Annotated in this window: 47 protein-coding genes and 1 tRNA gene (1 of these 48 running past the window's edge); 27 read left to right on the forward strand and 21 right to left on the reverse strand. The window is 63.7% G+C overall.

From position 1 onward, the window contains the following. Window positions 1–324 precede the first annotated feature (324 nt). Window positions 325–399: transfer RNA gene (locus EK416_RS10000), tRNA-Val, on the reverse strand. A 185-nt stretch (window positions 400–584) separates the two neighbouring features. Between EK416_RS10000 and EK416_RS10005 the strand changes: the two genes are divergently transcribed. From EK416_RS10005 to cydB, 3 genes are all read left to right on the forward strand, one after another. After that, on the forward strand, window positions 585–728 hold the full coding sequence (locus tag EK416_RS10005) for a DUF3096 domain-containing protein (protein WP_127077352.1): 144 nt from the start codon (window positions 585–587) through the stop codon (window positions 726–728). 104 nt (window positions 729–832) lie between these two features. Further along, on the forward strand, window positions 833–2239 hold the full coding sequence (locus EK416_RS10010; RefSeq protein ID WP_127077353.1) for a cytochrome ubiquinol oxidase subunit I: 1407 nt from the start codon (window positions 833–835) through the stop codon (window positions 2237–2239). A gap of 12 nt (window positions 2240–2251) precedes the next feature. Next, complete coding sequence (gene cydB, locus EK416_RS10015; protein ID WP_127077354.1) at window positions 2252–3265, forward strand: cytochrome d ubiquinol oxidase subunit II; 1014 nt, start codon at window positions 2252–2254, stop codon at window positions 3263–3265. On the opposite strand, the gene EK416_RS10020 is transcribed toward cydB, so the two are convergent. After that, window positions 3259–3870 (reverse strand): cysteine hydrolase family protein, encoded by a 612-nt coding sequence (locus tag EK416_RS10020; protein ID WP_127077355.1) that lies wholly within the window; start codon window positions 3868–3870, stop codon window positions 3259–3261. The two genes, cydB and EK416_RS10020, sit on opposite strands and share 7 nt — an antisense overlap. Window positions 3871–3954: 84 nt before the next feature. Here EK416_RS10020 and EK416_RS10025 point away from each other — a divergent pair, with 84 nt between their 5' ends. Together EK416_RS10025 and EK416_RS10030 are read left to right on the forward strand one after the other, a co-directional pair. Continuing rightward, complete coding sequence (locus tag EK416_RS10025; RefSeq protein ID WP_164729967.1) at window positions 3955–4821, forward strand: LysR family transcriptional regulator; 867 nt, start codon at window positions 3955–3957, stop codon at window positions 4819–4821. Window positions 4822–4897: 76 nt separating this feature from the next. Next, entirely contained in the window at window positions 4898–6061 is a 1164-nt protein-coding gene (locus EK416_RS10030) for a site-2 protease family protein (RefSeq protein ID WP_127077357.1), read from the forward strand. A gap of 92 nt (window positions 6062–6153) precedes the next feature. Here the strand turns inward: EK416_RS10030 and cpdR are convergent, their stop codons facing one another. After that, entirely contained in the window at window positions 6154–6513 is a 360-nt protein-coding gene (gene cpdR, locus EK416_RS10035; RefSeq protein ID WP_127077358.1) for a cell cycle two-component system response regulator CpdR, read from the reverse strand. A 598-nt stretch (window positions 6514–7111) separates the two neighbouring features. Here cpdR and EK416_RS10040 point away from each other — a divergent pair. The 3 genes from EK416_RS10040 to EK416_RS10050 all read left to right on the forward strand — a co-directional run bounded on the left by EK416_RS10040 (window position 7112) and on the right by EK416_RS10050 (window position 11227). Further along, complete coding sequence (locus tag EK416_RS10040; protein ID WP_164729968.1) at window positions 7112–9250, forward strand: tetratricopeptide repeat protein; 2139 nt, start codon at window positions 7112–7114, stop codon at window positions 9248–9250. Between the two features lie 251 nt (window positions 9251–9501). Then, a complete protein-coding gene (locus EK416_RS10045; protein ID WP_127077360.1) occupies window positions 9502–10416 on the forward strand; it encodes a sulfite exporter TauE/SafE family protein in 915 nt (304 codons plus the stop codon). A 1-nt stretch (window position 10417) separates the two neighbouring features. Then, window positions 10418–11227 (forward strand): TIGR02186 family protein, encoded by an 810-nt coding sequence (locus EK416_RS10050; RefSeq protein ID WP_127077361.1) that lies wholly within the window; start codon window positions 10418–10420, stop codon window positions 11225–11227. A gap of 74 nt (window positions 11228–11301) precedes the next feature. Here EK416_RS10050 and EK416_RS10055 read toward each other — a convergent pair whose 3' ends face one another. From EK416_RS10055 to EK416_RS10070, 4 genes are all read right to left on the reverse strand, one after another. Beyond that, window positions 11302–12033, reverse strand: coding sequence for a metallophosphoesterase (locus EK416_RS10055; RefSeq protein ID WP_127077362.1), 732 nt, complete (start codon window positions 12031–12033; stop codon window positions 11302–11304). Between the two features lie 233 nt (window positions 12034–12266). Then, complete coding sequence (locus EK416_RS10060; RefSeq protein ID WP_127077363.1) at window positions 12267–15323, reverse strand: hypothetical protein; 3057 nt, start codon at window positions 15321–15323, stop codon at window positions 12267–12269. A 10-nt stretch (window positions 15324–15333) separates the two neighbouring features. Then, the gene (locus tag EK416_RS10065; RefSeq protein ID WP_127077364.1) at window positions 15334–16305 is read right to left on the reverse strand and encodes a hypothetical protein; all 972 of its coding nucleotides are present in this window, start codon (window positions 16303–16305) and stop codon (window positions 15334–15336) included. 126 nt (window positions 16306–16431) lie between these two features. After that, entirely contained in the window at window positions 16432–18360 is a 1929-nt protein-coding gene (locus tag EK416_RS10070) for a glycosyltransferase (RefSeq protein ID WP_127077365.1), read from the reverse strand. A gap of 86 nt (window positions 18361–18446) precedes the next feature. Between EK416_RS10070 and EK416_RS10075 the strand changes: the two genes are divergently transcribed. Together EK416_RS10075 and EK416_RS10080 are read left to right on the forward strand one after the other, a co-directional pair. Beyond that, a complete protein-coding gene (locus tag EK416_RS10075; protein WP_127077366.1) occupies window positions 18447–19328 on the forward strand; it encodes an ABC transporter substrate-binding protein in 882 nt (293 codons plus the stop codon). Window positions 19329–19410: 82 nt separating this feature from the next. Continuing rightward, a complete protein-coding gene (locus tag EK416_RS10080) occupies window positions 19411–20187 on the forward strand; it encodes a 3-hydroxybutyrate dehydrogenase (RefSeq protein ID WP_127077367.1) in 777 nt (258 codons plus the stop codon). Window positions 20188–20223: 36 nt separating this feature from the next. Here EK416_RS10080 and EK416_RS10085 read toward each other — a convergent pair whose 3' ends face one another. After that, window positions 20224–21504, reverse strand: coding sequence for a lytic murein transglycosylase (locus EK416_RS10085; protein WP_164729969.1), 1281 nt, complete (start codon window positions 21502–21504; stop codon window positions 20224–20226). A gap of 219 nt (window positions 21505–21723) precedes the next feature. On the opposite strand from EK416_RS10085, the gene EK416_RS10090 reads away from it, so the two are divergent. The 6 genes from EK416_RS10090 (at window position 21724) to EK416_RS10115 (ending at window position 27455) form a co-directional block, all read left to right on the forward strand. Continuing rightward, the gene (locus EK416_RS10090; RefSeq protein WP_342634637.1) at window positions 21724–22785 is read left to right on the forward strand and encodes a type III polyketide synthase; all 1062 of its coding nucleotides are present in this window, start codon (window positions 21724–21726) and stop codon (window positions 22783–22785) included. A gap of 6 nt (window positions 22786–22791) precedes the next feature. After that, complete coding sequence (locus EK416_RS10095) at window positions 22792–23520, forward strand: methyltransferase domain-containing protein (protein WP_127077370.1); 729 nt, start codon at window positions 22792–22794, stop codon at window positions 23518–23520. Then, window positions 23469–24635: an NAD(P)/FAD-dependent oxidoreductase gene (locus tag EK416_RS10100; protein WP_127077371.1), complete on the forward strand. Its 1167-nt coding sequence runs from the start codon at window positions 23469–23471 to the stop codon at window positions 24633–24635. Before EK416_RS10095 ends, EK416_RS10100 begins: the two co-directional genes overlap by 52 nt. A gap of 167 nt (window positions 24636–24802) precedes the next feature. Beyond that, entirely contained in the window at window positions 24803–25357 is a 555-nt protein-coding gene (locus tag EK416_RS10105; protein WP_127077372.1) for a GNAT family N-acetyltransferase, read from the forward strand. Between the two features lie 15 nt (window positions 25358–25372). Then, entirely contained in the window at window positions 25373–25918 is a 546-nt protein-coding gene (locus tag EK416_RS10110; protein WP_127077373.1) for a GNAT family N-acetyltransferase, read from the forward strand. A gap of 253 nt (window positions 25919–26171) precedes the next feature. Continuing rightward, complete coding sequence (locus tag EK416_RS10115; protein ID WP_127077374.1) at window positions 26172–27455, forward strand: O-acetylhomoserine aminocarboxypropyltransferase; 1284 nt, start codon at window positions 26172–26174, stop codon at window positions 27453–27455. A 465-nt stretch (window positions 27456–27920) separates the two neighbouring features. Here EK416_RS10115 and EK416_RS17750 read toward each other — a convergent pair whose 3' ends face one another. Next, complete coding sequence (locus EK416_RS17750; RefSeq protein WP_164729970.1) at window positions 27921–28136, reverse strand: DUF2842 domain-containing protein; 216 nt, start codon at window positions 28134–28136, stop codon at window positions 27921–27923. A gap of 260 nt (window positions 28137–28396) precedes the next feature. Here EK416_RS17750 and EK416_RS10125 point away from each other — a divergent pair, with 260 nt between their 5' ends. Continuing rightward, window positions 28397–29011: a hypothetical protein gene (locus tag EK416_RS10125; protein ID WP_127077376.1), complete on the forward strand. Its 615-nt coding sequence runs from the start codon at window positions 28397–28399 to the stop codon at window positions 29009–29011. 158 nt (window positions 29012–29169) lie between these two features. Here the strand turns inward: EK416_RS10125 and crtI are convergent, their stop codons facing one another. Continuing rightward, a complete protein-coding gene (gene crtI, locus EK416_RS10130; RefSeq protein ID WP_127077377.1) occupies window positions 29170–30702 on the reverse strand; it encodes a phytoene desaturase family protein in 1533 nt (510 codons plus the stop codon). Window positions 30703–30721: 19 nt separating this feature from the next. Then, the gene (locus tag EK416_RS10135; protein WP_127077378.1) at window positions 30722–31015 is read right to left on the reverse strand and encodes a DUF1330 domain-containing protein; all 294 of its coding nucleotides are present in this window, start codon (window positions 31013–31015) and stop codon (window positions 30722–30724) included. Window positions 31016–31200: 185 nt separating this feature from the next. On the opposite strand from EK416_RS10135, the gene EK416_RS10140 reads away from it, so the two are divergent. Together EK416_RS10140 and EK416_RS10145 are read left to right on the forward strand one after the other, a co-directional pair. After that, complete coding sequence (locus EK416_RS10140; RefSeq protein WP_127077379.1) at window positions 31201–32127, forward strand: polyprenyl synthetase family protein; 927 nt, start codon at window positions 31201–31203, stop codon at window positions 32125–32127. 23 nt (window positions 32128–32150) lie between these two features. Next, complete coding sequence (locus EK416_RS10145; protein ID WP_127077380.1) at window positions 32151–32693, forward strand: sterol desaturase family protein; 543 nt, start codon at window positions 32151–32153, stop codon at window positions 32691–32693. Window positions 32694–32805: 112 nt separating this feature from the next. On the opposite strand, the gene EK416_RS10150 is transcribed toward EK416_RS10145, so the two are convergent. From EK416_RS10150 to crtY, 3 genes are all read right to left on the reverse strand, one after another. Then, entirely contained in the window at window positions 32806–33453 is a 648-nt protein-coding gene (locus EK416_RS10150) for a GNAT family N-acetyltransferase (RefSeq protein WP_127077381.1), read from the reverse strand. 222 nt (window positions 33454–33675) lie between these two features. Next, complete coding sequence (locus EK416_RS10155) at window positions 33676–34650, reverse strand: phytoene/squalene synthase family protein (RefSeq protein ID WP_127077382.1); 975 nt, start codon at window positions 34648–34650, stop codon at window positions 33676–33678. Between the two features lie 3 nt (window positions 34651–34653). After that, window positions 34654–35844, reverse strand: coding sequence for a lycopene beta-cyclase CrtY (gene crtY / locus EK416_RS10160; RefSeq protein ID WP_127077383.1), 1191 nt, complete (start codon window positions 35842–35844; stop codon window positions 34654–34656). Window positions 35845–36199: 355 nt separating this feature from the next. Here crtY and rpsD point away from each other — a divergent pair, with 355 nt between their 5' ends. Beyond that, complete coding sequence (gene rpsD / locus EK416_RS10165; protein WP_127077384.1) at window positions 36200–36817, forward strand: 30S ribosomal protein S4; 618 nt, start codon at window positions 36200–36202, stop codon at window positions 36815–36817. Between the two features lie 155 nt (window positions 36818–36972). Beyond that, on the forward strand, window positions 36973–37317 hold the full coding sequence (gene fdxA / locus EK416_RS10170; RefSeq protein ID WP_127077385.1) for a ferredoxin FdxA: 345 nt from the start codon (window positions 36973–36975) through the stop codon (window positions 37315–37317). Window positions 37318–37417: 100 nt separating this feature from the next. On the opposite strand, the gene mtgA is transcribed toward fdxA, so the two are convergent. Continuing rightward, window positions 37418–38209, reverse strand: coding sequence for a monofunctional biosynthetic peptidoglycan transglycosylase (gene mtgA / locus EK416_RS10175; protein WP_127077386.1), 792 nt, complete (start codon window positions 38207–38209; stop codon window positions 37418–37420). Window positions 38210–38306: 97 nt separating this feature from the next. Here mtgA and EK416_RS10180 point away from each other — a divergent pair, with 97 nt between their 5' ends. Together EK416_RS10180 and EK416_RS10185 are read left to right on the forward strand one after the other, a co-directional pair. Then, complete coding sequence (locus EK416_RS10180; protein WP_127077387.1) at window positions 38307–39197, forward strand: polyprenyl synthetase family protein; 891 nt, start codon at window positions 38307–38309, stop codon at window positions 39195–39197. Window positions 39198–39445: 248 nt separating this feature from the next. After that, window positions 39446–39820 carry a response regulator gene (locus EK416_RS10185; protein ID WP_127077388.1) on the forward strand — a complete coding sequence of 125 codons (375 nt, stop codon included), beginning with the start codon at window positions 39446–39448 and terminating at the stop codon, window positions 39818–39820. 63 nt (window positions 39821–39883) lie between these two features. Here EK416_RS10185 and EK416_RS10190 read toward each other — a convergent pair whose 3' ends face one another. After that, a complete protein-coding gene (locus tag EK416_RS10190; protein ID WP_127077389.1) occupies window positions 39884–42535 on the reverse strand; it encodes a PAS domain S-box protein in 2652 nt (883 codons plus the stop codon). Between the two features lie 125 nt (window positions 42536–42660). On the opposite strand from EK416_RS10190, the gene EK416_RS10195 reads away from it, so the two are divergent. Next, window positions 42661–42921 (forward strand): hypothetical protein, encoded by a 261-nt coding sequence (locus EK416_RS10195; protein WP_127077390.1) that lies wholly within the window; start codon window positions 42661–42663, stop codon window positions 42919–42921. A gap of 54 nt (window positions 42922–42975) precedes the next feature. On the opposite strand, the gene EK416_RS10200 is transcribed toward EK416_RS10195, so the two are convergent. The 3 genes from EK416_RS10200 to EK416_RS10210 all read right to left on the reverse strand — a co-directional run bounded on the left by EK416_RS10200 (window position 42976) and on the right by EK416_RS10210 (window position 52536). Next, window positions 42976–44595, reverse strand: coding sequence for an OpgD/OpgG family glucan biosynthesis protein (locus tag EK416_RS10200; protein ID WP_127077391.1), 1620 nt, complete (start codon window positions 44593–44595; stop codon window positions 42976–42978). A 362-nt stretch (window positions 44596–44957) separates the two neighbouring features. Further along, complete coding sequence (pbpC, locus tag EK416_RS10205; RefSeq protein WP_245434015.1) at window positions 44958–47039, reverse strand: penicillin-binding protein 1C; 2082 nt, start codon at window positions 47037–47039, stop codon at window positions 44958–44960. Window positions 47040–47202: 163 nt separating this feature from the next. Beyond that, window positions 47203–52536 (reverse strand): alpha-2-macroglobulin family protein, encoded by a 5334-nt coding sequence (locus EK416_RS10210; RefSeq protein ID WP_164729971.1) that lies wholly within the window; start codon window positions 52534–52536, stop codon window positions 47203–47205. Between the two features lie 246 nt (window positions 52537–52782). On the opposite strand from EK416_RS10210, the gene EK416_RS10215 reads away from it, so the two are divergent. Next, window positions 52783–53196 carry a hypothetical protein gene (locus EK416_RS10215; RefSeq protein ID WP_127077394.1) on the forward strand — a complete coding sequence of 138 codons (414 nt, stop codon included), beginning with the start codon at window positions 52783–52785 and terminating at the stop codon, window positions 53194–53196. A gap of 100 nt (window positions 53197–53296) precedes the next feature. Beyond that, window positions 53297–54853 (forward strand): murein biosynthesis integral membrane protein MurJ, encoded by a 1557-nt coding sequence (gene murJ / locus EK416_RS10220; RefSeq protein WP_127077395.1) that lies wholly within the window; start codon window positions 53297–53299, stop codon window positions 54851–54853. Here the strand turns inward: murJ and EK416_RS10225 are convergent. After that, window positions 54784–55599, reverse strand: coding sequence for a TetR family transcriptional regulator (locus EK416_RS10225; protein WP_164729972.1), 816 nt, complete (start codon window positions 55597–55599; stop codon window positions 54784–54786). The two genes, murJ and EK416_RS10225, sit on opposite strands and share 70 nt — an antisense overlap. Window positions 55600–55745: 146 nt before the next feature. Between EK416_RS10225 and EK416_RS10230 the strand changes: the two genes are divergently transcribed. Further along, on the forward strand, window positions 55746–56759 hold the full coding sequence (locus EK416_RS10230; RefSeq protein ID WP_127077397.1) for an alpha/beta fold hydrolase: 1014 nt from the start codon (window positions 55746–55748) through the stop codon (window positions 56757–56759). Window positions 56760–56778: 19 nt separating this feature from the next. On the opposite strand, the gene EK416_RS10235 is transcribed toward EK416_RS10230, so the two are convergent. After that, on the reverse strand, window positions 56779–57144 hold the end of the coding sequence (locus EK416_RS10235; protein WP_164729973.1) for an FAD-dependent monooxygenase. 891 nt of this gene lie beyond the right edge of the window; only the last 366 of its 1257 coding nucleotides appear in the window; its start codon lies off the right edge, out of view; the stop codon is at window positions 56779–56781.

The raw sequence follows: 57144 nt of genomic DNA on the forward strand, positions 1-57144 counted from the left end.
CGACGAGACACGCGCCGCCGATGACAACGGCAGTCCGCGTTCTCGATGAGTGGCTTGAACGTCAGCACCGCCACCCTGTCGCGGCCACCTCGTCACGAGGCAGGCATGACGGTTAATAGCGCAGCCTTCGCTCTCGGCGTGCCGGGGTCGCACCCGCAGCTGCCATGATCAAAGCCGATCGCCAGCCGCGCGGCGGGCACAACTCCACAACGGTGCAGCAGGAGCCGCAGAGATTCAGCTCGAATCCGCACGAATACCCTACACACACGCGCGACAAGCAACTTCTCGGCCTCGCCCGCGAAAGAGTCTTGACTGTAAGCTGAATGGTGGACACGACAGGGATTGAACCTGTGACCCCTACGATGTCAACGTAGTGCTCTACCGCTGAGCTACGTGTCCGAACCGGTATGCGAAGCGTCTGGAACCGCGTTTCGGTCCCGCCCCGCCTTTGGAGCCGCTCTCATAGCACGCACGAAATCGCGCTTCAAGCGGACAATCGCCGGAACATGAGCTTGTCTTGCGACTTTTTCATACGGCCCTCGTCATTTCGGTCCGTCAGCACAGGAACCAACCGGAGGCATTTCATGAATGGCATTCCCTTGCAGCCCATTATCGCGATTCTCGCCGGCGTCCTTATCCTGCTCCGCCCCGCGCTCCTCAATTACGTCGTCGCTATCTATCTGATCCTTGTGGGTGTTTTGGGCCTCGTCGGCTCGCGACGCTTCTGACGTCACCGCCGCGCAGGGCGCGCGTGATTGCCTGACGCCGCCCGGCGGATGGAGACGCCGCGCGAGCGACGGTTTGCCGCTCGCCTCATCGCAGGAGACCATCGATGGACTTCGGATTAGACGCGCTACTTCTGGCCCGCATCCAGTTCGCCTTCACGGTGACGTTTCACATCATCTTTCCGGCGTTCACCATCGGGCTGGCGTCCTACATCGCGACGCTCGAAGCCATCTGGTATTTTCGCGGCGACGACCGCTGTCATCGCCTCGCGCGGTTCTGGACCAAGATCTTCGCGGTTTCCTTCGCGATGGGCGTCGTCTCCGGCCTGCCGATGTCCTACCAGTTCGGCACGAACTGGAGCCGCTTTTCGGTGGCGACGGGCAATGTCATAGGTCCGCTCCTCGGCTATGAGGTGATGACGGCCTTCTTCCTCGAAGCGACGTTTCTCGGCATCATGCTGTTCGGCTGGAACCGGGTGCCGAAGGGCCTGCACTTCTTCGCCAGTTGCATGGTCGCCTTCGGCACGCTGCTGTCGGCATTCTGGATCTTGTCGGCCAATAGCTGGATGCAGTATCCCACCGGCCATGAGGTGCGCGACGGCATCGTCGTGCCGGTGGACTGGCTCGCGGTGATCTTCAACCCGACCTTCCCGCATCGCTTCGCGCATATGGTAACGGCGGCCTACATCACGACCGCAATCGTCGTGCTCTCGGTCGGCGCGCGCTACTGGCTTCAGAACCGCTATGCCGACGAAAGCCGCGTCATGGTGCGCATGGCGCTCGCGATGATTCTGGTTCTCGCGCCGCTGCAAGCCTTCATCGGCGACCAGCACGGCCTCAAGACGGCGCAATACCAGCCCGCGAAGCTCGCCGCCATGGAAGCGCATTGGGACGGTGCGAAGCCTGCGAGCCTTGTGCTGTTCGCGCTGCCCAACGCGCGGACGGAATCGAACGACTACGAAATCGCGGTCCCCAAACTCGGAAGCCTGATCATCACGCATGACTGGAACGGTCTCTTTCCGGGGCTGAAGGATTTCAAGCCGGAGGATCGCCCGCCGCTCTACATGCCGTTCTTCGGCTTCCGGCTGATGGTCGCCATCGGGCTCTGGTTCATCGCGCTGGCGGCCTTCGGCGGCTTCCTCTGGTGGCGCGGGCGGCTGTTCCAGAACCGAACTTTCATGCGCGCCGCGAAATTCTCCTGGCCGCTCGGCTTCGTCGCCGTGATCGCGGGCTGGATCACGACGGAAGTCGGCCGCCAGCCGTGGATCGCGACCGGCCTCGTCCGCACATCGGAGGGAGTTTCGCCGGTCGCGTCGGGCGCGGTGGGAACCTCGCTCATCCTTTTCTTCTTCGTCTACCTGATCGTGTTCTCGGCGGGCATCGTCTACATCAACCGCCTGATCCACAAGGGCCCCGTGCTTCAGGCGCCGGAAGGGCTCGAAGAAGGCACGCCCGCGCGGCCTATCTCCGCGGCGACGGAAACCGGGCGCGGCCCCGCTCTCGAAGGTAAATGAGGAGGTCGCCCCATGGGTGAAATTGCGTATTGGCTGCCTCTCGTCTGGGCCGCGCTCATCGGCATCGCCATCGTCATGTATGTGCTGCTCGACGGATTCGACCTCGGCATCGGCCTGCTTTTCCTGTCCGGCGCAAGCGAGGAGGAGCGCGACCACATGATGAACGCCATCGCGCCCTACTGGGACGGCAACGAGACCTGGCTGGTGCTCGGCGGCGCGGGACTGCTCGTCGCTTTCCCCCTCGCCTACGGCACGATCCTGCCCGCGCTGTATATTCCGATCGTCGTGATGCTGCTCGCGCTGGTCTTCCGGGGCGTCGCCTTCGAATTCCGCTTCGTGTCGAAGCCGCATCACCACTGGTGGGACCGCGCGTTCGCGCTCGGCTCGACGGTGGCCACCTTCGCGCAAGGCGTGGTGCTCGGCGGGTTCATGCAGGGTATTACCATCCAGAACCGCGAATTCGCGGGCGGCACGTTCGACTGGCTCACGCCGTTCTCGCTCCTTTGCGGCGCGGGGCTGATGGCGGGCTATATATTGCTGGGCTCCGCGTGGCTGATGATGAAGACAGACGCCGATCTCGCCCGCCGGTCGCAGCGCCACGCGGAATGGGCGCTTTACGCGACGCTGTTTTTCGTGGCGACGGTGAGTCTCTGGACGCCGCTCATGTCCGACCACATCGCCGAACGCTGGTTTCGCGGCGAGCACATCGTCTGGCTCTGGCCGGTGCCGTTCCTGACCGCCGTGACCGCGCTCATCACCTATCACGGCGCGCGCAAGGGCTCGGGCCTGCAAACCTTCCTCGGCGGAATGGTGCTGTTTCTTCTCTGCTTCCTCGGGCTCGGAATCTCCGTCTTCCCCTATCTCGTCTTCCCGTCGATCACACTCTGGCAGGCGGCGGCCGTGCCGGAATCGCAGATCTTCTCGCTGATCGGCGCGCTCCTGTTCCTGCCGCTCGTGCTCGGCTACACCGCCTTCGTCTACTGGACCTTCCGGGGTAAGGTCACGGAGGGCGAAGGCTATCACTGAGCCGCGATGATCTCGCCGACGGTCGCGATGCAGGCCTGACGGTCGCCCAGCCCTGCGAGTTCGGCTTCATGCAGCACCTTCGCTGGAACAACCTCGCCGCCCAACGGAAGGTCGCGGGTTGCGCAGGCATCGGCCGCCACCGTGATCTCATGGCCATGATCGAACGCCGCGCGAACCGTGGACGACACGCAATTGTGCGTCATGAAGCCCGCAATGACGATCTTTGCACCCGCACTGCCGACATGCTCGGCGAGGTTCGTCCCGTAAAACCCGTTCGCGAGCGTCTTCTCGACGACCGCTTCGCCCGGCAGCGGCGCAAGGTCGGGCATGAAAGCCCCACTTTCAGCCTCGCGGTCGAACGGGCTGCCCGCAGGCCCGCGATGGGCGATGTGCACGATCTTCGCGCCCGCGCGCCGCGCTTCGGCCAGCAGAACCCCCGCGCGCTCGACGGCCTCGTCGATGCCCGCGAGCCTGAGCGGCCCGGCACGATAGACGTTCTGCGCATCGATGAGGATCACGACGGCATCGGACAAACGCGGCGGCGTCGGTCTGAGGCCGGACAGGTCAAAGAGCGTGAGCGGCGCATCTGTGGCGGGCAACGGCATGACAAACCTCCTTTGCAAAGCCTCGGCTCATGATATTGCTCTTCAAAAATGCCGGAAATCCGCATTATTCGGAGTAGTATCTGCATGGATGCAGAGCGTTGGGCCAATCTCGAAATCCTCACGCATATCGCCGGGCTCGGCACGTTGAGCGCGGCGGCGCGCGTCCTCGGCGTGAACCAGACCACCGTCGCCCGCCGGCTGAAGACGCTCGAACGGCGCATCGGCACGGCGCTTTTCGATCGCGTCGATGGCAGGCACATTCCGACCCCCGCGCTCGAAACCGCGCTCGGCAGACTTCGGGCGATGTCGGAGGAAGCCGCGCTCGCGGTCGCAGCCCTCAAGCGTGCGAAAGCGGAGGTTCAAGGCAATGTCCGCGTGACGAGCATCGGCTTCATCCTGGCCCGCGTGCTGGCCCCCTCCCTTGGCATCTTCGCGGCACGACACCCCGGCATCGTGCTCGACTTCGTCGCCGACGATCAGGCGCTGAGCTTTACGAGGCGCGAAGCCGACATCGCGCTGCGGTTCGGGCGAACAGCGGAGGATACAACCCTCGTCAGGAAAATCGGCGCGATCCGCTTCCGGCTCTACAGGCCCGCGCATCTCGCAAGCGGAGGCGATCTCCCCGTCATCCGTTACGGCAACGCGCTCGCGCATGTGGCGGAGATGCAGGCGCTGGAGAAGGCGCGGCCGGCGGCGCGTGTCGCCTTCACCGCCAACAAGCTCGACATCGTGGCGGAAGCCGCGCTTTCGATGGGCGCGGAGGCGATGCTTCCCGAACGCTTCGCGTGCGACGATCCGCGTTTTGCCGTCGTTCTCGGCGAACCCGTCTTTGCGGACCGTCACGCCTGGCTTATGATCCATCCCGAAAGAGCACGCGTTCCGAGCGTTTCTTTCGCCGCCGCATGGGTTGAGGAAACGGTGCGCGACTGGGTGCGCTCTCGAAACGCTTGAACTTCGCGGCACACCGTTTCACATATCGTGAGCGGGCGGTTACATCTGCGCCGCCGATCCCCGCTTTGGAGCACACATGTTCGCGGCACGGTTCAATCTTTTCACGCTTCTCGGCTTCCGCGTCGTCATCGATGTCACGTGGTTTTTTCTCGCCTTCTACCTCGTCGTGACCCTGGCAACGCGGTATTTCCCCGGCGTGGTGCCGCATCAGAACTCCTATCTGTACATGGCTATGGGCATAGCGGGTGGGGCGGGCCTTTTCATCTCGATCGTCCTGCACGAATTCGCCCATGCTTACGTGGCACGCCGCTTCGGCCTTCCCGTCGGCGACATCACGCTGTTCATCTTCGGCGGCGTCGCGGAGATACGTCAGGAACCGAAAACCCCCCGCGCCGAGTTCTGGGTGGCGCTCATGGGCCCCGTGGCGAGCGTCGGCCTTGCAGCCCTGTTTTATGCCCTCATGGTTGAATCCGCGGCCGCACATCCCGCCGCGTCCGGCGTGTTCTCGTTTCTGGCGCTGGCGAATACGATGCTCGCGCTGTTCAACCTCGCGCCGGCGTTTCCGCTCGATGGCGGGCGCATCATGCGCTCGCTCATCTGGTGGCGGACAGGCAATCTGAGGCGCGCCACGCGTATCTCGGCGTCGTTCGGGTCGGTTTTCGGTGCTTTCCTCGTCGTGATCGGGCTGTTGCAGATCGTAAACGGCAACATGATGGGCGGCACGTGGCTGCTTCTCATCGGCCTGTTCGTCGCAGCAGCGGCTTCGCAGGCACGCGGCGTAAACAACGCGGCCGAGAACCTGCGCGGCGTCCACGTCGACGACCTTATGGAGCGCAGCCCTGTGACGGTCGCTCCCGACCTCACCGTCGAGCAGCTCGTCCGGGACACGATCTACCCGCACAACCGGAAATTCGTCGTCGTGACGGAAGGCGGCCGGGCTTTCGGCTTCATCGGCCCCGAGCAGATCAGGCGAGTGCCGGAGGCGGAGTGGCCCGAAACCTATGTGCGGGCGATCGCCGAGCCGTTCACCTTCGGCACCGTCGTCGCTCCGACGGCAACAGCCTTCGAAGCGCTGCGCAAGCTTCAGGCAAACAGCAGCCGCCATCTCGCCGTGCTCGAAGGGACGACGCTTCTCGGCACACTGTCCGAAACCGACTTCCTGAACTACGTCACGCTGCGGGAAGAGCTGGCCCTGCCCAAGAAGGCAGCCGCGCCGGAACCTGCGACCACCGGCAATTGAGTTCGAGCGAAGCCGATACCATAGTTCGCTCGAACCCGCTGTTCGCATCGGGCCAGCTCTGCTGCCGGGAGAAAGGCGCGACCGGCCGCCGATCAGGCAGCCAGCATGCGATCCACCTCGCGCACCAGATCCTTCAGATGGATCGGCTTCGACAGGATGCGCGCCTTCTCGGGCGCTTCCTTGTAGTGTTGAAGCGCGACCGCGGCGAAGCCCGTTATGAACATGATCTTCATTTCCGGGTCGAGTTCGGCACCGCGCTTGGCAAGCTCGATGCCATCCATCTCCGGCATGACGATATCCGTCAAAAGGAGCGTGACCCGCTTCTCCTTCAACCCCTCAAGCGCGTCCGCGCCGTTGTCGTAAGACACCACCTCATAGCCCGCGCGCTCCAGAGCCTTAGACAGGAAACGCCGCATCGAATCGTCATCTTCCGCCAGCAATATCGTAAACATGGCACCCGTACTCGAAAATCAAGACGCATTCCGTTCGACCGTCACCGCAGCCGAACAGCTTTCAATCGACGTTTATCTCATCTTGAGACAAATGCGATCCTCAACCTTGTCTTAACCTTACCAGAGTGCAAACGCCCGCTAGCCCCTTGGCTCCCCGAGGTTTTTCCGAACCTGAAGATCCATCCCCGGCGCCATATGGTAACCAATATGCGCAAACTCTGACGTCGTGTCCTCGCTCAAGCCGCGCACGCAGTCACCGGCGTTGCATCCCGGACTCGGTCTTCGGCTAATTGGCCCAATGGGAACTCCATCGCTGGCAAACGGGGGGGAATCGGCGCAGAATCCTCCTCGCTTTCACGGCTGCGCCAGCGTGATTCGAAGCTCGATTGGCGGCAGGCTCCCGAAAGCTCTCCGGGACAATTTATCCTGTTTTTACCGTGCGTTTACCTCATGTTTGCAGTTCGTCTGCTAGAGAGAGACGCATGCGCGTATCGTGTTGCGGTTCGGGATTTTCACTTCGACGTACGGCTCAGGGCCAAAAGGCGACGAGCGTGTTTCCATCGGTATGGCGGGACAGGACAACGTGAAAAAAGGCCGCTTGGAAAACGGCGACCTCGATGTCGAAAACACCCGCGACAGGCGCGCGGCGTGGGACGTCGTGCCCGATGGCGAGCGCAGTTCTCCGTTTCCCCGCATCGATCCCCCCCCGTCGCCCGCCGAGCGTTCTCCCAGTCAGGAGCAAACGCCTCCTTACGCGCTGTTCGACGACGACAGAGAGGCGGAATCGCAGCTTTACGCCTATCTCGAAAAGATGCGCGCGCCGCGGCCGAAGGGCTTTCCGCCGATGGACGAGCTGACATCGCGCCTCGGCGAGTTTTCGTTGCCCAACGTCGCCGAAGCCCCGCATTCAGAGCCGTTCGTGCGCACCGGTGAGACCGCCGCGCCGCGCCAGACAGCGGAACTCGCATGGTTTGAACAGAAATTCTCCGAGCTTAAATCCGCCTTCGTACGGCAGGAAGTCGACAAGAGCGAAATCGTCTCCATCAACGAAAGGCTCGCGGAAATCATCGCGCGGGTCGATCGGCTTGCCGAGGCAATGCCCGGCGAGCAAACCATGGTCGCGGTCGAGACGAAACTTCAGGATCTCTCGCGCTCGCTCGACGCCACGCGCAAGCAGACGTCATCCGACGCGGAGCGCATCGCGCTTGCCGCAAAGGAAATTCTCGCGGCGACCGGCCGCGCCGAAGCAGCAAGGGATGGCTTTGAGACGGCCGCGCGGCACACTGTCAGGGAGCTTGGCCAGACGGTTGCCGTGGCCGCGTCGCGAGCCGCTGTCGTGACCGCCGAACACATCGCGGCGGCCCTTCACGAGACCGGCGATGTCGGCGGCATAGGCCGCGTTGAAAACGAACTTCGCGCGCTCAACGCCCAGTCCCGTGAAAGCGGCGAACGCACAGCCGCCGCGCTGGAACGCGTGCATGATACGCTCCGCCTGTTTCTAGAGCGCGATCAGTTGGGAGACCGGATCAACGCAGCCTTTACGCCGCCGGCTTCGACGCCAGCGCCGCCGCCTGCCCAGAAACGTCGGGCCGGTGTTCACATGCCCATCGCCTCGGGCGCTCCGGCCTATACGCGGCCGGACGCCGATTTCGGATCTGCGCCGACACAAAAGCCGCAGCTCGGCTCCATCACAAGCCGCCCGGCTACAGGGGCGAATGCGAATTTGTTGCGCCAACTCGAAGAGGCGGATCGGAGGCTGCAGGCGACCGGCCAAGAAGCAGGGGAACGGCAGCAACAAGGCGCCAAGGGTTCGCTTTTCTCCGACGACGACAAGACGTTGCCTCTGGTCGGACTGTCGATCGTCGCCATCGTGCTTCTGATCGCCAGCGCCGTTCTCTACTATCTTCACTATCAGGCAAAGCGACCCGCCTCGCAGATCCCGGGCGCCGCCCGGACCGGCATCGCGCAACTCGCAGCTCCCCAGGAGACGCAACCGCTGCTGGCGCCAAAGACAGCCGACGCAAACGCGCAGAATCGCGCCTCCTTGTCGAAATCGCCGACAACCACGCACTTCCTTCCCTCGCTTTTGTCCGCCTCGGATCAGGATGGCGAGCCGCTCAGGAACGAAGACCTGCAGGAGTTGACGAACGCAGCGAGCCGTGGCGACCGTGAAGCCCAGTTTCGGATCGCAAGCCGCTTTCTGAGGGAAGAAAACGGCCAGAGCGATCCCGCAGCGGCTTCCCGCTGGCTCGCGCGCGCGGCCGAACAGGGCCACGCCGAATCGCAATTCGTCCTCGCTTCGCTGTATGAACGCGGTGCCGGCGTTCCGAAGAGTGAAGACCAGGCCGTGGGCCTCTATCGCCGTGCAGCCGCCGCCGGTCATGTGCGAGCCATGCACAACCTCGCCGTGCTGCTGACGGCACATGAAACGCCCGATGATTACAAGCAGGCGGCAGCGCTCTTTACCGCCGCTGGCCAAGCCGGATTGACCGACAGTCAGTTCAACCTGGCTTTGCTTTACGAACGTGGGCTCGGCGTCGCCAAGGATTATCAAAAGGCCTTCTTCTGGTATGAGGTCGCCTCGCGCGAGGGAGACAAGGAGGCGATCCGCGCTGCCGAACGCGTCAAGCATCTGCTTTCGGCGGCGGAGACGCAGGCCGCGCAGGAAAAAGCGGGGACTTGGCAGCCTTCGGTGCAGCAATGGCCGCGTGTGGCGAACGGCGCCGGGCGCAGCTGAGCCTTTTTCGCCGACCGGTGTCGAACGTTCGCCCGTTCTGCCGGATAGCCGCGCCCCCAAGCGTCCAGAATCGCAAGATGGCTGCGACCCTTCGGAGTGACGCAACTCGGTCGGAACACGGGCTTCCCACCTTTCAGGAGACGCCGCCCCAAAGGCTGCGGCAAGCGCCTCGGCTTTTCGCGTGACGATTTTCGCCCTCTCCGCTAAAACCGCCATAGCTTCCAGCCGCCTCGTGCCGGTTCCGATCTCTCATGCAGATCTATCTCCCCATTGCCGAATTGCCGGTCAACGTGCTGCTCATGCTCGGGCTCGGCGGCGCGGTCGGCTTCCTGTCCGGGATGTTCGGCGTTGGCGGCGGATTTCTCATGACCCCGCTTCTGATCTTCGCGGGGGTGCCGAGTGCCGTTGCGGTCGCGACGGGTGCAAACCCGCTCATCGCGTCATCGATCACCGGTACGATCGCGCAGGCGCGACGCAAGAACCTCGACACGAAGCTCGGCCTGTTTCTGCTCGGCGGCGGCGCGGTCGGCGCTTTCGGGGGCGTGCTCATCATTCGCTATTTGCGCCAGATCGGACAAGTAGACCTGTTCGTTTCGCTTCTCTATGTCGTTTTCATGGGCGCGGTCGGCTCCATGATGCTGGTCGAGAGCCTGCGCGCGCTACGCAAGGTGAGGCGCGGCCAGCCATCTGCGAAGCGCACGGGGCGGCACGGCTGGTTGCACGGCCTGCCCTTCAAGACGCGCTTTCCGGCATCGAAGCTCTATATCAGCGCCATCCCGCCCGTACTGGCGGGCGTGCTCGTCGGCGTGATGTCCGGCGTCATGGGCGTCGGCGGCGGATTCATCCTCGTGCCCATCCTCATCTATCTCCTGCATGTGCCGACCAATGTCGCGGTTGGCACCTCCCTGTTCCAGATCATCTTCGTCAGTGCCATCACGACGGTCCTTCAGGCCGCCATGAATCAGACCGTCGACATTGCGCTCGCCCTCCTGTTGATGCTCGGCGGCGCGTTCGGCGCGCAGGTCGGTGCGGCAGCAGGGCAGAAGCTTCGGGCGGAGGAACTGCGGCTCTTGCTGGCGCTGCTCGTGCTCGCGGTCGGCCTGAGGCTTGGCGTCAATCTTGTCATGCCAGGCGAAATCTTCAGCGTCACGAGCGCCGGGTTCTGACATGCGAGGCATTATCGCCGCAGTTGCGCACGAACTGAGACGGATCGCCCTTCCGGCCACGCTCGCAATGGCCGCATTCAGCACCGGCGCAGCGGCCTCGGCAAACCTCATCGAGGCGGGCGCCGCGCAAAATCAGTTCTACATCGAACCCAGCTATGACGGCACGAGCATCGTGCTGTTCGGCGCCGTCGACCGGGACCGGCTGAAGAGCGAGCCTTTCGACGTCGCGGTGACGCTTCGCGGCCCCGTTCAGCCTGTCATCGTCTGGAAAAAGGATCGGCGCGCGGGATTGTGGGTGAACTCGCAACGCCTGATCTTCGACGGCGTACCGAACTATTTCTCCGTTCTTTCCACGCGCCCCCTCGGCGAGATCGCGCCCGTTGAGGAACGCGACAGGTTCGAGTTGGGGATCGACGTCTTGAGTCTGCCGATTCGCGACGAACAGAAGAACCCGCCGTCGAAACTCACCCGGTCGGAATTCGAGGCGGCGCTCATACGTCAGAAGAAGGCAGCGGGGCTGTTCGTGGAGGAGGCGCGCGCCATCGACTTTTTCGGCGTCAGCCTGTTCAGGACGAAGACATTCCTGCCCGCTGCCGCCGGACCGGGGCTTTACGTGGCGCATTTCTATGTGCTGCAGGGGGGAAAGGTTGTCGGCGATGCGACGGCGCGCATAAGGTTGCGCAAGATCGGGATCGAGGCGAGGGTTTCGTCTGCGGCCTCGGAACATCCGTGGCTTTACGGGGTCATCGCGGTTGTGCTCGCGGCGGCGGTCGGTGGCGCAACGTCGTTTCTGACCGGTCGCAGGACATAAGGCGATTGCCGCAAAAAAATCCCGGAAGCGCGTGCGCCTCCGGGATTGGCATGCCCCCATGCATTCGGAAATCTTCAGGCCGCGCGGTCTTCCATGAGCTGCGGCGACGCCACCGGATTCACGCGCTCCTGCGCGATGAACCAGACATAAAGCCCGCCCTGCCCGAGAAGCGGGTCGAACGCGGAATTCAGCACATTGTTGCCGTGCGAGTAGTCGCCGAGCGACGGCAGCACCATGCGCATGCCGTTCGAGACGAAGCAGCGGCCGCGCACCATATGCCCGTAATGCGAAACCTGCGCGACCGGATGCAGGCCGCCTGCGATCTCGTTCGCGATGGGCGCGCGCACAGGCTCACCGCGAAACTTGATGCCGCCCAGCATGAGCTGCGGCACGAGCGTTCCACCCACGTCGGGCGTCTCGGTAAGGTCGTTTGTCACCCAATACCAGTCGCGGCCTTCCATCATGTCCTGAAGCCAGTCGCGCTGATGATGGGCCAGCGCACAGGATGAATGCACCGCGAAGCTGTTGCCGAGCGCCACCACGCGAAGCGGGTCGTAGCGGTCAAGCGCGTCTTCAAGCTTTTCAAAGGCGGATGCCTGATCGTAAGGCGGAAGGACGACGTCATCGCCCTCAAGGTATGAGCATTGAGACAGCTTCAGGTCTGCGACGATGAGCGTATTTTCCGCAGGCCAGTAGAGAGCGCCGGTTGGATCGGCGACGAAAGATTTGCCACCGAGAAGAATTCGAGAAGCGCCCGAATCGTGAAGTAACGCGGTTGCGTCGCGCGCAAGCGTTGCAGCAAGCATTCCTTTTTGCCCTCAGCAGGCCGGCGATAAACTCAAGCCGAAACCCGCACGCGCCGTCCGGGAATACGCCGCACAACGGACATGCATTGACTGTGAAACACAGCGGACGATGACTGATTCGTGAGCCTTATGTTACAAAAAAATTACTTCAGTTCACATTCGCGCAATCATGGCGAGATCTTGGCTCATGTTGCGACATCGCCACATTGTTGCCATCGAAACCGCGATGCCGTTCAGGCAGCTTTCGTGCTCTGCGCGGTGCGCATGAAATAGGGCAGAAGCCGGAACCGCGCATAGGGGAGATAATGCTGGTTCTGGATCAGCCCCTCGAATTGCGTGAGGCGTTCCAGGACGCCATGGAGATGTGCAGCTTCGGGACCGGTGTTCGCCCCGCATAGCGCACGCACCACCGCCTTCTTGTGATCCGGCTGCTGATTTTTCAGATAGATCTTGGTGTCGAGCGCGCCCGACAGATCCGGCGGCAGATCGCCCGGATATTGCGTGCCGATGGCGATGCCTGCGCCGAACGCCCTGCCCTCGCGCGCGAGGCTTTCGAGGTGCGACGAGTTCGCGACGCGCCACGCCTCGTCCACCACCAGAAGGCGCGTCAGCTTGCGGGGCTGCACACGGCGCAAAAGCACGCCGTGCAGGCGAATGATGATGAGTTCGGCGAGCGCGGCCTTGATCTCGTCCGTCGGCAGTGCGAACAGCGACAGAACCAGCCGCTCGTCGAGCATCGCCTCGAACGGCACCGGCAATTCGTCCGACTTCGGGAACAGGCCGAGTTCGAACAGCGGTGCGATGCGGTCGAGAAGGCTGATCGCCTGCGGGTTCTTGGCCTCCTTCTGCTCTTCGAGGATAGCCACGACATCATCGAAGCTGGGCGGGCGAATGGACTCCGCCTCGACCCAACGCTGGGGATTGATGCCGCGCCGCTCGAAAGCCTCCTTCATCGCGTCGCGCAGGATCGCCGTCTGCCGGTCGCCCAGGCCGAAGACGCGCTTCAGCACGCCCGTGATGGTGAAGATGTGCTCGATAGGCTGCGCCAGACCGTCTTCGCTGGCGGACGGCATGAGCGGATTGAATGGGATGCCGAAGCGACGCACGTCGTGCACCTTCAGCCCGATGGCCTGCACGAAGCTGCGTTCGGAATAGTCGTTCTTGAAGTCGAAGATGCAGATCGGATAGCCGAGGCTCGCCACGCCATCGATCAGCACGTTCAGCGTCTGCGTCTTGCCCGAGCCCGGATCGCCCGTGACGAGAATGCCGAAGTTCAGAAGCTTCGCTTCGGTCTCGAAGGGCGCCCAGTGGATCGGGCCGCCGTCCTCATGGGTGCCGAGCATGACGGCGGGCGCGGAAGGCTGACGGCGGCGCGGCGGGGCCGGAGGCGGCGGCGGCGCTTCCTTCAGCGCGGCTGCCTTCTCCTTCTCGCTCGCAGCTTCGTCCTCGTCTTCGGCGGGCGCGCCCACATAGGGAAACTGCACGATGTCCCACAGCGAAACCGCCTTCGTAAGCGGCCGCGATTCCCGCTGCCAATCCTCGAAGCCCGGCAGATCCTTGCACATGCGGAAGAAGTGGCGGGCCGAATCGAGCCGCTCCCAGCACAGCATTTCGAAGTGGGGCACGACGATCCCCTGCAAGTCGTCGGCTTCCCGCAGAAGCGGCGCGATGAAGCGGCCCGTCTTCGGCAGGCGTCCGCCGCGCGGACGCACGATCACCGGGCGCGAGCCGTTCACACTGCGCAGGAAATTGCGGATTTCCTCGGCCAGCGGCGCGCCGCGTCCCTCGTTGCACAGCGCGATCTCGCGGCGCTCGATGCTTTGCCCGTCCTTCTGAAAATCGGCTTCGATGACCACGGTGCCGGTTCGGCCGCGCACGCTGCGCCGCGTCTTGATGGCATCGACCCCATCGATCTCCGGCGCACAGGCCTGCACGGCCCATTCGAGGATTTCCGCCTGCTGAAGCCCGTTGCCGACCGACGGCTGAACCACACGCGAGGTGAGTTCTCCATGCCACTTGTCGTCGAAATTGATGCCGGGCGCGGCCGGCGCGGAAACAACGGGCGGCGTTTCGACAAGCGGCGCGGGCGGCGGCGGCATGTCATCGATATCGGGAATACGCCCGATCTGAAGATAGACGCGGCGGAATTGCTGGATCAGTTCGAAGACATAGCGCGGCGTCTGGGCGCCGAGTTCGTCGATCATCCAGGCCGGGAAAGGATGAAGCGGCTCGGCCGGATCGAGCTTCGCCCCGGTTCGGGCAAAAAGCTCCATCAGCCGCCGACGCAGCATCGACTCGGCCTGACGGCGACCGAGCGGCTTCAGGCGCACCGGCATCGCGCCGAAACGCTCCAGCCTGTCGCGGATCGAGCCGTCGATGCCGTCTGCGATGGTGTCGTAAAGCGCTGGCAGCACGGCATAGGCAACGGCAAGCGGCGGCAGCGTCTCGGCCAGAAGCGCGCCCCGGCTGAAGAGATGGCGCAGGCGCTGCTCCCATCCCGCCACGCGGCTCTGTTCAAGTTGATCGAACGCGAGGAACAGCGTGCCGCCTGTCGCACCGATGACGTGGACAAGCGCATCGATGTGGCCGCGCGGGATATAATCCTCGACGCCCTGCATGAGACGCACGCCGCCGACGCTGACATTCAGCGGCTGACCGCGCAGATAGGAGAAGGAATCGTCGTCGCCCGCCGCAGCCCCGAGCAGCGCCGTGACGAAGGTTTCGGACGGCACCGGCAAATGCGATTCGCGCTGGAGCGCGGCGCGAATGGAAACGATGAGCGGGCGAAGGTCGAAATCGCGGATGTCACCGTGTTCGTCGAGCACCTCGCGGCAGAACTGGGTCACGAGCGCCGGGTCGCCGCGCTGGAGGAGCGAGGCGGCGAGGCGCGTCAGCGGCGACGGCGCGCCGGCATCCACGAGGTAGCGTTCCGACAGGCGCGAGACGATCGCCCGCAGCAGCCACGCATCGAGATCCTTCTCCGCGACGAGATCCACCATCGGGAAGAGCGCCGCGTAGACGCCGCCGCCTTGATGCATGCGCCGGATGGCGGTGAGGAGCGTGTGCGTCTTGCCGGTGCCGGTCGCGCCCTTGATGAGCATCACGCGCGAGGCCGGGTCCGGGTTCTGCGCGCGAGCCTGCGCGACAATCGACGAAAGCCCCTCGTCCGCGTCGGTCTCGATTTCGGCCACGTCCAGCCGCTCTTCGTCCGCCGCTCCGGCGAGCGAGGCTACAGCGCTGAAAACGCGGTCGAATTCGGGGCTTTCGAAAGCCTTGAGGCGGAGATCCATGATTGTCGCGTTACATCCATTGATTGACGATGAAGTGGCGTTCGTCGCGTCCGAGACGCAGGCGGGAGCGTTCCTTCAAGTTCGGGTCGAGGGGGCCGGCGATGTCGTACCGTTCGAGGTCGAGAAGCCCTTCGCGCGCGGCCTCGGCGAGATGTTGCTTGAATTCGTCGAGCGTGCCAAGCGCGAGCCCGGCGGCAAGCCCGGCATCGTAAACCTGTGCGATCGCGACACGGCCAATATAAGGCCGGGTTTCAAGGTGCAGGGCGAGCTTCCTGACCGAGTCGGCGAATCCGTCCAAGCGAAATGCCTCCTTCGTCTCGGCCGCCCCCTTCTCTTCCGCTTTCAGCGCGGCCCGGATGAGCGTTGCGCTGAGATCGGCGAGAGTTCCCGCCGGGCCCTTGAAGGCCGACGACAGGAGGGCGGCATCGGCTTCGAGCACTGTACCCGAGTCGAGGCCGGCGAAGGCGAGATAGATGCGGCGGCTCATCGGATCGAAGGAAAACGACCGCTGAGGCCGGAGGAGATGGATGGTGAAACGGTCCCCGAGTGCGAGAAGAATCAGGCGCAGAAGCTCGCAGCGCACTTCGCCGCGCGACGGCGACACCGCGCGCATGTCGAGGCCGTAGAGCGTGCGCAGCGCCACGGCTCCGAGGTCGGCGCGGGGGCGGACGCCGTTTGCGGCTTCGGCGGCACCGAGCGCCTTGAGCGCAAGCGCGCGCCTGGCATCCGCCCAGCTGGCCGATGCGGACTGTGCGGCGCGCAGCACGCTGCCGTCTTCGATAATGGCGCGGGACGCGATGGCGGCTTCCAGTGCGGGTTCTGCGAGAGAGAATTCGGCCAGCGCATCGAGCGCCTCGGCCTTCGGACAACCGTCTCGGCGCGAGCCGACATGCGCCACAACGATCTCGACCGGCGAAATCGGTTTCAGGCATTTCGGATTCGCCTGCGGCGGCAGTCGCGCGTCATCTCGCTTTATCGTCATAATGCGCGGCCCGCGTCGTTTGCGAATTCGTCCTCCGATACTCAACCCTTTGTTCAGATTAACTGATTCGTAACGAACGCGAAAGCCCGCATATGTTCCCGGGGGCGTTTGGGCACGCGTGGGCCGTCAGACAGGAAAGGGCCTGGCAACGCGGCTCACGCCGTGTTCGGTTTTCTCCCAGTGGAACGGCGCGTGGAAAAGCTGCCACAAGGCGCGATACGCCGCCGCCGACACGAACAGCCAGTAGAGGGGTATGAACAGGACATGCGGCATGAGATGCCTGTGGCGCGTGCCGCGGATGGCTGACGCCGAGAGCGCGATATTCGCCGCATAGCCGCCGACGAAATTCACCACGGCGATCCAGAGAAGGAATTCTTCCGCCGCGCCTCCTCCGGCAAAAAGCCCACCCTGAAACGCCTCGCAAAGCATCAGGATGTAGAACACCGGATGCGCCAGCGCGGAAACGATGATCCCTGCGAAATAGGCATGAAACGACAGAAAGCCGGCCACACCGAGTTCGGACATCGCTTGGCGCGGGTTGCGCATGTGCACGCCGAAGGTCTGCATCCAGCCCTTGAGCCAGCGCGTGCGCTGCTTGATCCACGGCATCGGGCGGCAGCAGGCTTCCTCCCACGTCGTGGATTCGAGCGTGCCGGTGCGATAGCCGGCCCGCGCGAGCCGCATCCCGAGGTCGGCGTCCTCGGTCACGTTGTATGGATCCCACGCGCCGATCTCGCGAAGCGCAGCCGCGCGGAAATGGTTCGACGTGCCGCCGAGCGGCAGCGGCAGGCGGAAGCGCGCGAGCAGCGGCAGAATCCCCCGGAAGAGGGTCGCATATTCGATGGTGAACTGACGCGACAGCCAGTTCTCCCGCGCGTTGTAATAGTCGAGACGGGCCTGAAGGCAGACGAGACCGGCGGGCGCCCGCGCGAAAGCTGTCGCGGCCTTGCGAAGCTGGTCCGGTTCGGGGCGGTCCTCCGCGTCGTAGATCACGACGAATTCGCCTCGCGCGAAATGAAGCGCGTAGTTCAGGGCCTTCGGTTTCGTGCGCGGTTCGCGGTCCGGCACAACGACGAGATCGATATTGCCGGGAAGGGCGAGCCTTTCGGCTGCTTCGATGGTCTCGCGGTCGGACGCTTCGAGCACGATCTTGATGTCGAGCTTGGCGGCGGGATAATCGAGGCTTGCGAGGGCATGCGCCAGATGCGGCAGGACCGCCGTTTCCTTGTAGAGCGGCACGAGCACCGTGTAGCGGGGCAGTTCGGCATCGGTCAGGAGACGCGCTTCCATGACCTTCGGGCGCGGCAAGGCGATGTTGATCGCGGCGGCGGCCCGGAGCGCGATGGTGAGCAGGAAGAAGATCGACAGCATCGCCGAGGCGAGCGTCACCGTTTCGACGGGCGCGAATGCGACCGCGCCGAGCGCGAGCCCCGCCGCCACCGTAGCGAAATAGAGCTGCCAAGCGGCAAGGCCCGCCTTCGCGCTCCACTCCGGCCGCGTCTTGATGAGCCCCCGCACCGCGCTTTCGACGAGTACGCGGCCATGCGAGTGCGTCATCGCGTTTATGATTTCCTGACGTGTCATAAGCATGATGCTCTCGCGCTTCGGCCCGAGGCGCCGGGCGAGTGCCGCGAGTGCGGCCGGCGAAAATGTCTCGCCATCGACGGCAATGAAGTCGCGGCCCCAGGCCGAAAGCCGCACAGGCGTATCGAACAGGCGCCATGCGTCGCCGACCGCTTCGGAAAAGCGCGTCGCTTCGCCAGCGCCCGCTTTACGAAGTTCGAGCGACCTAGATAGTCGCGCCGCAAGATCGGGAGCGCGGATCGCACCTTGCGCCACCGCCGCCTGCACAAGGCCGACGCGGGCGCGAGCCGCATCGTTCTCAATCCTGCGGATCAGATCCGGCGAGGCGCCGAGTGCGATGAGAAAACTGCGATCGATGTCGGTCGTATCCGCATCGCGATTGGCGCAGCTGCCGCTGCTCCCGCTTGCGTGGGCAATTTCGGAAAGAGTATGCTTCCATTCGTACGGGACGAAGGCTTGAGCGATGTCCATTTTTTCACATTACGCAATACACATACCATGAAATGAAGAAGAACCGTTACGCCATCGACCTGTCCATAAACCGAAGGTTGCGGTCTATGTTTACCTCCAGACTGTTGCCGCCGCGCAGGGCGCTCCGCCTTATCGCGGTGTTTTTCTGCGTTCTTTTCGCGGTGACCGTGCTCGCGGCAGAGGGCACACCCGAAACGAACGAGAAGGCCGACAACGCGCAGAAGCTGCGCGATATCCAGGTCGGCCCGAAGCCCGACTGGTCCTGGCTGCCGCAGCTTCGCGTGTTGACCGAAGCGGACTATCCGCCCTTCAACTATTACGACGAGGAAGGCCGACTCACCGGGTTCAACATCGACCTTGCCCGCGCGATCTGCCGCGAACTTTCTATCGACTGCGATATCTCCGCCGCCGAATGGTCCACCCTCGTGCCCTCGCTCAAGGCGAACGAAGCGGATGCGGTGATTGCCTCTATGGCCATCAACGGCAAGACCATCGCCGATGTGGACTTCACCAACCGCTACTACATGACGCCCGCGCGCTTCGTCGGCCGGACCGGCGCCTTGTTCCGCGAGGTTTCGGTGGAGGCTCTGAAGGGCGAGAAGGTCGCCGTCGTCAGGGGCTCGGCCCATGAGGCGTTTCTGCGGGACTTCTTCGACGGCGCGAAGATCGTGCCCTTCGACACCGCCGCCGACGCGCGAGGCGCGCTCAAGGCGGGCGACGTCGACCTCCTTTTCGGCGACGGCATCTCGGCGATGTTCTGGATTCAGGGCACCGACGCGAACCGCTGCTGCGAGTTCAAGGGCGGCGGCTATACGGAGGCGCGCTATTTCGGCGACGGTGTCGGCATAGCCGTGAAGAAGGGCAACACGCGCCTTCGCGAGGTGCTGGATTATGCGCTCGCCCGCGTCAAGGCATCCGGACGGTATGAAGAACTGATGCTGCGCTACTTCCCGTTGCCTCTTTATTGAGGGCGCCGGAGCGGCCAGCGCTCTCATGAGTTCTGCGTTTGCACGGCACCAATCCCAACTCACGCCAAAGCGGGGAGACAATATGGAACTCGACGGAAAAATCGCCATCGTCACCGGCGCGGCGGGCGGCATCGGCTTGGCAATCGCGAAACGTTATGTGCAAGCGGGCGCGCGCGTTGCCATCGCGGATGTGAGGCTCGACGCGGCGGAACAGGCAGCGCGTTCGCTCGGCGGGCCGGACAAGGCAATCGCGCTCGAAATGGACGTGACGAGCGAAGACGCCGTCAATGCGGGCGTCGCGAAGGCGGTGGAGACCTTCGGCACGGTGGACATCCTCGTTTCCAACGCGGGCGTGCAGATCGTGCATCCGGTGGAGGACTTCCCCTACGCGGACTGGAAGAAGATGCTCGCAATCCACCTCGACGGCGCGTTCCTTACGTCGAAGGCATGCCTGCCGCATATGTACAGGCAGAATTCCGGCACGATCATCTTCATGGGCTCGGTGCACTCCAAAGCGCCGTCCGCTCTGAAATCGGCCTATGTGACGGCGAAGCACGGCCTTCAGGGGCTTGCCCGCGTGATCGCGATGGAAGGCGCCGGCCATGGCGTGCGCACCAACGTCATCTGTCCGGGCTTCGTGAAGACGCCGCTCGTGGAAAAGCAGATCCCCGAGCAGGCCGCGCGCCTCAACATTTCCGAAAAGGAGGTCGTCGAGCGCATCATGCTCGGTCAGACGGTGGACAAGGAATTCACCACCATGGAAGACGTGGCCGAGGTGGCGCTGTTCTTCGCGGCCTTCCCGACGAACGCGCTCACGGGCCAGTCGCTCGTCGTCAGCCACGGCTGGTATATGAACTGAGCGGGCAAGCGGCGGTCTCTGCCGCCGCTGCCGCTGTTATTGGCGCTCGTTCAGCGTGGCCTTGCCCGCGTTAGCCTTTACATGCGCAACGATGGCTTCGGTCGGCCAGCAGGTGAGCGGAAGCCCCGCCCGCTTCTGATAGGCGCCCACCGCCGCGCGCGTGCGTCCGCCAGCCTTGCCGTCCACCGTATCGGCATAGAGCCCGAGCCCGGTCAGCCGCTTCTGCAGGAATTCCACGTCGGCCGTGTGAACCTGTCGGATCGGCTCCCACGCCTTGGCGAACGGCCCCAGCCCGCGGATGCGGTCTGCAAGATGGGCGACATAGAGCGCGTAAAGGTCGCTCTTGTTATATTCGCGGATCGCCTGAAAATTCTGAGTCGTGAGAAACGCCGGGCCATAGATACCGGCTGGCTGGAGCAGCGAAACCTCGAACCCGCGCACCGCGTCCGGGAACCGCTCGCCCTTCAGCGGGCGCACGCCCAAACGCTCCCATTCGGCAACGGATTTCGTCACGTCGAGATAGCCGAGGCTGCAATCGACGCCTTCCGGTGCACGCACCTCGAAGCCCCAAGGTTCCCTGGCATTCCAGCCGATGGCGTGAAGGTTGCGCGCAAGCGCCGTCAGCGCGTCCGGCACCTTGTTCCAGATGTCGAGCTTCCGTCCGTCCGGCTCCACCGCGTATTTCAGATAATCCGTCGGCATGAACTGCACGAGCCCGAATGCGCCTGCCCAGGACGTCTTGAAATTCTCGGGCGTGATCGCCCCGATCTGCACCATCTTCAGCGCGTCGACGAACTGTTTCTGAAACAGCTCCGCGCGCCTGCCGATATAGGCTTGCGTCGCCAGCACACGAAGCCCGCTATATCCGTCATGCTGCGTGCCGAAGGCGGTCTCGCGGCCCCAAAGGCCAAGCATGATGTACGGGTCGACGTCGTAGCGTTTCTTCAGGTCCGCCAGCACCTTCTCATGGCGCGCGGCGAGGTCGCGGCCTTTGACGAGAACACTGGCCATCTGTTTTTCGGAAACGTACTGCTCGGGCGTGCGCACGAATTCCGGCTGCTCGCCCTGGGACTTTCGGTTGCCGATATCGAGATCGGGCAGGCTGAAATCCGCCGTAAGCGGGCGCGTCGCGCGGTCGTAGATTTCGGGCTTCACGCCCGCGTCGAGCGCCGTCTGCCGGAACGACGCCACCCACGCGCGAAAGCCGTCCTGTGTCGGTTCGGCGGCGCGCGCGGGCAGCACGGCTAAAAGGACGCAGAGCAATCCGCCGCAAAACGCGACGAGAGAGAATATTTTGTGCGGTCTCCGATGTATCATCTTTTCTACCTCGCGGAACATGCGGCGATACCGAGCTTTCCGCTCTGGTGACCGGCCCGTCTCTTCGGGGTGATTGGGATCGCGCATCCTGTCGCGGCGCGGCAGGGCTTGGTTGTTTCTGCCATCCCGTAAGTGGACCTATAACAGGAGGACAATTTCAGCGGGTAAAATTTTGTCTTTTTATGGTCAACGCCGATTCCTGAAAGGTTTACCTTGTCCGTGGCCTACATCAACAAGATCGCGACCGCAGTCCCGCCCCAGCAGGTTCACGAAGCATTCATCGAATTTCAGAGGCAGATACTGAAAGATCAGCGCAAGCGCTCGATTTTCGACCGCCTCGTGCAGATGGGACAGATCGAAAGACGTTTCTCGTGTGTCGTCCCGTCCGAGGATCGCGTCGGCGCCTCGATCAACGGCGAGGTCTTCTACGCACCCGGCAATTTCCCCACCACCGGCCAGCGCATGCGCCAGTACGAGATCGAAGCGCCGATCCTCGCCGAGCGCGCGGTGGAGCGTCTCGACCTTGGCGCCGCGACGCACGAGATCACGCACCTGATCGTGACGTCATGTACCGGCTTCTCCGCCCCCGGCATCGACCTGCAACTCGTCAGCCGCCTCGAGCTCAATCCTTCCGTCGAGCGCACCATCGTCGGCTTCATGGGGTGCTATGCCGCCATCAACGCGCTGAAACTCGCACGCCACATCGTGCGCTCGGACCCGTCCGCCAGGGTGCTTGTCGTCAGCATCGAACTCTGCACGCTGCATTTCCAGGAGACGCAGGAGCTTGAGGAGATGATGCCGTTTCTCCTGTTCGCGGACGGCGCGGCGGCGGCGCTCGTCAGCGCCGAGCCGAAGGGCCTTTCGATGGAGCGCTTTTACGCAACCGTCATGCCGGAGGCAGCGGACCAGATGGCTTGGCACATCCGCGATCACGGCTTCGACATGGTGCTGTCGACCCGGATCCCGTCTTCGGTCGGCGAAGCGATCAACCGCGCTGCCGATGCGATCCTCAACGGCTGGAAGACGAAGGACATCGAGCTTTGGGCCGTCCATCCGGGCGGTCGCGCCATTCTCGACGCCGTGGAGGGTGCGTTCCGCCTGCCGATCACCGCACTGGATGCCTCACGGCGAACCCTGAAGGACTTCGGAAACATGTCGTCCGCCACCGTGCTTTTCGTGCTGAAGTCCATTCTTGAGGAAGCGCGATCGGGCGCCAAAGGCTGCGCCATGTCGTTCGGGCCGGGGCTGACCGCCGAAACGATGCTGTTCGAGGCTGTGTAGATTGCAATGCCCGATTTTTCGAAGCGGGGCACGACGCCGGAACTGATGGATCATGAAGAGGTGCCGTTCGAGGAACATCGCGCGGTGCTGCGGCAGTTGACGCGTGCCAACGAGCTGTCGCTCGCCTATCGCCCGACGCTCGCCTTTTTCCGGCGGCTCAAGCGCGAAGGACGGCTTCCGAAAGACCGACCGCTCGTTGTGATCGACGCCGCCAGCGGTTACGGCGACATGTCGCGAAAAATTGATCGCTGGGCGCAGAAAAACGGCGTCGAGGCCCGTTTCCTCGGGGTAGACATGAATCCTCTAGCTGCGCGCGCCGCAGCGGAAGCCACGCCGCCGGGCCGGCCCATCACATGGCTCACGGCAAATTTGTTCGACTTTCGCGCCGATTTCGAGGTCGATATCGTCATGTCTTCGTTGTTCACCCATCATCTGCCGGGACCGGAACTCGTGGGTTTCATTCGCTGGATGGAGGAAACGGCGCGCATCGGCTGGATCGTCAACGATCTGAAGCGCCATCCGCTGCCCTATTATTTTCTCAAGGCCGCATTCTTTGCGACGCGGCAGCATCGCTTCATGCGCCACGATGGCCCCGTATCGGTCGCAAACGCCTTCAGGCGCGGGGACTGGCAGGGTCTGTTGGCCGAGGCGGGGCTCTCGCCCGGCGCCGCAAGCATCGAGGCATGGACGCCATTCCGGCTCTGCGTCACGCGGGTCACGGACGCCACGTCATGAATTACGATGCGGCGATAATCGGCGGCGGCCCGGCTGGGGCCGCCCTTGCAACCCATCTTGCGCGAGCCGGTCGCAGCGTCGTGCTGTTCGAAAAGGAATCCGGCGCGCACGATAAGGTTTGCGGCGAATTCCTGAGCCATGAGGGCGTCGGCTATCTTGAGGCGCTGGGTCTTCCGGTGGACGAGCTGGGCGCGCTGACGCTGAGCCGCATCCGTCTCGCTGGGACGGGCGAGCCGGTCTCCGCGCCGCTCCCATTCGAAGCGCGAAGCCTTTCCCGGCGCGTGCTCGACGAGGCGTTGCTGCGGCTTGCGGCGGACGCGGGCGCGGAAATCCGGCGCGGGGTGCGTGTAAAGAGCGTGACCGGCACGATGAACGGCTTCGCGCTTCAGCCCGAACGCGGAAGCGAGGTGTTCGCGAATGCGTCGTTCCTCGCCAGCGGCAAGCACGATATCAAGGATTTCAAGCGCGAGCGCGGCGCGCACCCGGAGTGCCTCGCGTTCAAGACCTATTGGCGGCTTCGCCCCGAAGAAGCGGATGCGCTGTCCGGCCATATCGAGCTTGTCCTGTTTCGCGGCGGTTATGCCGGCCTTCAGCCGGTCGAGGGTGGCCGGGCCAATCTCTGTCTCATCGTTCGCAAGGACACTTACGCCGATCGCTATGGCTCATGGGACGCCTTGTTCCATGCGCTCCGACATGAGGCCCCGCACGCCGGACGCAGGCTCGCAGGCGCGGAGTGCCTCTCCGAAAGGCCGCTCGCCATAGCGGGGCTGCCTTACGGCTTCCTCGCGCGCTCGAACGGCTGGCTCTGGCGCATCGGCGATCAGGCCGCCGTCATTCCGTCCTTCTCGGGCGACGGCATGTCGATCGCGCTTCACTCCGCGCATCGCGCCGCAGGCATCTATCTTTCGGGCGGTGGGGCTGAAGCATTTCAGGACGCGCTCGCGCGCGATCTGTCCGCCCAGTTGCGCCGTGCGACGGCCTTGTCGCGCCTGCTCGTCAGCCCGATGGGACAGAAGCTGGCAATGAACGCCGCGTACATGCTTCCGCGCATGCTGTCGCTCGGCGCCGACTGGACACGTATTCCGCCACGCGCGTTGAACCGGGCCAGCCTGTAACGTCTTCGCACCGACCCGCACGGGATCGCAGCGGCAAGTCAAGGGACGGGCGAACGATCAAGCCTGTTCAAAACCCTATTGCATCGGCGCGCGCTATAGTCTTTCGCTGTATTGCGCATTACAGGTGATGGATCGTATCGACGAGACTGCTTGTCAAAGTTTTCGCGATGATCCCGATCTTTGAAACATCTCGCCTCTTGTTGAAGCCGCTTCGGCTGGAGGACGCGCCCACCACGCAGACGCTGTTTCCTCACTGGGAGATCGTCCGCTATCTGAGCGACCGCGTGCCATGGCCCTATCCCGAGGGCGGCGCGGAGACGTTTTACCGCGAAGTCGCACTGCCGAACATCGCCGATGGCACGTTCTGGAGCTGGACCCTTTGGCTGAAGGGCGGCCCGGATCACCATATCGGCGCCGTGGACCTGCGAACCGAAAAAAAAGATAATCGCGGCTTCTGGCTCGGTTTGCCATGGCAGGGCAAGGGCCTCATGACGGAGGCTTGCGTCCCGGTGACGGACTACTGGTTCGACGTCCTTGGGCAAGACAGGCTCGTCGTCGCGAAAGCCCTGGAGAATGTCACGTCGCGCCGCGTGACCGAGAAACAGGGAGCGCGCATCATCGATGTCGAGGAGCGCCGCTTCGTCTGCGGCCCAAGGCGAACCGAAATCTGGGAACTTACGCGCGAGGACTGGAACGCCCGCCGCTCCAAAAGCAGCGACTGATGGCGCGTGAACCCCATGCAGCGAACCTTCGAAACACCGCGTCTGATTTTGCGGCCGCCAACGCTGCAGGACGCACCGGCCACACAGAAACTTTTCCCTCATTGGGAGATCGTCCGCTTCATGAGTGCCGGTATTCCATGGCCTTACCCGGAAGACGGCGCACACGTTTTCTTTCGCGATGTTCAACTTCCGGCATTAGAGCGGGGAAGCTCGTTTTGCTGGGCGATTCGCCTGAAGAACGGCCCGGAATATCATATCGGAATGGTGAGCCTTTTTCAGAGAAGAAGCGAAAACCGCGCTTTCTGGCTAGCTCTCCCGTGGCAAGGTCAGGGCATCATGACGGAAGCCTGCGAGCCCGTGACCGATTTCTGGTTCAACTCTCTCATGGAACCGGCGCTGATTGTTTCAAAGGCCGTCGAGAACGTCGGCTCTCGTCGAATTACCGAAAAGCAAGGTGGTCGTGTCATAGCGCGAGGCGAGCGCGCCTTCCTTAGCGGCAGACTTCCGTTCGAAACGTGGGAACTTACGCGCGAGGACTGGAACGCCCGCCGCCGTGGCTGACCGGTTGCCGGGAAGCCATGAAATGCGGTGCCTTGTCGCGCTCTTTTGCAGTCAAGCCGAAGCTGGAATCGCCTGAACGGTCGGCCTTCGCAAACGGCTCGCGCGCAGGCGCTTTCCCGCGCCTTGTGCTTTGCGCCATAGGCACATCTTATCGCAATTATTTTGCTTTTCTTGGCGCGTTTATTAAATGCCAAGAAAAATGATTGCTTTTATTCGGGATCGGCGGTTGAATCTCCCAAACGGAGGAGAAACCATGACCGACCAGACACCCGGCTTTGCTACCCTTTCAGTTCACGCTGGCGCGCAGCCGGATCCCGCGACCGGCGCGCGCATCACGCCGATCTATCAGACCGCATCCTATGTGTTCGACAACGCCGAACACGCGGCTGCGCTCTTTGGCCTTCAGGCGTTCGGCAACATCTACACGCGCATCAACAACCCGACGCAATCCGTGCTCGAAGCGCGCCTCGCGGCCCTCGAAGGCGGCACGGCGGCGCTCGCGGTCGCGTCAGGCCACGCCGCTCAGTTTCTCATTTTCCACGTACTCCTTGAGCCGGGCGACGAATTCATCGCCTCTCGCCAGCTTTATGGCGGCTCCATCAACCAGTTCAACAACGCCTTCAAGAAGTTCGGCTGGAACGTGGTCTGGGCCGACGGCGACGACCCGGCGAGCTTCGAGGCTGCCGTAACGCCGAAGACGAAGGCCATCTTCATCGAATCCATCGCGAACCCCGGCGGCATCATCATCGATGTGCCCGCAATCGCGGCGGTTGCGAAGAAAGCCGGTGTTCCCCTCATCGTGGACAATACGCTTGCGACGCCCTACCTCTTCCGGCCGAAGGAACATGGCGCGGACATCATCGTGCATTCTCTCACGAAATTCCTCGGCGGTCAGGGCAACTCGATCGGCGGCGCCATCATCGACGCCGGCACGTTCGACTGGCTGAAGAGCGGACGCTATCCGTCGATTTCGGAGCCAAATCCGTCCTATCACGGCCTCAACATCGGCGAGACATTCGGCAACTTCGCCTTCGCCATCGCCGCACGCGTGCTGAGCCTGCGTGACCTGGGCCCCGCCATCGCGCCGCTTAACGCGTTCCTGATCCTGAACGGCCTTGAGACGCTTTCGCTTCGCATCGAGCGCCACGTGCAAAATGCGCTCAAGGTCGCCGAGTGGCTGGAGAAGCACCCGAAGGTCGCCTGGGTCAACTATGCGGGCCTGCCGGGCAACCGCTATCATGAGCTTGCCCAGCGGCTCACGCCGAAGGGTGCGGGCGCCGTGTTCACCTTCGGCCTGAAGGGCGGCTATGAAGCGGGCGTCAACCTCATCTCGAATGTGAAGCTGTTCTCGCTTCTCGCCAATATCGGCGACGTGCGCAGCCTCATCATTCACCCGGCTTCCACCACGCACTCGCAGCTCACGCCCGAACAGCGCGAACTGGCCGGCGCGGGCGACGACACCGTGCGTCTCTCGGTCGGCATCGAGGACCCGGCGGACATCATCGCCGACCTCGAACAGGCCCTCGCCGCGCAGTAAGGCGCGCACCAAACGACGCAAGGCGGGTTCGTCCCGCCCTCACACTGCTGACAAAGCTCCCGCCTCGTGCGGGAGCTTTTGATTCAGCGGGTCACGCCGTAGAAACCGGTTCCCTCAACAGAGCGTGTTCGCGGCGGTCAGCATCGAGGAACTGGTCCCGAGGACCACTTTCTGAGGGAGATCGCGGGGGGTTACAAAGGCGGTCCGGCGCTGTACCGGCTCTTCCCGCTCATCGCCTCCTGCACCGCGAGCGCCAGGGCCGAACGCTCGATCACACGTCGAGGCGCGCGAAAAGAACCGACAGCCGCCGCGGCATGCGAGAAACCCTCTCCCATGCGGCGTGATGAGAGCCTGCTCCTCAAAAAAACGCCGGAACCCTCCTGACACCACACTTCCAAATAAAAACCCCGCCAAAAAGCCGGGGTTTGTCTGCCGTCCGGGGCGCCCTCGTGGCCCTTTTGCTTCTCAGACCTCGCCCGGGCGAGGCTTCAGCATCCACCTGATAAGGACGCCCGCCCACAACATCCAGATCACCGTGATCACGAGATAGAACAACAGGTGTCGCCAAAGCTCCGTGCCCGGCAGGCGCGCGAGCGCGATGGAGATGGTGAACAGGAAATACAGCACCGATCCGAACACGAAAACAAAGACGCCGATCAGTTTTCTCAATCGCGGGGTCATGCCACTCCGTCCTGTCCCATTTCGCATGTGCAAAAGCCATCCGCGTTGATAGTCGAGGCTTGTAGGCTTCGCAAATTTTCTTTTTAGCTCAAGGCCAAGCTGGGAGCGCGCTCTTGTCCCGGGGGAAGGAGAAGCGCACCCGGCGGCTGGGCCGGCGTCCGTCCGCATTCAGGCGACGGCCCCCGTTTCCTTCACTTCAACTCCGGTGTGGTCCTATGCAAAAGTTGCTTTTTGTACCAGTTGGTATTGCTGCCTTAGCCATGCTCGCGAGCGTGAGCTATTCCGCCGATCCGTCCAAGCCGAAGCAGGAAGAAGTGGGCGCGGCGCAGAACGGCAGCGCTTCGCACGCTCAACCCGCTGCAAATGCCGAGGCCAATAAGCCCGCTCCCGCGAAGACGGCGGATTCAAAGCCTGAGGGCACCGTAAAACCTGCTCCGAAGGTCGAGGCCGAAAAGCCCGCTCCCGCCTCGGCGAAAGCTGCAGAAGCGAAGCCGGCTGTTGCAAAGCCCGAAGACAAGAAACAGGTCGGGACGACTGCGGCGAAGCAGCCCGAAGTGAAGGCTGCGACAAAGGCCGAGGACAAGAAGCCGGGCACCGCCGCGAAGCCGGACGCGAAGCCCGTCGCTGAAGCCAAGGATGCGAAGCCCGCGCCCGCGAATACAGCAGCCGCGAAGACCGGCATCGCGAAGAAAGCCACGGTGAAGAAGGCGAAGAAGTCTGCCAAGCGTCACGGCAAGCGCTATGCGAAGCGCCTGCACCGCAAACATCGCCATGTCCATCGCTCGCACAAGCATCATCATCGCAAGCACCACCACCGCAAGGCGCATCGCGTGTCGGACGCCGCGCCACACGCTGCGACGGCAGGCTCTATCTAGCGAAAAGGGGGGGCGCGTTTCCGCCCCAGGATGCAAATATCAAACGGCGACATCCCGCAAGGGAGCCGCCGTTTTTAGCTGGGTCGCAGGAGCGACCTGGCTTGGTCTCTCGGTCGCAATCGCCGCCGCTTAGGAGAAGCGGCAATCCTCTCGCACGATTAAGACCGCGCATGCGGAACGAGCTTGTCGATCACCTTCGCAGAGCAGATCACGCCGGGGATCCCTGCGCCCGGATGCGTGCCCGCGCCCGTCAGGAAGAGGTTCTTGATGCCTTCCGCCTTGTTATGGAAGCGGAAATAGGCCGACTGCGTGAAGTGCGGCGCGATCGAGAAGCCCGCGCCCTCGTGGCTCAGATAGCCGTGCTTGAAATCGCGCGGCGTCATGAACATCTCGGCGCGGATCGTCTCCGACAAGCCCGGCAGGATCGTGCGTTCGAGGCCCGCAACGATGCGGTCGCGCAGCTTCGGCCCTTCCACATCCCAGTCGATGTCGCCCTTGAGGTTGGGCACGGGACAAAGCGCGTAGAACGAATCGCAGCCCTCGGGCGCAAAAGTCGGGTCGGTCGCCGTCGGGCGGTGGACATAGAGCGAAAAGTCGTCCGCGAGCACCTTCTTGTTGAAGATGTCGTCGAGCAGCCCCTTGTAGCGCTTGCCGAGCCAGATCGTATGGCGCGCGACGTCGGGATATTGATGCCCCGTGCCGAAATAAAGCACGAACAGCCCCATCGAGAGCCGGGCCGTCCTGCGCTTCAGGCGCGCGGAGAGGCCGATTTCACTGTCGGGGATCATGTCGCCGAAGAGATGCATCGGGTCGACGTCAGACACCACGATGTCGGCAGAAACAGTCTCGCCATTCTTGAGGCGCACGCCTTTCGCCGTCCCGTTCTCGATCACGATCGAAGACACCGTCTCGCCTAGGCGAATATCGACGCCCTCCTCTTCCATCAGCTTGCCGAGCGCGGCGACAATCGCGCCCGTGCCACCCTCCGCGTAGAACACGCCCCATTTGCGTTCGAGGTAATGGATCAGGCCGTAAATGCTCGTCGTCTGGAAGGGGCTGCCGCCGACGAGCAACGGCTGGATCGACAGCGCTTGCCGAAGCTTCGGGCTGTGGAAATATTTCGTCACGAAGTCCCACACAGTCCTATAGCTGCCGAGCTGAACGAGGCGCGGGATCTGGCCGACCATCGTGAAGGGGTTGTGGAACGGCTGATCGGCGAGGTTCGTGAAGCCGGCGTCGAACAGCTGTTTCGAGTGCTCCAGCATGCGCAGATAACCGTCGCCGTCGCGCGGGTCGAGGCGATTCATCGCGGCGAGCGTTTCTTCGAGCGTACCGCCGTAATCGAAGGTCGAGCCGTCCTCGTCGAAGAAGAAGCGATACCAGGGCGTGAGCGGCTTGAGCGTGATGTAGTCTTCGCTCTTCTTGCCGAACAGGTCGAACAGTTCCTCGATGAGGAACGGCGCGGTAATCACCGTCGGCCCGGCGTCGTGCCTGAAGCCGTCCTTCTCGAAAACCTGGCCGCGCCCGCCAAGCATGCGGCCACGGTCGATCAACGTCACGCGGTAGCCCTTGGCCGCGAGCCGGAGCGCCGCCGCGATACCGCCGAATCCTGCGCCGACGACGAGTGCGGTTTCGGCACCTTCGGCGCGCGAGCGCGAAGGCGCTTCAGTGTTCGCGACGATCTGATCCATGGCTCTTCCTTATCTGGTCTTACGGTTCGGCGCCTTCGACGATGACGATCTCACCCTCGGAAAAACCGACGCGATGCGCGCGGGCGGCTTGATATTCCGCCGAGTTGTAGCAGTCCACCGCCGCTTCGAAGGACGGAAATTCGATGACGACATTACGAGCGCGGGCGGTGCCTTCCGCTGCGGTAAAGCGTCCTCCCCTGGCGAGAAAGCGCGCACCGTGTGCTTTGAACGCGTCTGCCGCGCCGGCAACATAAGCTTTGTATGCCTCGGCGTCTTTCACATCGACGCGGGCGATCCAGTACGCTTTCGGCATGGGTGTCAACCTCTCCGAACACCTTGGCCCCGAATGCCGCAGTGTGTAAAGTTCAGTTTACAAGCTATGGCGCATGGGCCATACCGTTTTGATGGCCAAGCTGTTTTTACGCGGTCTTTCAACCGACTTCGGAGAGATAGAGGCCACTTCAAGCCATCGTCAAGTTACCAGTGCGGGAATCTTACATGGGCGGCCAGCTAGACGTTTACATGATGCTGCGGGCGAAAATCGAGTCGCGGCTTGCGGAACTGGTAGAGTTGGACGGGCCACTCGATCCGTTGCAGGGGTCGCTGCGGCACAGCCTCCTCGCCCCCGCCAAACGTGTCCGCGCCGTGCTGACCCTCGTTGCCGCCCGCGAACTCGGCGGGCGTGAAACCGACGCTCTCGACCTCGCATGCGCGGTCGAGATGATCCACACCTCTTCGCTGATCCTCGACGATCTGCCCTGCATGGACAACGCCGCCACGCGGCGCGGCATCCCGTCCAATCACCGCGTTTTCGGTGAGGCGACCGCGATCCTCGCCTCCATCGGCCTGATGAACCGCGCCTATGGGGTCGCGGCGGCGGCGGCAAAGCTTTCGGCCGACCAGCGCGCCGAAGCCGTCGGCGTGCTCGAATGGTCCGTCGGCCTCGAAGGGCTCGTGCGCGGCCAGCATGACGACCTCGCAGACTACCGCGCCACCATGAACGAGGCGCAGCTCGAAACCATGTATGCGCAGAAAACCGGCGCGCTTTTCGCCGCCGCGGCCGAATGCGGCGCGATAGTTGCGAATAATCAAGCCGCGCGCCCCGCAATGCGCAAATTCGGTCTTGATCTCGGCGTAGGATTTCAAATCTTAGACGATGTGCTTGACGCGCATGCGACAAGCGACCGCGCGGGCAAGGATACGTCCAAAGATTCAGGACGGACGACATTCCCCAGCCTCCTCGGCGTGACCGAAGCCGCGGAAATCGGCCGCGCGAAGATCGAAGGCGGCGTGGGTGCGGCGGTTGCCGCTGCTCAGGCAGCAGGGAGCGACGGGCGTCTGTTCACGGCGTTCGCCTCGCGTCTTGCGGAAGCATTTTCGGAGCTGATGCCGGAGTTTCAAGGGAAGCTCGTCGTCAGCGCATAGGGATCGAACAACGGCGAGGATCGATGAGCGACTGGCTATTTTACATCGCATTGTTCTTCGCCGTTTTCTTCTTCATGGAAGGCACCGCATGGTTCCTCCACAAATACGTTATGCACGGTTTCCTATGGGTCCTGCACAAAAGCCACCACGAGCCGCGCACCGGCGCGTGGGAGCTGAATGACGCGTTCGGCATCTTCTTCGCGGGTATCGCCATCGCGCTCATCGCCTGGGGCGTACAGTTTGGCGGGCCGACATGGGCCTGGGTCGTCGGCGCGGGCGTCACAGCCTACGGCTTCGTCTATTTCCTCGCGCATGACGTGCTGGTGCATCACCGCCTCGGCGTGAACATCCATCCGAAGAGCGGCTATCTTCGCCGCCTCTATCAGGCGCACCGCCTGCACCATGCGGTCGACGGCAGGGACGGCTGCGTATCGTTCGGCTTCGTATTCGCGCCATCGCCGGAGCGCCTCAAGAGGAAGCTTCAGGAACTCGCTCCGCTGCGGGCGGCCCAGCGCAGCAAGCTCGATGCGAAGCGCTTCACATCGGGCGGCGAAACGCTGCATTAGGGCGCGTCCGGAAAAGTGTGAAGCGGTCTTCCGATAAGGCAACGGAGCGCGGCTCCAATTCGACGCATCCTTTCTCACATAGCCCGCTTGAACCGCGCCACAGGGCATCGCGTCAGAGCGCTGTCAAAGGAACCGCCGAGTCGCCTTTCAGGGGCTTCATCATCGCCCCGATCAGCGAGTGTTCCGCAGATTGCGCGTAGACGCCTGCGTAAATTCCGCGAAGCCAATCAGCCACCCTGTCGGTCGATACGGTGTCCCGCTCTTCGAGCCCGTCGACCAGAAGCCACATCGGCGGTACTTCGCCGGGCTGGCCGAACGGCAGCACATAGGTGAGCCCCTCGACCTTCCGGCAGCCGAACCGCCGATAAAAACGCAAGCGCCGCCTCGCCTCGTCGGTTTCCGGTGCATCGGCGCGAGGCGCGTCGACTTCGAGAAGCCCGGGAGCGCCAGGCGCCGCTTCGGCGGCAAGAGCGCGCGCCGCGTCATAGATTCGCCCGCCGACGCCGCCCGACCGGGCGTTCGAATCGACCGCCAGATACTCAAGAAGCCAGAAAGATGCATCCGGCGCGAAATAGCTGACGGCGAACGCCACCACTCGCCCGTCATCGAGGGCGACAAGCAGCCGGCGGCTTGTATCGCCAAGCATCGCCCGCACCATCCATTCCGGCTTCTGCTCGGCGCGCGCGATGGAGACGCGATAGATCGCGATGAGCTGTTCGAGGCGATCTTCATCGCCACGGCCGAGGACGGCAAATTCCATAATCCCAACCTTGTTGCGGAAATCTCGCGCCGAAGAATCGATCGCCCGTCAAAACCGGGTCGCATCCGGGACAGCTTCTGATCGAATCAAAAGCGAGCTTTTCTTTATTTTGTCGTGCGTCTTGTCGGAAAGCGCAATCCGACCGGGTCGAGCAACCCGATCGGTTGAACTTCAGGAAGAGCCCATTATCGCGATACAAATCAGATCGGAAAGGGTTCGGTTCTAGCGCAGGAATGCGAACGGCCTGTTCCGCTGCGTAGGCTTGCCGAGTTCGGGCACAGTGAAAAGACCATCGCGCGGCGGCGCGTAGCCGATCCTGAGCGTCGTATGAGCGCGAACCGCCGCCGTCGCTCCCGAGAGGGCCGCCGCAAGCTTGCGCATCGGCCCAACGATGGCGCGACCATCCCAGGCACTCTCGCCCCTGTTAGCGACGAGCCTGCCAATGTCTCTATAGACGCGACGCGCCGCGCCGATACCGACTGCCGCGCCAAGCGGAAGCCGCTGCATGCCGAACAACGCGGAGCGATAATATTCGTCGGCTTCGCACAGAAGGCGCTTCGTCACTTCGTAGACCTGGCCACGATATTGCGGATCGGCGACCTTGTCTTCCGGCACACCGGCCTCGCGCAGCCACTGACGCGGCAGGTAAAGACGGCCGCCCTTGGCATCTTCCACGACATCGCGGCAGATATTGGTGAGCTGGAACGCGATGCCCAGATCCGAGGCGCGGTTCAGGGTAGGCCTTTCGCGCACGCCCATGATCATCGCCATCATCACGCCGACGACGCCCGCGACATGGTAGCAATAGTCCAACGTATCTTCGAGGGTTTCGTAAACACGCTCGTTCACGTCCATCTCGAAGCCGCGAAGAAGTTCCATCGGATGGCGCTCGGGGATGTGGTGCTTGTGCGCCACTCGCCCCAGCGCCACGAAAACGGGTTCGGATGCCGTTCCGGCAAGCGCCGCGCTCGTGTCGCGGCGCAATCCTTCGAGCCGCTCCTGCGGCGATTTTTCGCTCCCCGTTTCCCGGTTGAATCCGAGAATCTGGTCGTCGATCACGTCGTCGCAATGACGGCACCACGCATAAAGCATCATGGCGTCGTAGCGCGTGTCGCGCGGCAAAAGCTTTGCCGCCATGGCGAAGCTTTTGGAACCTTTCTCGATAAGCTCGTGACTGAGTGCGATAATTGGGTCCATGAATCAGCTCGGCGATGAAACGGGCTGAGGGATGGGATTGACGCGAGTTTCTCCCATGACCCTCAAGGCCTTATGAATTGGAACGGGTGGCCAGCCTATAAGAATGCGGGCCTGATCCGCAAGAGTAAGGCTAGAGCTGTAGAAGCGCTCGATCAGCGGCTCGTTGAGATCGTAGAAGCGCTGCAACACGCGGTAGCGGGTCTGCGGCTTGGCGGCCCAGAACAGCATCCGGTTCAGCAGACGGAAAAACCGCTGCTCGCTCCAGTGCTGATGAGCCCATCTGACGGTCAGGCGATGGAGCGATTCGCTCGTCAGATGATCCATTCTGGCGATTGCGTCGGCACAGCGCACCGCGAAAGGGAAGGAATAGCTTGTCGTGTGGTGAAAGAAGCCGCCGCGAAGGCCAAGCGCCGGCACGCCGTCGGCATTCTTTTCCAGGATATCGTCGACATTGCCGCCAAGCACGATCGGAAGGACGCCCCGCTCCTCGCGCTCGATCTCCGCAACCGCCCAGCCGCGCTCACGCGCATAATCGAGGCACAGGTCGCGATGCGTGTGCGCGTCGATCGCGGGGTTGTCGCTGTAATATGTGTCTTCGATCAGCATGGTGTCGTCCGTGAAAGGCAGGGTATACACGAAACGATATCCGTCACGCTGGCGAACCGTCGCATCCATGATGATGGGATAGGGTTGGCCGTGCGGCCGCTCAAAGCGGACGACAAGACCGAGGAATTTCTGATAGCCGATGGTGAGGTTATCGACGCGACCCATCCCGCGCGCATCGATGACGCAGGGCGCGCGCAGCACCTCGCCGCCGGAGAGCACCACCTGATGTGGAGAAACGCTCAAGACGCGCGCCGAGAATCGGACGCTGTCCTTCAGAACCGGAAAAGCGGCGGCGTGCAGCGTTTCGGAGAATATGGAGTTGTAGCCGGATTTCAGCATGCGCGTGTGTTTGGGGAAGCGCACCTGCTGCTCGGACCAGGAATGTGCGACAAAGGGCGCAATCCACTCCCACGCGTCCTCTGATATATCTGACGTGTGGAATGACCAGGTGTGATTGCCACCGAGTTTGTCGTCGGCTTCGAGAACGAGAACCGACAATTCCGGCCTGATTTGGCGCAGACGGTAGGCTGCAAGCGTGGCGGCAAGACCACCGCCAGCAAGGATGACGTCGAAATCGCGGTCGCTCATACGGTGACTCTGCCTCAAATTGACCTATGTCAACGGCGCTACGCGTATAAGGTTTCCCGGAAACCGCCTATAAATCCAGTTACGTCGTTTGACTTTTTCGTGTTTGGGGTTTCTCAAGCCCGAGCTTGCTGCCGCATTCGATCTCGTCCAGAATCGTTCCCTTTGTTCTGACGCCGCCGCAGGCAGCTCCCGTTTTACGCTTGCCTCGCATGATCCGAAGCGCTATCTGTGCGCGATGGCGGCATCCGAGCCGCCTTTTTGCATGCCCGTGACGGCTACACGCCGTCTGTCGGCAGGGAAACCTGCAAAGGAAGGGCCTGCTCCACCATCATCATCATCATTCTGGAGCACAGACATGACGAAGCGCGCGACCGCGAAACATAAAATCGACCGCCGCCTTGGCGAAAATCTCTGGGGCCGCCCGAAGAGCCCGCTCAACAAGCGTGAATACGGCCCCGGCCAGCACGGCCAGCGCCGCCGCGGCAAGACGTCCGACTTCGGCACACAGCTCAAGGCGAAGCAGAAGCTCAAGGGCTATTACGGCAACATCACGGAGCGGCAGTTCCGCCTGATCTACGCAGAAGCGACGCGCCTTCGCGGCGACACCTCGGAAAACCTGATCGGCCTTCTCGAACGCCGTCTCGACGCGGTCGTCTATCGCGCGAAGTTTGTCGCGACGCCGTTCGCCGCCCGTCAGTTCATCAGCCACGGCCATATCTCCGTCAACGGCCGCCGCGTCAACATCCCGAGCTACCGCGTTCGCGCGGGCGACGTGGTCGAAGTGCGCGAAAAGGCGAAGAGCCTTGCCTTCGTTCTGGAAGCGACGCAGAGCACCGAGCGCGATGTGCCGGACTATCTCGAAGTCGATCACAGCAAACTGACCGCGCGCCTTTCGCGCATCCCGCAACTCTCGGATGTTCCCTATCCGGTGGTGATGGAGCCGAATCTGGTCGTCGAATTCTACTCGCGCTAAGTTTCGTTTCCGGGAAAGCCGGGCCGGTAGCGTGGTTTTTGCGAATGCGATAACGTCATTCGGATCAATCACCTCCCGGCTTGTTTCCCTTTACCGAATGCGCTATCGAGGCGCTTCAAAGGACAAGCCGCGCCGCCCGGCTTCGGAGAAGTTCCATGACCTACGTTGTGCTGGATGCCTGCATCAAGTGCAAGTTCACCGATTGCGTAGAGGTCTGCCCCGTCGATTGCTTCTACGAGGGCGCGAATATGCTGGTGATCAACCCGGACGAATGCATCGATTGCGGCGTCTGCGAACCGGAATGCCCGGTCGACGCGATCAAGCCCGATACCGAGCCGGGCCTTGAGAAGTTCCTCGAAGTGAACCGCGAATACGCGGCGCTTTGGCCGAACATCACCGTGAAGAAGCCGCCCCTGCCCGATTACGAAAAGTTCCAGCAGGAAGCCGAGAAGTTCGAGAAATATTTCTCGCCCGAACCCGGCGAAGGCGACGCGGAATAAGAGCCGCCGCTTCCAGCTGAGGCTTTAGCCCAGTCCTGTCAGCGCAAAACATCCGTCGCGCCGCTTGGCTTGCGTTGTTCAGGCGGCCGATGGCTGATCGTCATTCCCGACCCGCCTCTTCCTCCGCCGACGCCTCCTCCTCAAGCACACAGAACGAGCCGTCGCTCTCCCGTACCGCGCGCGCGCGCAGCCTGTTGGCGAGTGCCGCCACGCGCGGGCCGGGCTTGCCCGCATTGCGCCGCTTGGGGTTCGGCAGCGCCGCCGCAAGCTGCGCGGCCTGCTGCATCGAGAGATCGTCCGCCGACGTCTTGAAGTGGTGCCGCGCCGCAGCCTGAGCGCCGTAGATGCCGGGCGCCCATTCCACGATGTTGAGATAAATCTCCATCACGCGCCGCTTTCCGAGCACCGCATCCATGAAGGCCGCGAGCGGAATTTCAAACGGCTTCCTGAGCCAGGCCGGATCGCTCCAGAGAAACATGTTCTTCGCGGTCTGCATGGTGATGGTGCTGCCGCCGCCTTTCGGCTTTCCCGCTTTCACCGCATCGACCGCCTTGTCGAGCGCCTGCCAGTCGACACCATGATGCTGGCAGAACCGTCCGTCCTCGGACACGATGACCTGAGCAATGAGGTTCGGTGAAATCTCGTCGAGGTCGCGCCACTCATGGATCACGGGCCGCCCCAGAAGCGCCTGCCGCGCCATGAGCGCCGAGAGCGGAGGATTTACGACTGTGAAGACGAGCGTCAACACGTAAGGCGCGAGCAGAAACAGGGCGAGAGCGATGAGAACGATGCGCAGCGCGCGGTCGCGCCAGCGATGGTGGCGTCCATTGTCGTCGTGCGGGCGCGTCGCCTCGACCAGTCGCTCGAAAGTCTTTGGCGCTAAATCCGTCATGACGCAGCTCGCAAATCGCGCTTGAGGATCATAATCATCTGGTCCATGGTGCGCCCGCAGAAATACCCGGCATCCAACAATAAATCCCAATCCTGTCATGACCTTTACAGAACGCCTCGAAGACCATGCAAGCCTCGTCGAACGCCATCTCGATGAATGGCTGTCCACCGAGAAGCTCGGCGCCGTGCCGGACAGGCTGCTCGACGCCATGCGCTACGGGACGCTTGGAGGCGGCAAGCGGTTTCGCCCGTTCCTCGTCATCGAGAGCGCGGCGTTGTTTGGGGTGCCGGTCGAAAAGGCGCTGAACGCGGGCTCCGCGCTCGAGTGCATCCATTGCTATTCGCTCGTGCATGACGACCTGCCCGCCATGGACAATGACGACCTGCGGCGCGGGCGGCCGACCGTTCACAAGGCGTTCGACGATGCCACGGCAATCCTCGCGGGCGATACGCTGCTGACCGTCGCCTTTGAAATCATAGCCCATGAATCGACGCATCCGAATCCGGCTGTTCGCGCAGCACTCGGCCTTGAACTCGCTCGCGCCAGCGGTGGCGCAGGCATGGCGGGCGGCCAGATTCTCGACCTCATGGCGCCGGGCAAGACGCTCGGAGAAGCGGACATTCGCAGGCTTCAGGCGATGAAGACCGGCGCGCTCATTACCTACGGCTGTGTCGCGGGCGGCATTCTGGGTGAAGCAAGCAAGGCCGAACTGGCAGCGCTGAAAGCCTATGGCGATGCGCTCGGCGCCGCTTTTCAGCTTGCGGACGACCTGCTCGACGCCGAAGGCGATGCCGCCGTCGTTGGAAAGGCGACCGGCAAGGATCAGGAAGCGGGCAAGGGCACACTCGTTTCGCTGCTCGGCCTTGAAACCGCGCGCGCGAAACTTCAGGATCTCAAGGCGGAAGCGCTCGCCGCGCTGGCGCCGTTCAAGGGCCGCGAAGCCCTGCTCGCCGACGCTGCAGAATTCGTGGTTGCGCGCAAATTCTGAGGCGACCCGCAACCGTGGCGCGAATTCGCTCCCGCACGTCGCGGCATGCGGGTCCATCTGAGGTTTGCCACTCCTGCTCACGCAACCTTGAAGCGGCGGCGAGGCGAAATCGGACCGACGCTCTGCAAAAAGGGTGGACTCCCCTCATGCCGGGTTGCATCATCAAAAAGCCGACTGACTAGATCAAGTATCTTCGGCGCGAGCGCGCCGAAACGCTTGCACCGCCAGCGAGTAGGAGCCAGCGTATTATGATGGAGCAACGAGCCCTTGCGGGCGCGCGCGTTCTGATTGTCGAGGACGACGCTTTATCAGCCCACGTGGCGCAGGAGATGCTTGCGGAGCTTGGCTGTAGTGTCACGGGCGTGGCCGCTTCCGTGGATCAGGCTCTCGACGAGATCAACAGCAAAAAGCCTCTCGACTGCGTGATGCTCGACGTTCGTCTCGGGCGTGAGCTTTCGAGCGACATAGCAACCTATCTGCTGCAACAGAATCTGCCGTTCATCATTTGCAGCGGCTACGACATCAAGCTGCCCGGCATGAATATCCCGGTGGTGGACAAGCCTTATACAGTCGCCGCCCTCGCGCAGGCGCTCAACCAGGCGCTGGCGCAAAGGTCGGCGTGATCGAAGCGGCCTTCCCTTGCCGCGGTCGCGAGAGAGGCAAAGGCAAGGAATTCGCGATTCCGCCTAGGATTTCGGCGCCGCCTTGTGCGTGCCCAGCGCCAAGGCGATTGCGCGTTCGAGTTCCAATGAGCGGAACGGCTTGGAAAGACGCGGCAAGGTATCCATGACCGCATCCTCCTCATCCGCGAAGCCCGTCATCAGCACGGCGGGCAGACCCGGCCGCAGGTCTCGCGCGCGCCGGACGAGTTCATTGCCCAACATCCCCGGCATGCGCTGATCGGTGATCAGCACGTCGCAGGCACAATCGTTCGCAAGATGGTCCAGCGCGCAGGGACCGCTTTCCGTCTGAATCACGGTGTGTCCCATGCCCTCCAGCATCGCAGATACTCCATCGCGCACAAAGCCGTTGTCGTCCGCGAGAAGGATGGCAAGCGGCGCAAGGGCCGCCTGCTCCGGAGATGGCGTGCCATCGGCGGTCGTCTCCGCATCGGCGACCGGAAGCCACAACGTCGCGCAGGTCCCCCGGCCAGGCTCGCTTTCGAGGTCGAGCTTGCCGCCCGACTGAGCGGCGAGACCGTGGATCATCGAAAGGCCAAGGCCGGTTCCCTTGCCGATCCCCTTGGTCGAATAGAATGGCTCCACCGCGCGGGCCAGCATGTCCCTCGTCATCCCCACTCCGGTGTCATCGAAAGCCAACGCAACGTAAGATCCCGGCGCGAGTTCCGCGATGTCTCCCTCGCAAACCGTCTTCGCTGAGGCCGAAATCGTGATGGTGCCGCCATCCGGCATCGCATCGCGAGCGTTCACCGCAAGATTCAGGAGCGCGACCTCGAACTGGCTTGGGTCCACCCGCACACGCGGCACCCCCTCGGCAATCGTGACGCGAAAAACGATCCGCGGGCCAAGTGCGCGTGCGATCAGATCGCGCATCCCCAGGATCAGACTCTTGAGATCGACGGCGCGCGTGTCGAGATGCTGCCGCCGCGCGAAGGCAAGCAGACGCTGAACGAGAACACGAGCGCTTTCCGCCGATTGCATCGCATTGGCGACCAGTGCCCGCAGCCGCTCGTCCGGCGCGATCCTCCGCTGAAGAAGCTCAAACGCGCCCATGATGGGCGTCAGCAGGTTGTTGAAATCGTGAGCGATCCCGCCCGTGATCTGGCCGACCGCTTCGAGGCGCTGGCTTCGCAAAAGCGCCTCCTGGACCTGTCGGCGCGTCGTTATGTCGGCCCCCTCCGAGACGACGGAGATGACTTGCCCGCGTGCCCCGCAGATCGGCCGCATGGTGAAATCGTACCAGCGCGGACCGCCCGGAAGGGCGAGGAGAATTTCGCGCCGGACCGTCTCGCCATTCGCCGCTTCGGCAAAGGCGGACCGGATGAATTCCGTCATGCCGGGCGTCTCCGAAAACCAGGGCGTGTCCCAGAAGGGCCTGCCGACGACGACTTCGGCCGTATCGGCGCCGATAGCGGCGAGCGAGGTAGGGTTGGCGTCGAGGAGCGTACCGTCGAGCGCGGAGATGCACTTCGAGTGATAGCTCGTGTGGAAGATGGCCCGCATGCGCGCCTCGGAGCGTTCCAACGCCTCCGCGCTTTCCTTCTCGGCGGTGACGTCGCGCCCGTTGGCGTAGATGAGATCGCCATCGGGCGCCACGAGCCATGACGTCCAGCGATAGGTTCCGTTCCTGTGCCGAAAACGGACTTCAGTCCCTTTTGCGCCTCCGCGCGCAAAAAAAGCCTCGCCCGTCGCGGCTGAGCTGTCGTCGGGGTGAAGAAAATCCCGGTAGGACTTGCCGATAACCTCCTCCGGCGCCCAGCCGAGCACGGTGGTCCAGGCGGGATTTGCCGCCCGAAAGATGCCCTCGCTATCCGTGATGAGGAACATGTCGCGAGCGTGGTTCCATGTGCGCTCTCGCGCCTCGTCCGCTGCGCGGGCTCGTTGCTTCAGGTTGGCCGTCAGATCGAGCCACGCGCGTTCGGCGGCGCGCTGCTCCGTTATATCCGTGTGAATTCCGACCCACTCCGACACTTCCCCCGCATCGTCGAAAACGGGAAGCGCCCGGACGGAATAGCGGCGCCATTGACCATCGGCGGGGCGGCGGATGCGATGTTCGAAAACATAGATGCTCTTCGCCGCGACGGCGGCTTTCCATGCGTCGACCGTCGGCTGCACATCGTCGGGATGAAGCGCGTCCTTCCAGCCAAACCCCTGATACTCGTCAAAGCGTTGGCCGGTCAGCGCGGCCCAGCCCGGCTGCTCGCCCCGCATCTCGCCTTTCGCGGTGTTCGTCCACAGAACGCCGCGCACCGCGTCCACCACGGCGCGGCATCGGCGATCCTCCGCTTCGCTGGGCGCCTTCGATTGGGCGCGCGCGAGGACGTGAAAGCAGACGAATTCCATTCCGCGAAGAACAGGCGTCAGGGTTGCTATCACCGGAACAGTGCCCCCGTCGGCGCGCACGAGATTCGTCCGCGTTTCGCACCCCCGATGCGCGAGTCCGTCGAGCTTGTCTGGCGCCGCCCAATCGCCCGACGCGACATCGCACAGACGAAAACGAAGAAGATCCGCCTCGGCGCGGCCAGCGAGAGCGCAGAACCACTCGTTCGCGCTCAGAAATTGCCCCCGGGCGTCGAGGGTAGCAAACGCCGCCTCCCCTGCGGGTAGAATCCCGCCGCCGGCAAGATCCTTCAGCCGGTCACTCGGCTCTCTCGTCATGTCATGACCAACGGAACAGATTTCCTGCGCAATGAACACGGTGGCTAGGCTGGAGGGCTCAGAACGCGGGCAACGTGCGGCAAAAGAGAGGCAAAACCGATACCCGCTTCAATTAACGTGAACGAATGACGCGGACCGGAGTTCCGGCGGGCGCGGCCGAGCCGCAAGCCCGAACGCGGCGCATGCTCGCGGCGCGCACCGTCCAGCCTGGGTCGAGCCTGCGTCAAGCCGGCATAGCCTTACGGGGCAAAGCTGATCGGCAATCCATCATCGACAGCGTCGTGCCGCATCTGATTTACGGCATGACGGTGCAGGCGAAGCGCCTGGAAGCCCTCGATTTCGGGGAGCAGCGTGGTTCATCCGGGCGCGGGCGCGATCGGCGCTGAAGCGCGCGCGCCGTCGCCCGATCGGGCCGCACGACCGCGGCCCGCCTCATGTCGTCAGTAGCCGAGCGGCCGCGCATCCGTCACGAACGGGTGATACTGATAGAGCCATGTCTCGCTCAGCACCTTGTCCCCCGCGCGCAGATAGAGACGGAGTTCAACCGGCTCGCGGCCATCGACGCTGAGGTCGAAATGCGTGCGCCAGTGCCCCGGCACGTCGTCGGGAACGGCCTCGGCGACCGTCGAGCGGATATTGCCGCGCGAGGCCCAGACGACCACTTCCGGCTTCACACCGTTTGGCAAGTCTTTTAGCGGGCCGCCGAGGAACTCCACCGTGAACTTGCGCACACCGTAGGGGCGGACCGTTCCGGGTTCGCCGCCCCGTCCGAACCGGGTCGCGACGCAGCGCGCGAGCGGCGTCGGATAGGGCTCGTCGGCGAGCCAGTGAATCCTGTAGGCAAGGTCGATGCGGTCGCCGGGTTCGGGCCGCTTTTCCGGGTTCCAGTAAACGACGATGTTGTCGTTGATCTCGTCGTCGGTCGGGATCTCGACCAACTGAACGGTGCCCTTGCCCCAGCCGTTGCCCTTTGGCTCGACCCATGTCGACGGGCGCTTTTCATAGCCCACGCCGTCCTGATAGTGATCGAAGACGCGGTCGCGCTGGAGCAGGCCGAAGCCGCGCGGGTGCTCGTCGGCAAAGCTCGAAATCGTGATATGCGAGGGATTGTTGAGGGGACGCCAGATGCGCTCGCCCTGCCCCGTCGCCAGCGAGAGCCCGTCGGAATCGTGCACTTCGGGCCGCCAGTCGATACCGGCAGGCTTCGCCTTCTCGCCATACCAGTACATGGAGGTGAGTGGAGCGAGGCCCAGCCGCTCCACCGCCTCGCGGAAGAACAGCGTCAGTTCGATGTCCATCACGACGCCGCTCGTGCGATGCAGGTCGAACTTGTATGCGCCGGAAACGCTCGGGCTGTTGAGCAGCGCATAAACGGTGACGGTGCGCGATGCAGGCGGTGCGGGGCTGAACCAGAAGGAGACGAAATCCGGGAACTCCTCGTGCCCCGAGCCGCCGGGCGACAGCGCAATACCGCGCGCGGACATGCCCACCTGTCCGAGTTCGCCCTTCGCACGAAAATAGGACGCTCCGAGGAACGTCACCCACGGTTCGGCCTTCTTCCAATCATCCTTGCCGTCTCGCGGCTCCATCACCCAGAAGCCCGCGAAGCAGGATGGCTCCGGTGCCAGACGCGCGGCCGGACTGTCCGGCGCGATGGTGAAATAGGCCGGATCATAGATGATTTCGCGGCTGACCGCTCCGCCCGCGTTCGGTTCGAGCGCGTGCATTCGGACCGTCTTCGGAAAGTAATAACCGACATGCTGGAACGTGATCGGGAACGCGGCGTCGTGGCCGTCGCCGTAAAGCGCGTATTCTTGCCTGTATTTGAGCTTCCCGTGCGCGTCGTAGTCGATGGCGGCAACGGTCGCGGGATCGGGGCGCGGAGGAGGCGCGTAGGGCGCTTTCGACAGAGCTTCCGCATGCGCCTTCAGCCAGTCGAAGGAAAACGGCTGCGGATCGCCGAAACGAAGGCCGGGCGCAGGCGTGCCGGCGAACGCGGGAAGCGCTGCGGCCGCCTGAGCCGCCAGCGCGAGTTTCATGAAACTGCGGCGATCGAGCATGGGAAAAGTGCCCCTGGTGAAATCCTCGGACGCGGGTCAGCCGCCCGCCTTGTGGCGATGTCTCTAGCGGGGCTTTCGGGAAATGGGAAGGCGCAATTTGCGATCAGGTTGTACGGCGTCCGTTCATCGTGTCGCGCGCGGGAGATCACCCGTGCTCATTTGCTCCTTCAGCCGACGCAGCAAGACGCTGCGGAGTGTCTATCAGCTTGTCTGCGTCGGATCGGGGTCCGATCTGACGCAGGATGATCCGGAGCCCGTTCCGACGCAGGTTGCAATCGCTCGGCAAAACGTCGGGGGGTATCGCTTCGAGGCGAGGCGCGTGTCATCGGAGCCGATCGAAGCCCCGCAAACCGGCTGCTCGCTCAACGCAGCCGAATTTGCGTTCGGTCGGACCGGCCTTCCGCGTCGACCACGGTTATCTGGACAAAGCCCGGTCCGCGCGGTTTGAGAAAGGCGTCGCGGCGATGCGGCGACGAGGCGAGCGGGGTGCCATCCACGAGCCAGGTCAGCGGCAACGCGCCGCCCTCTGCCTTCAAGGCCACCGGCAGCGGCTCCGCATTGCCATCGCCGCCTTCCATTTTCGCGAGTTCCACCTCTGCGTTCGGCGGCGGGAATGCGATATGAAGCGCCTGCTCCGCCGTTCCGCCCGAAGTCTCCTGCCGTTGCTCGCGGAAGACACGAAGCGGCGGCGGCAAATCGGCATTGCGGCGCGACCCGATGAGGTTCGGCGGCGGTGAACCGAAGGCCGCCCTGCGCGGACCGATGGCGGCGAACAGTTCGAACATGACCGGGGCCGCGACGCGCAAGCCCACGAGCCCGGGCGCGGCGCTGGCATCGGCACGCCCCGCCCACACGGCCACGGTATATTCGCCATCGTAGCCAGCCGCCCAGGCGTCCCGAAACCCGTATGAGGTGCCGGTCTTGAAGGCGACCTGCCCCGGCGTCACGTTTGGCGGCACCGGCGCGCCGCGCAGGATGTCCGTCACATACCAGACCGCCGCCGGCTGAAGCAGCGCGGGCGGCTCGCTCGCGCCCCAGACGGGGCCGCCCTCTTTCTCGTAGCGGATCGGGACTAGCGTCCCGCCGCGAGCGAGAGCCGCATAGAGTGTCGTCAGATTTTCGAGCGTAAGCCCCGCGCCGCCGAGCGCGACCGTAAGATTGCGGGGCATTGCGAAAGGCATGCCCACGTCGCGAAACCGCGCCGCGAGCCTGACCGGGCCGACCTCGTTCAGCACCTTCACCGCAGGAATGTTCAGCGAAAGCTGAAGCGCCGAACGCACCGTGACCGTGCCGTGAAAGACGTTGTCGAAATTCACGGGCGCGTAGGTGTCGAAACGGACGGGGCGGTCGTCGATCAGCGTTTCGGGATGCGCGATGCCCTCCTCGAAGGCGAGGCCGTAGATGAACGGCTTCAGCGCAGAGCCCGGCGAACGGATCGCGCCCGTCATGTCGATGGCGCCGAGGCGGTCGCCGTCGAAATAGCCCGCCGAGCCGACATGCGCCAGCACCTCCCCGGTCCGGTTTCTGACGATGAGAGCGGCGACGGAAATCTTCTCGCCGAAGGCTTCCGCGTTTCGCCTGGCGATGGCCTCTGCCTGTTCCTGGAGACCGCGGTCGATGGTGGTGGCGATGACCGGCACACCGGGATGCCTTGCGATCAGCCGTTCCGACAGATGCGGGGCAAGCGCCCGGAAATCGAAGCGGCCGCGCGGTGCGACGCTGGCGATGGCCGCACGCGCATCCGCCTCCTGGATGATGCCCGCTGCCGCCGCCCGGCGGATGACCCGGTTGCGCCCCGCGACGAGCGACGCATAGCCGCGATCCGGGCGGCGTGTCTCGGGGGATTGCGGGATCGCGACGAGCAGCGCCGCTTCCGCGATGGAAAGGCGATGAGGCTCCTTGCCGAAATAGGCGAGCGAAGCGGCACGGACACCTTCGAGGTTGCCGCCGTAAGGCGCAAGCTTCAGGTAAAGCGCGAGGATTTCATCCTTGGAAAGCGCCCATTCCAGACGGATGGCGTCGGCGATCTGCTGAAACTTCGCCGGGATCGACCGCGTGGGCGAGCCTCGCAGGAGCCGGGCGACCTGCATGGTCAGCGTCGATCCGCCCGAGATCGCCTTGCCGTGACGCGTGGCCTGAAGCGCGGCGCGACCGAATGCGAACGGATCGACACCGTAATGGGTGTTGAAGCGCTTGTCCTCGAACGCGAACAGCAGGTTGAGATAGGTGGGACTGACATCCTCGCGGCGGGCGTCGAGGCGCCAGCGGCCCTCGGGCGTGGTGAAGGCGCGCAGCAGGCGTCCGTCGCGGTCGAGCACGAGGCGGGAGGAGGACGCGGCTGCATCGAGCGGCAGCGGCTCGAAGAGCTTCAAGGCATAAGCGGAAACGGCGATAAGTCCTACAAAAAGGGCGGCCGCGAGCCAAACTCTTCTTTTCCGCATCATGCCACGCAACACCATCGATCAAATCACATCCGAAACGCCACCTTCACGGGCGGGTTCCTTCAAATGAGAAATAAATGCCGAACCCGTCCCAAGGCTTATTTGGCAACGCCATCGTTCAAAAAATGTTCAGGGCGGCGCGAGGGTGCGCCGCCCCTCCTCATCCTCATTGCGCGGCGCCGATTTCCACTTTCGCGCCGGACGTCCGCGCGAACCGGTCGGGGCGATACATGTCTTCCACGCGCGCCCCGGCATGCGTATATGCGCCGGGCGTAACCGCGCGCATCACATAGGCCATGGTGAGCTGCGCGGGCTGCTTGCGGCTTGCATCCGTCAGCGAATAGGCTGCCACGAAGCGGTCGTCCCGGAAGGATGTGAAGGCGGGCGTCCAGGTCGTTGGCAGCCAGGAGAACGCCTTGAGGTCGCTGCCTTTAAGAAGCGCCGGGTTTTCGATGTCGAAGCCTGCGGGCAGACGGTCTTCAACGACGATCTGGCCGGTCTTAGCCTCCACCTCCGTCACCCTCAGCACCACGACGACGCGGTCGTTCTGCTTCAGCTTGTCGAAGGCGATTTCCTTTCCGTCGGGCGCGTAAGTCTTGCGCTCGATCTTGAAGCCGCTCTCGGCGGAGGGCTCCGGTTCGAGGCCCTCGCCGGTGATGAGCACGGACGCGGGGACCGCTTCAGTTCCGGCATTCTTCACGACGAGCCCTTCGGCCGCGAACTGCGCGCGCGTCAGCGCCGTCTCGAACTGCGCGGCCGAAGCGTTCGGCAAGATCGCGCTGACATTGGTGACGGCGATACGGTCGCCCTTGAAGTCGCTGCCCGCAAGCACCGTCTGGAACGAGCCCTTCACAGGCTGGCCGTTCACTTCAAGCGCCAGATCCTTGTTCTGCGCGTCAAGCGTGCGCGCGGCGAGAAGCAGCCACAGGCTTTCCTGCGTGGTCGTCTCCTTCTGTTGGGCGCGAAGCCGCGTGACCTGATCGAACGCCTTCTGAAGCTGCGGCGTCGCGGCGTTGCTTTCGCCCATGAGCGCCAGAACCGCCGCCGCGTCGCGAAGCTCGGTGCCGTAGTCGGCGCGGGCCGAAAGCGGCACGTTCGGATCTTTCTTCGAGATGGAACGAAGCGCGGATTCGAAGGTGAGGGCGGCGCGTTCGCGGTCGCCCATCATGGCAAGCGCGGCGGCAAGCTGGGCGCGGGCGATCGGCGTCGAAAAGGCGTCGATCTTGGTGTCGGCGTAATAGCGGAGGTCGCCGAGCACGCCACGCCCCGAGCGCGCCAGCACATAGAGCGCGTACGCAAGATCCTCGCCGCCCTTCTTGAAATCGCCCGCATTGTTGACGGCATTCCTGAGCCGGTCGAGCGCGAGGACGTAATTGCCGTCGCGCACCGCGTAGCCTTTTTCCTTGGCGCGGGTCAGGAACTCGGCGACATAGGCGGTCAGCCAGATGTCCTCGCCACCCGGTCCCCAGAGGCCGAACGCGCCGTTCGAGCCCTGCATTTCGTAGAGGCGCGCGATGGCCTTTTCAATGGCTGCCTTCGCCTTCGGCTCCTTCGAGACGCGGGCGCGCGAGGCGACCTCATCATAATAGAGAAGCGGAAGTGCGCGGCTCGTGGTCTGCTCGGCGCAGCCATAGGGGTAGCGGTCGAGGCCGAGAAGCAGGCCCGGCACGTCGAACGAGGCGGTGCGGCTCGCGGTAAGCGAGATGCGCGAGGTCGCGGGCACGAGGTCGGCCACGAGTTCCGGGCCGACACGCAGCGAACCCGTGTTGGCCGCGAGCGTCACCGTGGAGCGGCGGCGCACGTTCGGCGCGGGCGGCTCGACGGGTATGGCATAGGTGCGCTCGATGGCGACATTGCCGGGACCGGTGAGCGAGAAGCTGACGCTGCCGTCGCCGACAGACGCGGCGCGCAGCGGAATGACCGCCGAAACGCGCTTTTCAGGATTGAGTTGGAGCGTGCGTTCGCCATCGCCTTCCACCTCGACACCGCCCTCGCCTTTCACCGCGAGCCGATAGGCCCCGGCGGGCGCTTCGACGTTCTCGATGGAAAGATGGAGGTTCGAGCGGTCGCCGAGCAGCAGATATTTCGGCGTGGTCGCCTGCGCGACGACCGTATCGCGCACGATGATATCCTTCTCGCCCGTCCCGAGCTTCGTCGGCGACCAGGCTTGCGCGGAAAGCCGCACCGTGCCGTTGAACGCGGGTAGCTCGAACGTGACCTGCGCCTTTCCGTCCGCCCCGACCTTGACCGGGCCGGAATAGACCGCGAGAGGCGTTTCAGCGAGCGGGCGGCCGTTCATGTCGAGGCCGCCCTCGTCGCCGCCGGAGCGGACCTGACCGCGCACGCCCTGCATGCCGTCGATGAGCTTGCCGTAGAGATCGCGCATTTCGAGGCCGAGGCGGCGCTGGCCGAAGTAATAGGCGGCGGGCTGCGGCGTCTTGTAACGCGTGATGTTGAGGATGCCGAGATCGACGCCCGAGACGACGAGCGTGGCGTTTTCGCCTGCGTCGAGGCCGGAGACGGACGCCGTGACGGTGACGGGACCGGCGGGGCGCACGGCTGGAGGCGTATCGAGGGCGACGGAAAGCGTGCGCGGCTTCGTGTCGAGCGCGACCCACTTCACGCCGACCGCGCGGCTCGGCATGCGCTTCGCTGCGCTGTCCGTCGGCCGGTAAAGGATCGCCGTCGCATAGGCGCCCGGTCCCCATGCGGGATCGACCTTGAACGTGGCGGAGCCACCCGACGCGGCAACGTCGACGAACTGGGTCGCGAGCACCTTGTCGCTGACGATGGCCACGAGCGCCTTGCCCGCCATGCGCGGCAGAATCGAAACCTTGATGTCGTCGCCGGGGCCATAGGACGCCTTGTCGAGCGCGAGGTTCAGGATTTCCGGCGTATCGGAGGTTTCGGATACGTACCAGCCCGCCGAGAAGGTGGCGCTTGTAGCCGGGCCTTTCGCATCGGTGGACGCGATATCGAGGCGATAATTGCCGGGCTTCACGGGCGCGGAGATTTTGGCCGTGCCGCTTGCGGGCGTATCCAGCGTGCCGCCCGCGACTCGGCTTTCATAGGTGACGAGTTCGTAGGACCAGCGGTTGTCGCGGTTATACCATTGGAACTGGTTTTCGACGCGCAGGAGATCCCATTTCAGGCCCTTGATTTCGGCCTGCTTGCCGTCCGCGCTGATGCCGACCACCTCGAACGCGGCCTCGTCGCCATCAGGCACGGAGCCCTGGAACAGCGGCTTCACGCCGACGAAGCTCTTGCCGGTATCGACCTTGAGGCCGATGCGGTCGGTCAGCGCCCTGCCCGATGGTTCGCGCAGGCGCACGGTGATGTCCGCCGACAGCGGTTTCGTCGTTTGCGGCAATTCCGGCAGCGCGATGGAGAGTTTCGCCGCGCCTTGCGCATCGGTCGTCGGCAGACCGTCGAGCGCCGTGCGAACCGTGGTGAACTTCTCGCTCTCAAGCCCGACGCGGAAGCCGGGGAAGCCCGTCACTTCGCTTGCGGCAGAAACCGCGATTTCGCCTTCGAGGCCGAGATTGGAGGCCGGCGCGCCGTAGAGATAGCGGCCATCGAGCGCGATCACGCCGGGCTTTGCCGCCGAGATGAGCGGCTGTTCCGCCTTGAGCTTCATCTCAAGACGCTCGGGCACATAATCTTCCACGAGAAACGTCTTCTCGTAAAGCGAGGGCGCTTTCGGATCGACATAGGCCGCGACGCGCCACGATCCGGTCATCGCTGTCTCTGGCAGCGCGATCTGCCAGCTTCGCCCGCCATTGCCCTGATCGGCGAGCGTTTCGCGGCGATCTTCCACGCCATCGGGGCGGAAAAGTTTCAGGATGAGCGGCGTCGAAGGCGCGGCATTTGCCGCCTGATCGCGCAGCAACGCCGTGACATACACCGTTTCGCCCGAACGATAGACGCCGCGCTCGGTGAACACGAACGCGTCGAGCGGACCGGGAGGCGTGCGGCCCCCGACGCCGCGGTCGGAGAGGTCGAACGCCTGCTTGGTGACGTCGAGGAAGCCGTAATCCCTGTCGGCGCCGCGTGCGATCACGAGCGCGGGCGCGAGCCCGCCGGCACCTTTGGCGAGGCCCGCGTCGAACACCGCTTCGCCATTGACGTCGGTGTTCTGCGTGCCGAGCACTTCATTATTTCGCGCGACGAGCCGGATTTCCGCCCCTTCGACAGGCGCAGCGGAACCGAGCGAGCGGACATAGACGTGGACGCCATCCGCGCCGGCAAACGCGGTCAGGCCGAGGTCGGACACCACGAACCATTGCGTGGACTTCGTGGAATAATCTTCCGAGGCGTCGGCGCTGTCGGCATCGACCTTGGCGGCTTCTTCGGCGGAGGACGCCGCGATGACATAAAGGCCGGGCTTCAGATTCGGCAAAAGCGTGTCGACCGGAAACGCTGTCGTTACTTCCTCGTTCGGTTTCAGTTCGACCGGCATCTCACCCGACCAGAGCTTTTCGCCCTTGGTGTTCGCGATCTGGTTCAGTTGGTAGCCTTCGAGCGAAGACTGGAAATTGCCGTCGAGCACTTCATCCGCGAGGCGGCGGTCGCCGATGCGGTAGATCGAGGCCTTCACGAGCTTCGTATTGATGCTGACGACGGGAATGCCCTGCTGCCCCGTGCGCGGAAGCACGTAATTGCGGCCCGACAGGCGAACGGAGGGGGAGCGGTCGCGGATGTAGACCGTGAGATCGACGGGCATCGGCAGCAGATCGTCCTCCGTGGACGGAATGCCGCTCCTGACCTTCACTTCGTAGCGCTTGCCGTGCTGAAGCTCTTCGACGCAAAGCTGCTGACCGTCGACGCGCACGGAGCCGGGCTTCGCATTGTTGACGGTCACGTAATTCGTGTAATCGACGCGGCCCTTGGCGAGCGTGTCGGAGAATTGCACGCAGATGCGCGGTGCGTTCGACTCATTATCGGCCGTGTAGTCGAGCATGCGGAAGCCGTGCTCGTTGAAGGCTTCGTCATAAGCCGTCTGCACATCCGGGTTCGCGTCGAGGCCGAGGCTAAGCTTGTAGACGCGCAGCGCGGGGCGCCACTGTTCGCGAGCGGCGAGGCTTTCAGCCAGCACCGCGAGCGCCGCGGCCTTGGCGGCGGGCGTCGCCGCGCGGGCATAGGCGATGTAGGCCGACGACCCCGCGTTGCGGGCGAACGCGATCTTCTCGCCGTATTTTTCCGTCTCGATGGCGAGATAGGCGCGGGCAAGTTGCAGCCACGTATCGGCGTTCTTGCGGTCGAGGAGCGCGGAGGAGGCGAAATAGCCCGTGGCCGCGCGCGGATCGCTGGCGGCGATCGCTTTCGCGCCCTCGGCCTTCCAGCCTCTGGCATCTTTACCCTTGGTCGGCCATGTCGCGGTGAGCGTGTTTTCGAAAGCTTCGGACTCGCGGACGACGGAGTCGTCTATGGGAGATCGAGGCTCGGCGCCTGAAGCCGCGACGGTGCTGAAAGTGATGAAACAAGCGAGCAAAACACGCATCAAATACATCGCGCGACCTCAAGGACATCGGATACAACTTTAGATCGGGACTGATGCCGCGAAATTTGGGCTTGGGCAAGGCCGAAACAGTAAAGAAGATAGGCGCGACGATCCGGCTTTACTGACGTTTTTGTGAATGCGCGCCACAACGAACTTGGGTTGCGCCTTACATCCTTGAAGCTCCCACGAAATCGCCCAAAAGCGCCCTCAAGGCTTAAGCACCCTCAGAACAGACCCGGTTAGCCGATGAAGCCCAGCCTTTTTCTCCTCGTCGCGACAGCGATACTCGCAGCGCCGGCCTCGCGGGCCTTCGCGCAGGTCGCGGATTCCATCGGCTATATCGCGACCGCACCGATTTCCGGGCTTCCGAAGGGCCCCTTCAGCAGCTGGAGCGACGCCGAGAGGGGCGCCGCCTTGAAGCGCATCGGCGGCTTCTGCCAGTTCCTCTGCGTCGACTCCTTCGGCAACACGGCCTTTCCCAACATCGCCGCCGCCGCGCGCGCCCGCGCCGAGGCGAAGCTGTGCCTTCAGGCTTGCGTCGTGGGGCATCTGCCGGCGGATTATCCCAATCGCGACACCATGAAGCAGGATCTTCGCGCGGCCTACGAGACGGCGCGCAGGCAGGGCTCGCCAGTCGCCTGGCCCCTGCCAAAGGAATGAGCTGGCCGCAACACGACAACGCTCCGGCGCCGAAAAGCCCGCGCTTGCTTCCGGGGGAATCGTCGCCCATAGCTTTGCAAACGCACACTCCCGGTTGTAAATGAGCCTTTATCGCGGTTTCCTGACTGTAGGCGGTTTGACGGCCGTTAGCCGCGTGTTCGGCTTCGTGCGCGACGTGCTGCTCGCCGCCGTGATGGGCACCGGCTGGGTGGCGGACGCGTTCTTCGTATCATTCCGCTTCCCGAACCTGTTTCGCGCGCTGTTTGCCGAGGGTGCGTTCAACTCCGCCTTTGTCCCGCTTTTCACGAAGCGGCTTCGCGCGGAGGGCGACGCGCGCGCCCGCGAATTCGCGGAGGAAGCGCTCTCCATTCTCCTCGTCGGCGTGACGGCGACCGTGATCCTGGCCGAGATCTTCATGCCGTATCTCGTCCGCGCCATCGCGCCTGGCTTCAGCGACGATCCGAAGAAGTTCGAACTCGCGGTGCTGCTCACGCGCATCACCTTCCCTTACCTCGTATGCATGTCGCTCGTGGCGCTGGCCGCGGGCGTGCTCAACGCGCATCAGAAGTTCCGCGCGCCAGCCGCGACCCCGATCCTTCTCAATCTCGTGCTGATCGCGGTAACGCTGTTCGCGGCGGCGAGCGGCTTTCGCGACCAACCCGAAGCTGGCATCATTCAGGCGTGGGGCGTCGCCATCGCCGGTTTCGCGCAGCTTCTGTTCGTGGCCTGGGCCGCGCGCGGACTTGGCATGGACCTGCGCTTCCGCCTGCCCCGCCTCACGCCGGACATGCGCCGCCTCGTGAAGCTCGCGGTGCCGGGCCTTATCACCGGCGGCATCAATCAGGTGAATATCTTCATCGGCACGATGATCGCGTCGCTGCAGGCGAGCGCCGTGTCCTTTCTTTATTATGCGGATCGCGTGATGCAGCTTCCGCTCGGCATGGTGGGCATCGCCATCGGCGTCGTGCTGCTGCCGACGCTCACCCGCCACCTCGCAGACGCCGACGAAACCGCAGCGCTCGCGAGCCAGAACCGCAGCCTCGAATTCGCGCTGCTGCTCACGCTGCCCGCTTCCGTTGCGCTGATTGTGATCCCCGATCCGATCATTCAGGTGCTGTTCCAGCGCGGAAGCTTCACGGCGGAGGCGACGCGGCAGGTTTCGCTCGCGCTCGCGGCCTACGCGGCGGGGCTGACAGCCTTCGTCGCCACGAAGGTATTCCTGCCCGGCTTCTTCGCCCGTGAGGATACAGCCACGCCGATGCGCTTCGTCGCTGCGTCCGTCGCGGTGAATATCGGCGGCTCGCTCCTGATGTTTCCGTTCATCGGCCATGTCGGCATCGCCATCGCGACGAGCCTTTCCGGCTGGACAAACGCGCTGCTCCTCATGATCACGCTGATGCGGCGCGGCCATTTCCGTTTCGATGCGGCGCTGAAGCGCCGCGCACCCCGCATCGTCGGCGCCAGTGTGGCGATGGGGGCGGCGCTTTACGGGCTCGAAGCGGCATTGACGCCCTATTTCGCCGGCGACCGCTCGACCATGACGCAGGCGGGTGCGATGCTGCTGCTCGTCACCGCTGGCGGCGCGGTTTATACGGCCGTGATATTCGCATCCGGCGCCGTGAGGCTGTCCGCGCTGAGACGGGTCAGGCGTGCCTGATTATAGCGGCCGTCCGACTGGGCCACCTCGATCAGGCTTGAAAGCCTCTCCTGATCGGTAACCTCCAACGCGATCACCCCGGCGCTGAGCCGGATCATCTGGCGAATTGCGGTCGCTTTCACCTCGTCGCGCCGCTCGGGCATGTCGATATATTCGGCCGAAAGCGGCAGATGCTGCCTTATGACGTTCGCCGCGATATCGGCAACGGCGGCATCGCTCACAGCCGGAATGAGGTTGTAGCGGCGAATATCATCATAGAGGTCGAGGGCCATGTTGTTGATCTCTTCCCTAAGTCGCCGCCTCTGGTCCGGCGACGGTCCGATCGAGACACTCCCCGCGATGATGAAAGACCCTGGCTTCTCGGCCACGTAGTCGAAGAAACTTTCCATCGTGCCGCGCACCACGATGCTCGCCCGGATCAACGCCAGCTTCCACTCATCCTCTTCAGACCTCACGGGAACGCGGGCCATGGCATCGTCCGCCGCCTGCTTGCGAAACGCGGACAGTTTCGGCCGCCAGTCGCGCAGCGTGCTTTCAAGCGCCGTGTAGCAGAGTTCGTCGAAGCACGAAAAATGCCGGTAAAGGGCGTTCGGCGTCAGTTGCGCCTCCCGACAAACCTCGCGAAGCCCCATGGCTGCGAAGCCGCGTTTTTCCGCCGCCAGTTTGATTGCCGCATCGATCAGAAGCGCTTTTCCACGAGGGTATCCAGCTACCGCGTCAGCCGCACCCCGCGTCCCCGCCCTCATTGCCATTTCCCCCATGCGCGCCCTCTTTACTTATATTTGTTGAAAATTGTTCGATCGGGTTAACCGGCGAAAAGTGACGGCGAGCCCTTTTGTTCCGCCGGAGAACGCCCGACTTATATAAAAAACCAATCGAGGGCTCGGCGGCGATGAACTCTTTCACGTCTGAACACGCGTCCGATGACGGACAATCCGCCATCTTCGAACATGCGGCCGCCGAATATCTGAATAAAGCGGCAAGCGTCGATCCCGCGCTGCTGCGGGAATGGCGGCAGCCGGGCGGCTTTTATCGCCGCGTCCGCCGCGCTATCGGCTTCCTGCCCGGAATTCGCCGGAAAACGGCGAATGTCGATGGTCACGACCTTCGCTACTGGGACGCCGGTCCCATGAACAAACCCGCCGCCGTGCTTCTTCACGGCTTTTCGGCCTCCAAGGAAAACTGGCTCAACGCCGTCTTCTTTCTTGCGCGGTCGCATCGCCTTCTCGTTCCGGACATTCCAGGCTTCGGCGAAAGCAGCTTCGTGCCGGACGCCGACTATGGTCTCGACGCGCAGGCCGCGCGCCTCAAGGCATGGTTCGCGCAGACGGGCGCGCCGAAGGCGCACTGGGTCGGCAGTTCAATGGGCGGGGCGCTCGCGGGGCTCATCGCGGCGACAAGTCCGGGCCTCGTGCGAAGCCTTATCCTGATGGACAGCGCGGGCGTCGCGGGCGAAGGGCTAAGCCCGTTCGAGGCGGGCCTGCTCGACGGCCAGAACGGCCTCATCGCCGAGAAGCCCGAGGACATGGAAGCGATCTTCCGGCTTCTTTCCGGCCGGAACGGCGGCAGTCTCCAGAATTCCATCCTGGCGGCGCTCGTGGCGCGGGACCAGATAGCCCGCGCACCCGTCTACCGTCACCTTTTCCGCGAGATGATCCTGTCGCCGGAGCTTCCCGCCACCCAATGGGCACCGAAAATCGCAGCGCCAACGCTCGTTGTTTGGGGCGACGCCGACAAGATCCTCGACCCGGCGGAAGCCGGCGTCCTCGCCAGCCTCATTCCCGGCAGCGAAATCCTGATGATGAAGGATGTCGGCCATCTGCCGATGCTGGAAGCACCCGCGCGAACGGCGGCACTGCTCAAACTGTTCTGGTCCCGCATTGAAAGCTCGGACGACGCAAAATAGGCGGATGGCGCGCGCCAGCTTACAGCGCCTCGCCGCGCAAAAGTTTCGGCACGTCGCCGGTGCGGCCAGCCGCTTCATTCATGAACAGCGTCTTCAGCCGCCCGATACCGTCGACCGTGCGAAGCGCCGCGTTGCGCAGCATGCGAAGCCCGGTCCAGTCGTTCGAGAAGAACGCATTGAGCGCCGCGCCCGAGAATGCGGAAGTGACGACATCGAAACGCCGCCAGCGCTCGTAGCGACGCAGGATTGCGATATCGCCGACATCGAGGCCCAGACGCGCCGCGTCGACGAGGGTTTCGGCGAGCGCCGCGACATCTTTCAGTCCGTGGTTAAGCCCCTGTCCCGCGATCCAGTTCAACCCGTGCGCGGCATCGCCGACGAGCGC

The organism is Rhodomicrobium lacus (assembly GCF_003992725.1).
Taxonomy (GTDB): domain Bacteria; phylum Pseudomonadota; class Alphaproteobacteria; order Rhizobiales; family Rhodomicrobiaceae; genus Rhodomicrobium; species Rhodomicrobium lacus.

Excerpts from the sequence above, each read along its gene's own strand:
- EK416_RS10010 (WP_127077353.1), top strand. The coding sequence starts at position 833 with ATGGACTTCGGATTAGACGCGCTACTTCTGGCCCGCATCCAGTTCGCC.
- EK416_RS17750 (WP_164729970.1), bottom strand. The coding sequence starts at position 28,136 with ATGACCCCGCGATTGAGAAAACTGATCGGCGTCTTTGTTTTCGTGTTC.
- EK416_RS10135 (WP_127077378.1), bottom strand. The coding sequence starts at position 31,015 with ATGCCGAAAGCGTACTGGATCGCCCGCGTCGATGTGAAAGACGCCGAG.
- pbpC (WP_245434015.1), bottom strand. The coding sequence starts at position 47,039 with ATGATGCGGAAAAGAAGAGTTTGGCTCGCGGCCGCCCTTTTTGTAGGA.
- EK416_RS10190 (WP_127077389.1), bottom strand. The coding sequence starts at position 42,535 with ATGACGAGAGAGCCGAGTGACCGGCTGAAGGATCTTGCCGGCGGCGGG.
- EK416_RS10050 (WP_127077361.1), top strand. The coding sequence starts at position 10,418 with ATGCGAGGCATTATCGCCGCAGTTGCGCACGAACTGAGACGGATCGCC.
- EK416_RS10025 (WP_164729967.1), top strand. The coding sequence starts at position 3,955 with ATGGATGCAGAGCGTTGGGCCAATCTCGAAATCCTCACGCATATCGCC.
- EK416_RS10155 (WP_127077382.1), bottom strand. The coding sequence starts at position 34,650 with ATGGACCCAATTATCGCACTCAGTCACGAGCTTATCGAGAAAGGTTCC.
- cydB (WP_127077354.1), top strand. The coding sequence starts at position 2,252 with ATGGGTGAAATTGCGTATTGGCTGCCTCTCGTCTGGGCCGCGCTCATC.
- EK416_RS10225 (WP_164729972.1), bottom strand. The coding sequence starts at position 55,599 with ATGAGGGCGGGGACGCGGGGTGCGGCTGACGCGGTAGCTGGATACCCT.
- EK416_RS10180 (WP_127077387.1), top strand. The coding sequence starts at position 38,307 with ATGACCTTTACAGAACGCCTCGAAGACCATGCAAGCCTCGTCGAACGC.
- EK416_RS10055 (WP_127077362.1), bottom strand. The coding sequence starts at position 12,033 with ATGCTTGCTGCAACGCTTGCGCGCGACGCAACCGCGTTACTTCACGAT.
- EK416_RS10005 (WP_127077352.1), top strand. The coding sequence starts at position 585 with ATGAATGGCATTCCCTTGCAGCCCATTATCGCGATTCTCGCCGGCGTC.
- EK416_RS10105 (WP_127077372.1), top strand. The coding sequence starts at position 24,803 with ATGATCCCGATCTTTGAAACATCTCGCCTCTTGTTGAAGCCGCTTCGG.
- EK416_RS10080 (WP_127077367.1), top strand. The coding sequence starts at position 19,411 with ATGGAACTCGACGGAAAAATCGCCATCGTCACCGGCGCGGCGGGCGGC.
- EK416_RS10215 (WP_127077394.1), top strand. The coding sequence starts at position 52,783 with ATGAAGCCCAGCCTTTTTCTCCTCGTCGCGACAGCGATACTCGCAGCG.
- EK416_RS10085 (WP_164729969.1), bottom strand. The coding sequence starts at position 21,504 with ATGATACATCGGAGACCGCACAAAATATTCTCTCTCGTCGCGTTTTGC.
- EK416_RS10075 (WP_127077366.1), top strand. The coding sequence starts at position 18,447 with ATGTTTACCTCCAGACTGTTGCCGCCGCGCAGGGCGCTCCGCCTTATC.
- EK416_RS10070 (WP_127077365.1), bottom strand. The coding sequence starts at position 18,360 with ATGGACATCGCTCAAGCCTTCGTCCCGTACGAATGGAAGCATACTCTT.
- EK416_RS10100 (WP_127077371.1), top strand. The coding sequence starts at position 23,469 with ATGGACGCCATTCCGGCTCTGCGTCACGCGGGTCACGGACGCCACGTC.
- EK416_RS10210 (WP_164729971.1), bottom strand. The coding sequence starts at position 52,536 with ATGCGTGTTTTGCTCGCTTGTTTCATCACTTTCAGCACCGTCGCGGCT.
- mtgA (WP_127077386.1), bottom strand. The coding sequence starts at position 38,209 with ATGACGGATTTAGCGCCAAAGACTTTCGAGCGACTGGTCGAGGCGACG.
- crtY (WP_127077383.1), bottom strand. The coding sequence starts at position 35,844 with ATGAGCGACCGCGATTTCGACGTCATCCTTGCTGGCGGTGGTCTTGCC.
- EK416_RS10095 (WP_127077370.1), top strand. The coding sequence starts at position 22,792 with ATGCCCGATTTTTCGAAGCGGGGCACGACGCCGGAACTGATGGATCAT.
- EK416_RS10020 (WP_127077355.1), bottom strand. The coding sequence starts at position 3,870 with ATGCCGTTGCCCGCCACAGATGCGCCGCTCACGCTCTTTGACCTGTCC.
- EK416_RS10230 (WP_127077397.1), top strand. The coding sequence starts at position 55,746 with ATGAACTCTTTCACGTCTGAACACGCGTCCGATGACGGACAATCCGCC.
- EK416_RS10150 (WP_127077381.1), bottom strand. The coding sequence starts at position 33,453 with ATGGAATTTGCCGTCCTCGGCCGTGGCGATGAAGATCGCCTCGAACAG.
- EK416_RS10145 (WP_127077380.1), top strand. The coding sequence starts at position 32,151 with ATGAGCGACTGGCTATTTTACATCGCATTGTTCTTCGCCGTTTTCTTC.
- EK416_RS10185 (WP_127077388.1), top strand. The coding sequence starts at position 39,446 with ATGATGGAGCAACGAGCCCTTGCGGGCGCGCGCGTTCTGATTGTCGAG.
- EK416_RS10200 (WP_127077391.1), bottom strand. The coding sequence starts at position 44,595 with ATGCTCGATCGCCGCAGTTTCATGAAACTCGCGCTGGCGGCTCAGGCG.
- EK416_RS10195 (WP_127077390.1), top strand. The coding sequence starts at position 42,661 with ATGACGCGGACCGGAGTTCCGGCGGGCGCGGCCGAGCCGCAAGCCCGA.
- crtI (WP_127077377.1), bottom strand. The coding sequence starts at position 30,702 with ATGGATCAGATCGTCGCGAACACTGAAGCGCCTTCGCGCTCGCGCGCC.
- EK416_RS10045 (WP_127077360.1), top strand. The coding sequence starts at position 9,502 with ATGCAGATCTATCTCCCCATTGCCGAATTGCCGGTCAACGTGCTGCTC.
- rpsD (WP_127077384.1), top strand. The coding sequence starts at position 36,200 with ATGACGAAGCGCGCGACCGCGAAACATAAAATCGACCGCCGCCTTGGC.
- EK416_RS10110 (WP_127077373.1), top strand. The coding sequence starts at position 25,373 with ATGCAGCGAACCTTCGAAACACCGCGTCTGATTTTGCGGCCGCCAACG.
- murJ (WP_127077395.1), top strand. The coding sequence starts at position 53,297 with ATGAGCCTTTATCGCGGTTTCCTGACTGTAGGCGGTTTGACGGCCGTT.
- cpdR (WP_127077358.1), bottom strand. The coding sequence starts at position 6,513 with ATGTTTACGATATTGCTGGCGGAAGATGACGATTCGATGCGGCGTTTC.
- EK416_RS10060 (WP_127077363.1), bottom strand. The coding sequence starts at position 15,323 with ATGGATCTCCGCCTCAAGGCTTTCGAAAGCCCCGAATTCGACCGCGTT.
- EK416_RS10030 (WP_127077357.1), top strand. The coding sequence starts at position 4,898 with ATGTTCGCGGCACGGTTCAATCTTTTCACGCTTCTCGGCTTCCGCGTC.
- fdxA (WP_127077385.1), top strand. The coding sequence starts at position 36,973 with ATGACCTACGTTGTGCTGGATGCCTGCATCAAGTGCAAGTTCACCGAT.
- EK416_RS10125 (WP_127077376.1), top strand. The coding sequence starts at position 28,397 with ATGCTCGCGAGCGTGAGCTATTCCGCCGATCCGTCCAAGCCGAAGCAG.
- EK416_RS10115 (WP_127077374.1), top strand. The coding sequence starts at position 26,172 with ATGACCGACCAGACACCCGGCTTTGCTACCCTTTCAGTTCACGCTGGC.
- EK416_RS10140 (WP_127077379.1), top strand. The coding sequence starts at position 31,201 with ATGGGCGGCCAGCTAGACGTTTACATGATGCTGCGGGCGAAAATCGAG.
- EK416_RS10065 (WP_127077364.1), bottom strand. The coding sequence starts at position 16,305 with ATGACGATAAAGCGAGATGACGCGCGACTGCCGCCGCAGGCGAATCCG.